This window comes from Kineococcus sp. NPDC059986 (assembly GCF_040702905.1).
Classification (GTDB): Bacteria; Actinomycetota; Actinomycetes; order Actinomycetales; family Kineococcaceae; genus Kineococcus.
The window spans coordinates 1-57,671 of record NZ_JBFBND010000008.1; the positions used below are offsets into that span (position 1 = coordinate 1).

The window sequence follows — 57,671 nt, forward strand, 5'->3', positions numbered from 1 at the left end:
CTTGCGCTCAATTCGGTCGCCCCTCGGCTTACGGGGGACTTGACTAGCACCGTTGAGGTGCTGGCTCGGTGGCGCGGCCGCCCCGAACCGGACAAATGCGATGGCTGAGGCGTTCAACTCCCTGTTCAAGGCCGAGTGCATCCGCAACCCACACCTACCCGGCCGCGACGGGCCCTGGCGCGGTCTGGACGACGTCGAGCGCGCCGTCGCCAGCTGGATCGACTGGTACAACACCCGCCGGCTGCACGGCGAGCTCGGAATGATCCCGCCGGTTGAGTACCAGGCCCAGTTCGACGCTGCGGAGGAGGTCGTCACCGCGGCCTGAGCGTTGCTTCTTACCCTCCATCAAACCCGGGCCTTGACACCTCCCCACTGCTCGTCAGGCACAGTCGAAAGCGTGCCCCGCTGGTTCCTCGCGCTCTCCGCCCTCGCCGGCCTCAGCTTCGTGGTCCCGGCCGGGCAAGCCGCCCTGGACGGTGACGTGCGTCGGGTGGTGATCGGCGTCATCTTGACCGGGTTCTGCTGGTGGCCACTCATCACCTGGCTCAGGTACCACAACGCCACGACCGCCCCCGAAGCCGACGGCGCCGCTCCACAGGACCTGCGAGCACGAGGACAACGACACTGGATCCTGCCCGTCCTCCTCCTGCTCGTCGTCGCCGTGCTCGGACTGGTGCAGCACCCCTTCACCAGCCTCGCCCCCCTGTGGGCGCTGGCGTTGGCGGCAACAACGATCTGGCAGATGCGCAGCGGAGGGGACCAGGTCGACTTCACCGACGACGCCCTCGTCGTGCGCTTCCGCAACGGCCAGGAGAAGCGTTACCCCTGGTCGGACGTCCTGGAACTGTCGTGGTCCTCCCCGCACTGGGCCAACGCCGGATCAGGTCCAGTGGCCCGGGTCCGCGGCAGCGCCTACGACACCCCCGGACCGACCAGCCCCGCTCAGCTGGGAGCGGTCCTGCTGGCCGGACACGACAACCGTCTCTGGGGACGTCAGCAGGTGCAACGAGCCGCAGCCGCCCACGGCATCCCCTTCACCGACGACCTCATCACCGCCATCAACTCAGGCAGCAGGAAGGCCCGACTACCTGGGGAAGTCTCCTGAAGAGTCATCGCCGGGACGGCTTCCGCTGAACTCCATGCCGACGTCACGGTCGTCCCGGGCTCACTGCGCGATCACCCTGGCCTCCGACGTCCTGACTCGACGATGGTCGCGGCGGCGTCGTCCCGTGGAGTGTCACGTTCCGACCCACGCATCTGCTCCGGACGGGTTGCAACGCACCACTTCCCGGGTGCGGCACGTTTCGCGTGGTGGCCTCGAGGTCGTCCCGCGATCCGCGCGGCACCGTCAGATCCCGTCGCGGTTCCACTCCCCCGGAGCCAGGTAGATGCGCACCTGGTGACGGTTGCCCTGCGGCGTCACCCAGTCGGCATCCCGCCGATCCACCAGCCTCCACCCCAGCCGTTCGTAGAGCTGCACCGCCGGTGCACCGTCGTCGACCACGTCGAGCATGAGCTGCAGTCCATGCCGTCGACTCCAGGCCTCGACCTCAGCCAACAGGGTTGCCCCGAGGCCCAGACCCCGGCCGCGCGCCGCGGGAGCGACGAACAGGCGCGAGACGCTGGCGAGGTGCGGCATCGCCACGCCGGCTACCGCGGCCGCCACCGGGTCATCGACGTCCTGCACGACGCAGACATGACCCAGGACGGTGCCGTCGTCGTCGAGGGCGACCCACGCCGTGGCGAACCCGGCGGGTGTGAGCCAGCCGGCCGCATCCTGCGGCCAGTTCGTCGGGTACCGGTCAGCGTCGTGCACCGCGCGCAGAGCCGACGCGCAAGCAGGCACATCCTCAGGGGCACGTTCACGGACGATCACCCGGCCAGGATGCCGAGCCCTCCCGTCGGCTCCACGTCCGGGTCCGGGTGCGACCCCCAGCCGTCTGACACGCGCGGTCGCCCCTCGCTCAGTGCTGGTCCCGGCCGTCCACCGACGTCCCGCCCTGTCGACGACCCAGCGGTTTCGAACCCCACGATCGGAACGAGCCACCGCACCGCATCGAGCATCCCCAGCAGACGCGGGACACTGCCCAGGTGCAGCTCACCTCCACCGACGGCGCCGTCTTCGAGCTCCGTCCCAGCAGCTACGAGTACCCGGACCTCACCACGGCTGACGAACCCGATGCCAACTGGCTCATCGTGCACGGGACGGTCCGCACCGCTGCCGGGGAGTCGTGGACGTTCGAGGGACCGGACCTGAGCACGTGGGAGGCGAAGGAGTTGCTGGGCTGGCTGCACGCCGCGGCCGAGGGACGCCTCGAACCGACGGACAACCCCGGCTCCGACCTCATGACGCACACGCTGATCTTCATCGAGCCCAACCTGGCCTTCAGCATCGCCGCGGTAGAGGACGAGCACACGACGCTGCGCGTGCACCTGTCCCTGGAGGCTGAGGCCGGCAGACCCGGGCGGACGACGGAACCCAAACCCCGCATCTACGAGTACAGCATCCCGTTGCGGGTCGACCGGGTTCAGCTGCGCACGGCGGCGGAGCAGTGGAGCAGCGACATCGCGCCGTTCCCGGCTCGGTGACGACAGGGGGAACCACGGTCGCGGGGCGGGTCCTCGGCTGTGGCCGCTACCTCGTGCTCATCCCGCTGTCGGGGTCGGTGGTGTCGTTGAACTCGTCGCCGCTTCCGCCAGGACGTCGTCGATCAGCCCGTCCAGGACCGAGGAGCCGACTTCACCGGCGACCCGGGCGCCACCCGTCCCTGCGGGTCCAGGACGAGAGTGACGGGGGTGGCGCTGGGCGCGAACCCGCGCAGCGCCAACGACGCCTGCCCGTCGGCGTCCACGATGCTGGGGTAGGTCACGCCGTTGCGCTCCTGGAAGTTGGTGACCACCGACGCTGACGTGTCGCGGACGTCGATCCCCACGACGCGGACTCCCTTGTCGGCGTACTGCTCGGAAGCCGCCTGCAGGACCGGGGCTTCGCGTCGGCACGGGGCGCACCCGGCGAACCAGGTGTTCAGCACCACCACCGCCGGGCGCAACGCCTGGACGTCCACCTCGTCGCCGGCCGCGGTGGTGCCCTCCACCGGCGGTAGTTCCTGCCGTTCCGTGACGGGGTACTGCGTCCACAGCCGTCCCTGATCGCCCGCTGCGGCCGTCGAGGACGGCAACCCGTCGCCCGCACCGCACCCGACCGCGGTCATCAGCAGCACCGCGGCTGGAAAGGCCGCCCAGCCACCACGACGACGCTCGGGGCACCACAGGCCATCTGCAGCAGATTCCGGCGGGACTCGTTCAGGGGTGGGCAGACCAGCGGACGTCACACGACCAGTCTGCCCGCAGCGACCGGACGGTGCTGCAGCAGTGCGCCACGGCACGGTGATCCCGCCGCCCAGGACGTCGACGAACTCGCGAGGATCGCGCTCCCACCTCCTCCCTCCGCTGCGACCCCCGCGCCCCCTGAAACCCCGCGGCGCCGGCGCGGCACCGGGTGCTCGAACTCACGTCGCCGCGAGGGTCCGGACGCTCCAGTCCGAGCAGTCCAGGATCTGCACGCCCTCGGCCAGGAGCACGGCCAACGACCTGCCACCACGCATCGTCGCCACGTCCCGGAACGGTTCACAAGGGTGTTGCTCCAGAACTTCCGCGTCGTCGCTGAGCCGGAGCAGGGAGGTCCGCCCGTCCTCCGACACGCGGACCACGACCCAGGTGTCGGTCACCGGATCGTGGACGACGTGCCAGAAGTGGTCAGCCACCCTCCCCCGCTCGCGCCCCTCGAGATCGAGGATCCGCAGAGGCCCTCCGACCTCAGCGACCGCCAGGTGCTCACCGTCGCTCGCCGCAGAGACGATCGCGGCGCTGGGCACCGCGATCCGCGTCCCCCGCCACTCCAGCGAACCGTCCAGCAGACGGCACCAGTCGCTGCCCACCCCCAGCGACAGGTCCGGGCGCAGCGCGAAAACGCGCCGCACACCACGCAGGGAACCCAGCTCCTGCCCGGTGGCGGCCTCCAGAACCCGGGTGGGGCCCCGGTCACAGCTGACGGCGACCCGACCTCCCGCCAGGGCGGTGATGATCTGCACGTTGGTGCGGCTGCGGTCCTGCCACAGCTCCTCGCCGCTCAGGTCGTGACCGCGCACACCGTGGTGCGTGTACGCGCCCGCGACCACCACCGGCCGTTCTCCGGGAACCAGCGCCAGGCGCCGACCACCGAAGTCGAAGACCGTCTCGAAGCTGGCGCAACGCACAGCGCGCGACAGCGACCACACGTGGACGACTCGCGCGAACTCCGCCGTGACCAGCAGATCGTCCTCCCAGGGCGGAGTGGCCACCTCACGGAGGTCGATCACCGGCGAGCACCCTCGACGAACCCACGGGCGGTCATGCCCAGGACCCTGCCGGAATCCCACAGCCGCGTCCACCACGGTTCACCGACCCTCAGCACGCACCACGATGCGTCAGACGAACGGAACCAGGACGGACCCCGGCCGCGGTCTTGCGGCCTCACGGTCTCAACGCCGACGAGAGGTCCGTCGACACACCTCGCGGTGGACGACCGGACTGCACCGCGGGCGACGTCACGCCATCCCGTGGCGAGGGACCGCCAGTCACGTCGAACCCGCGGGGTGTAGGCAGCACGACCCCACGACGGCACGATGCAGACGTGCCGGACTTCAGCGGTCACCCCCTACGGCCCGGTGAGCCGGAGTACACCGCCGACGACCGCCTGTGGGACGGCACCCGCCTCCACCGGCTCGTCGACGACGACGTCCGCAAGCATCAACGCCGACTGCTCGCCGACGCCGGCGTCGTGGTCCTCAACCTGCTCGACTGCAGCCCGAACAGCCCACGGTTGGGTTCCAAGCGCCTGGCCAGCGATGCCGAACGCGCCCACCTGGTGCAGGTCGGTGTCGTTCGCTTCGTGGAGGAGGAGGGCTGCCTGCAGCGGTGGGAGAGCGAGGACGGCATGGTCCTGGCCCTGCTCCTCGGTGAGCTCCGCAGTCCACGCCTCCGGCCCTGACGGCTCGTCCGTCCCGGCAGACGTCACGGTGCTCCTGAGGACCTGGACGTCAGCGGCTGCGCCGCCGTGCCGACGTCGGTGTCAGCAGGGCGTCGTCCCGGCGGCCAGCCGCGCGGCCAGCTCGCGGACCGCGGCTTCCGGCTCCCAGACGACGAACTCGACGACCCCGCCGCCGACGAGGACCACTCCCATCCTGCGCCTCCACGTCGCGATGCGGCGCCGCCCCTGGACCAGCTGGGTGCCACGGAGCTGCGACCGGTCCCAGGACTCCGCGCGCAGGCCGATCAGCCGCTCCACGCTGTTCGGCTGGAACAGCAGCCGACGGTCGGTGAGGTCCACCGTGCCACCCCGCGCGACACCGCGTCGGAGCCAGTTCGCGTGCCAGGTGCGCAGGACCCGCTCGCCAGGCTCCACCTCTGGGCGGAGGAGGAAGATCCGAGGGCGCACCCGTGCACCCTTCCACACCACGACTACGCGCTGGGCCGCAACGGGAGCGGCGTGTCCGGGTGCGGCCGGGACACCATGTCCCGCTCCCGTTCCAGGTCCCGACCACCGATCAGCAACACCGCCCCGCCCAGCGACCGGTACGGCTCAGGCCCCACCAGGAGAAGCAGGGGTCTCCGGAACGAGGAGCTGGAACGTTCCGTGGACGACCGCCGGGAGGCTGACCGCCCACCGCAGGTGCGCTCCGGTACCGGTACGAATCCGGACCAACCGCGCGTCCGGCGAGACAGCCAGTGCCTGCCTCGGACTCACCCCGACCTCGCTCGCACGGTCGAGTTCGAGGACGTCGACCGTGGTGCTCTTCCGAGGCCAGAGACGCAACCCGAGGACGAAGGGGGTGAAGGTCATCCGGCCCGGCTCGAGGGCAGCAGAACCGTGGCGCCAACGAGTTCGCAGACCGGGATGTTCACCCTCCAGAACTCTCAGACTGCAGTCGACGCGCGACCGCCGGAGATGTCGACGGGAGCGTCGGCTGATGATCCAGCTGCTGAGAAGACCGCTGATCCCGACGGTGAGGGAGATGCTGGCCCCGCGCACCACCCGCTCAGCACGAGACACCTCGAAGAACCCCGTCACGGCGTAGGTGGCCGCGCCGGCCAGGAGACAGGCGAGCAGGTACACGCCGACGGCGGTGATCGCGCGTGAGGGGCCGCGCCGCGGGGAGGTCACGACTCGATGATCGTGGGGTCAGGTCGTTCCGCTACGGGTGCAGATCACCCGATCTCACCCTGCACCCCGGTGCCGCGCACCGCGCCGGATCACCCCCGCGGGCGGAAGCGGACCTCGATGTCGTCGATGACGTCGGCCGACGAGACCCACACCCGGCGCGCCGGGCGCGCCCGCACGACGACCCGCTCGACCCCGTCCGGCACGACGACCGGCAGCCGCGCCGTCACCGTGTACCGCTGCGCGTCCCCGACTGGTGAACCTCCAGCCGGTGCTCGCCGACGGTGATGGGCCGGCGGATCGGGCGGTAGGTGAACACGTCGTGGGACCCGACGTGCTGACCGTCGAGGAGGTCGTCGAGGCCCCCGCCGCGCAGCGAGGTCATGCCCATGCGCCACCGCTTCAGGCCGGTCTTGATGATCAACGTCGGCACACCACCAGGACGCCTCTCCGCGCGGCGGACTCCGGGGCGTCCCGGAACCCTCGCCCCCGGACGGGCCCACCGTCATCCGGCGGTGGTCACAGGCCGAGGACCGCGGCGAGGACGCACCCCACCACGCCCCGCCGGCCGCCCCGGCTCAGCGGGTGACGACGTCGCTCGGCCGCAGGTCCCGGATCGACCCGACCCCCATCTGCCGCAGCGTGGTCGCGAGCTCGCCCTGGTAGCGCGTCACGACGTCGGCGACGCCCTCGGCGCCGTCGGCCGCGAGCCCCCACATGACGGGTCGGCCCACGTGCACGGCCCGCGCGCCGAGCGCGAGCGCCACGGCGGCCTGGGCCCCGCCGCGGATGCCGGAGTCGACGTGCACCTCCACCTCCGCGCCCACCTCGGCGAGGATCTCGGGCAGCGCGTAGGCGGACGTGACGGAGTTGCCGAGGCGGCGGCCGCCGTGCGTGGACACGATGATCCCCTCGGCGCCGCCGTCGACGCAGCGGCGGGCGTCGCGCGCCGTCAGCACGCCCTTGCACAGGACGGGGAGGCCGGAGACCTCGGCGAGCCAGCCGATGGTGTCGGGCGTGAGGTCGAGGGCCATGTCGGTGTCGCTGCCGAAGCGCTCCAGCTCCTCGGGGGTGAGGTTGGCCGTGCGGTTCTTGCGGGGGCCGGCGGGCCAGTTGCGCGGGTCGATCGCCGGGATCTCGCGCCCGATGGGCGTGGTGTCGACGGTGAGGATGAGCGCGCGGGCACCCGCGCTCGCGGCGCGTTCGACGAGGAGGCGCGTCGCCTCGCGGTTGCGGGCGACGTAGACCTGGTACCACCAGGGCGCGCCCTGGGCGGCGATGTCCTCGAAGCGGGCCCCCGTGTTGGTGGAGACGCCGAGCAGCGTCCCGGCCTTCGCGGCGCCCTGGGCGGTCAGCACCTCGCCCTCCGGTCGCGCGCCCACCTGCTGGGCCATGGGCGCGACGAGGACGGGGGCGGCGACCTGGGTGCCGAGGACCTCGGTGGTCATGTCCTGCGCTGAGGCGTCGTGCAGGACGGAGGGCCGCAGCCGGAAGCCGTTCCAGTCCGCGATGCCCTCGCGGTCGCACGACCCGTCGCCCGCGCTCGAGCGGTAGTAGGCCGCCACGTAGTCGGGCAGCACGGCGTCGGCGCGGTCGGCGAGGTCCTCGATCCAGGTCACGGGGTCATCCTCGCCCACGGGACGGGCCCACCGGGACCGCTCTGCGGTTCCGGTGGCCCGTCCGGGGGACCCAGTCCAGGGGCCTCAGTTCAGGGGGCGGGTCCCCTCGGGGATCCCGCCACCGGCGTAGATGCCGCGGGCCGCGTCCTGCAGGGCCGTCAGGGCGACGCGCTGCGTCATCGGGCCGTAGGTGATGCGGGCCACGCCCAGCTCGGCCAGCCGCTGCTGCGACGGCACGCCGGGCAGGCCGATGACCGACAGCTTCTGCGGGCCGAAGGCGTCGACGAGCAGGCTCACGGCGTCCTCGTCGAGGGGACCGGGCACGAAGACCGTGGTCGCGCCGGCGGCGAGGTAGGCCTTGCCGCGCTCCACGGCGTCGGCGAGGACGACGTCGCGGGGCCGGTCGCCACCGCGCACGAACGCGTCGGTGCGCGCGTTGAGGACGAAGGGCACGCCCTCGGCCTGTCCCGCGGCGACGACGGCCTCGACGTTCGCGACGGACTCGGCGAGCGGGCGCAGCTGGTCCTCGACGTTGGCGCCGACGACGCCGACGCCGATGGCCTTGCGGACCGTCTCCCCCGCGTCGCCGAACCCGCCGTCGAGGTCGGCGCTGACGGGCAGGTCGCCCGCGGCCACGACGATGCGGCCGACGAGGCTCAGGGCGAGGTCGAGGGGGATCTGCTCGCCGTCGCCGTACCCGAACGTGGAGGCGATGGAGTGCCCGGCCGTGGCCAGGGCCTTGGTCTGGGGCTCGCCCGCCACGACGGTCGCCGACACGGCGTCCCAGACGTTGACGAGGACGAGGAGCTCGGAGTCTTCGTGCAGCTGCCGCAGTCGCGCGGCCTTCTCAGCGGAGTTCACCCCTGCGACGCTACCGGCGGGCCCTCACGACGTCGCGCGCCCGCCCTCCTCCACGTGCCCGAACACGCAGAGGTCGTCGCGACCGGCGACCCCCGGCTGGGCGGACCGCAGGACCCCCTCGAGGGTGAAGCCCAGCCGCTCGGCGACCGCGCGGCTGCGGACGTTGTCGACGGCGGTGCGGATCTCGACCCGCGCCAGGCCCCGGTCCTCGTGCAGGTGCCGGACGAGGACCTGCGCGGCGCGGCTCACGAGACCCAGCCCCTGGTGCGCGGCGTCCACCCAGTAGCCGACGGAGGCGACGCCGCCGTAGGGGTCGATCCGGGCCCCGCAGGCACCGACGAGCCGGCCCCGGAAGCGCAGCGCCGTCGGCACCGAGGTCCCGGCCGCGAACTCCCCCAGGGCGTACCGGGCGTAGGAGCGGGCCCCGTCGAGCGTCTGCTCGCCGCGGGCCCACACCTCCCACCGCCGCAGGTGCTCCAGGTTGGCGAGCACCACCGCGTGCAGCGGCGCCACCGTCCACTCCTCGCGCAGGACGAGGTCGAGGTCGTCGTCCACGGGCAGGGCGAAACCGGTCACACCGCCCACCGTGGGCAGGTCCCCTGGGCGTCGTCCCCGAGCACCGCTCAGGCGGTGCGCCGCACCAGCGCCACGTGCATGGCGTCCGTGCCGTGGGTGTGCGGCCACAGCTGCACACCCAGTCCCGCGGCGGCACCCGACAGCCCGGGGACGACGCGGTCGAGGACGGCCGGCGTGTCGATCCGCTCGGCGACGACCCCGCGCTTGGCGGCCGCCTTGAGCGCGTCGTCGACGACGAGACGGGTCTCGGACAGGACCGGGGAGCACGTCGCGTAGGCGACGACCCCGCCGGGACGGACGGCGTCGAGCGCGGACCCGAGCAGCTCGCGCTGCAGCGGCGCCAGGCTGCCGAGGTCGGCCGGGGTCCGCCGCCAGCGGGCCTCCGGTCGCCGCCGCAGCGCCCCCAGCCCCGTGCAGGGGGCGTCGACGAGCACGCGGTCGTACTCACCGGGTTCGGCGGCCCCCACCTCCCGGCCGTCCGCGACGCGGACCTCGACGCTGCCCTGCAGGGGCGCGAGCGCCTGCCGGACGAGGTCGGCGCGGTGCGGTGCGACCTCGACGGCCGTCAGCCGCGCGCCCCGCTGCGCGCCCGTGGCCGCGAGCAGGGCGGCCTTGCCGCCGGGGCCGGCGCACAGGTCGAGCCAGCGCTCGTCCCGGCCCTCGACGTCGGCGGCGGCGAGGACGAGGGCCACCAGCTGGGACCCCTCGTCCTGCACGCGGGCGCGGCCCGCGCGGACGGCCGCGAGGCGACCGGGGTCGCCGTGGACGACGTGCGCCGCCGTCGGCGACCAGCGCCCGGTGCCGACCTCGACGTGCGCGTCCCGGCCGACGAGGTCCCCGACGGTCGTCAGACCGGGCAGCGCGGCGAGCGCGACGTGGGCGGCGGTGTTGTCCGCGACGAGCAGGTCGGTCAGCTCCGCGGCGTCGTGGCCGTGCGCGCGCAGCGCTTCGCGCAGGCTGCGCACGACCCACTGCGGGTGGGAGTACCGCACGGCGAGGTCGTCGTCGGAGTCACCCGGGGCCACCTCGGCCGCCCACTGCGCGAGCTCGCGGCCGGACGCCTTGCGCAGCACCGCGTTGACGAGACCGGACGGCCCGCCGCCGACGTGGGTGCGCGCCACCGCGACGGACGTCGCGACGGCCGCGTGGTCGGGCACGCGCATGGCCAGCAGCTGGTGCAGACCCATCCGCAGGACGTCGAGGACCCCGTCGTCGAGGTCGGCCAGCGGCCGGTCCACGAGCGTGGCCAGCAGCGCGTCGTAGGTGCCGCGACCGCGGAGCACCCCGTAGGCGAGCTCGGTCGCGAAGGCGGCGTCCCGGCCGCTCAGCCGCTTCTCGCGCAGCATCTTCGGCAGGACGAGGTTGGCGTAGGAGTCCTGCGTGGCGACGGCGCGCAGCACCTCGAAGGCGACGCCGCGGGCGGGGTCGACGCGGGTGAAGCGGTCCTGCTTCACACCGCGGCGCGGGGTGCTGACCCCAGGGACGGACGGACCGGTCACGCGAACTCCTCCCCCGGCGCAGGCCGGGTCCCGCGCGCCCAGTCGGTCGCGCTCATCGCCTTCTTCCCCGCGGCCTGCACCGAGCCGAGCGCGACCGCGCCACCGCCGGCACCCACGAGGACACGCTTCTTCTCCACCACGACGGCACCCGGCGCCAGGTCCGTGGCCTCGTCCGTCGCGACCGGGACGACCGGCCCGAGCTTGACCCGCTCGCCGCGGAACGTCGTCCACGCACCGGGGTCGGGCGTGCACCCGCGCACGAGGCGGTCGACCTCGGCGGCGCTCGCCCGCCAGTCCACGCGCGCCTCCTCGACGCCGATCTTCGGTGCGAGGGTCGCCTCCCCCGCCTGCGGCGTCGCGACGGCGGCGCCGTCCTCGAGGGCGTCGAGGACCCCTACGAGGAGGCGGGCCCCGGTGACGGCGAGGCGGCCCAGCAGGTCCCCGGAGGTGTCGCGGGCACCGACGGGTTCGGTGAGCGAGGCGTACACCGGTCCGGTGTCCAGGCCCTCCTCGAGCTGGAAGACGCAGGCGCCCGTGACGGCGTCGCCGGCCATCACGGCGCGCTGGACGGGGGCCGCGCCGCGCCAGGCCGGCAGCAGCGAGAAGTGCAGGTTCAGCCAGCCCAGCCGCGGGACCGCGAGCGCCTCGGCGGGCACGAGAGCGCCGTAGGCGACGACGGGGCACGCGTCGGGGGCGTAGGAGCGCAGTTCCTCGAGGAACTCGGCTCCGCGCGGGCGGACCGGTTGCAGGACAGGCAGTCCCACCTCGCGGGCGCGCTGGGCGACGGGCGAGGCGACCTGCTTGCGGCCACGGCCCGCGGCGGCGTCGGGACGGGTCAGGACGGCGACGACCTCGTGCCGGCTGGCGAGCAGCGCGTCGAGGGAGGCGACCGCGACGTCGGGGGTTCCGGCGACGACGAGGCGCACTACCTCGCCTGTCCGAAGGTGGCGTGCGGGGAGACCTTGACCTGCGGGGTCTCCAGGCCCATCCACTCCGCTTCGCGGACGGCCTTGAGCGCGAGCTTGCGCTGGGCCTTGTCGAGGCGGTCGATGAAGAGGATGCCGTCGAGGTGGTCGGTCTCGTGCTGGATGGCGCGGGCCTTGAACTCGGAGCCGGTGATCGTCACGGGTTCTCCGTGCATGTCGAAGCCCTTGGCCACGACGTGCAGGGAACGGCGGGTGTCGGCGAGGATCCCGGGGAACGACAGGCAGCCCTCGTCGCCCTCCTGGCACTCCTCGGACAGCTCCAGGACGGGGTTCACGAGGTGCCCGAGCTCACCGTCGGCGTGGTAGGTGAACACCCGCAGCGAAACTCCCAGCTGCGGTGCGGCGAGCCCGGCCCCGGGCGCGGCGAGCATCGTCTCCTCGAGGTCCTTGACGAGCTGGCGCAGCTCCTTGTCGAAGGTGGTGACCTCGGCCGCGCGCTGGCGCAGGACCGGGTCCCCGAAGAGTCGGATCGGCTGGATCGCCACGGAGCTCCCTGGACGTGTGGGGGTGGTGTGCGCCGTCGAGTCTACGGCGGCGGGGTCCCCGGCCCGGTCCGCGCCGGGGACCCGCGGCGGACGCGCTCGACCGAAGGAGTGGCTGTGACCGACGTCACAAGCACCCCCTGAGTCGGGGCCCGGTGGGGCCTGTGGCCCCGAGCCACCACCACCGATGTCGACGAGCGGTGACCGCCCGATCACTCGCCGCCGCGGCGACTCGACTGCGCGAGGGACACCGGTCGATCCGCCGCCGGACGAGGATCGACGCTTGGCGCCGGGGTTCACGGGACCAATGTCCGGAAAGCGGTTCCACCGGTTGAGTCTTCACGCATACTCCACACGATCCGTGCCGCTCAGGGCACGCCCGGAACCCTCGGAGTCCTCATGCCCCACCCCGTCCCCCCGGCCGCAGGCCCCCGGCGCCGTCGCCGCGGCCGACTGCTGGCCGGCGGCACGACCGCCCTGGCCCTCGCCGGGCTGCTCGTCGCCGCCCCGTCGGCCTCGGCCGCCGACACCTCGCCCCCCGGCGTCCCGTCGTCGGTCACGGTGACCTACTTCGGCGGCGTCGGCTCCCAGGTCTCCTGGGGCAAGGTGTCCGCCTCCGACCTCGACCACTACGAGGTGTTCCGCGGCGCGACGTCCAGCGTCGTCGCCGGCGGCACCCCCCTGCTGCGCACGCGCGACCTGTCGGCCCTCGACGCCGCCTCCGCCGACGGCGGCCGCGCCTACTACGCCGTGCGGGCCGTCGACACGAGCGGGAACGCCTCGAAGCTGTCCTCGGCCGTCTCGGTCCGGACCACCGACACCACCGCGCCCGCCACCCCCTCCTCCCTGTCCGTGAAGACGACGGCCGCCGCGACCACCCTCACGTGGTCCTCCGTCCCCGTCCCCGACAGCACCGCGTTCCGCGTCTACCGCGCCGCGACCTCCACCCGCCCGGCCACGCCGCTGGCCACCGTGGACGCCACCGCCAAGGGCGGCGGCTCCTACACCGACACCACCGCCCCGGCGGGGAAGTCGACCTACTGGGTCCTCGCCGTGGACCGCACCGGCAACGCCTCCTCGGCCGCCTCGACGAGCGCCACCCGCACCGCCGCGGCAACCCCCGTCACCACCCCGACCCCGGCGCCCACCGCCACCGCGGGACCGACCGCTGTGCCCACCGCGGTCCCGACCGCCGTGCCCACCGCGACCCCCACGGTCACCGCGACGCCCACCCCCACGCCCACCGCGACGCCGTCGACGCCGTCCTCGGGCAAGGCCGTCATCTCCGGCGGGGTCGCGACGATCTCCTGGGGCGCCGCCAAGGGCGCCACCGGGTACGTCGTCTGCAAGCGCATCGGCGGTCAGGACGACGCCCGCAGCTACCAGGTGTGGAGCCCCGTCACGGGGAAGCCCACCGGCGCCGGGGAGTGCGGCAAGACGCTCGTGCCCACGGCCGGGGACCTGTTCTCCGGAACGTCCTTCACCGACCGCGACGCGAGCGAGGGCACCACCAGCTACTACCGGATCTACGCCTGGAACGCGAAGGGCCTGTCCGGCTACACCGCCGTCACCGCGAACAACCCGATGGTGGCCCCCGCACAGGTCACCGGCCTCAAGGTCGCCGCCACCACCGGCACCGACCCGCACGGTCTGGTGCTGTCGTGGACCCCCGGCAAGGAGACCGACCTCGCGGGCTACACCGTCTCCCGCGCCTCGTCCTCCTCCGGCACGTACGCGGTCCTGGGCACCGTCCCCGCCACCGGTGCCGCGACGTTCGCCGACACCAGCGCGCCCAAGGGTGTGGCGAGCTACTACCGCGTGAGCGCGAGCGACACCCTGGGCAACGTCTCCAAGGTGTCGGCCACCGTCTCCGGGACGTCGACCACCTCCCCCGTCCCCCTCGTCGTGACCTACCGCGAACTCGTCGTCGACCCGGCGCAGACCCCGGACGCGACGCACTTCCGCACCGTCGCGGCCGCCGTCGCCGCGGTCCCGAACAGCAACGTCACCCCGACGCGCATCACCGTCGCCGCCGGCACGTACCACGAGAGCGTCCGGATCAGCTCCCCGTACCTCACGCTCGTGGGCGCCACCGGGAACCCCGCCGACGTGGTCATCGACGACGACAAGGCGTCGGGCCAGATCGACCCGAGCGACGGCCAGCCGTACGGCACCGCCGGCAGCTGGACGGTGTTCGTCGACGCCCCCGAGGTGACGTTCCAGCACCTCACGGTCCAGAACTCCTTCGACGAGAAGGCCCAGGACCTCGACAAGGAGCAGGCCGTCGCGCTGCGGGTGGAGGGCAACCACTTCGTCGCCGACCACGTCCGCCTCCTCGGCAACCAGGACACCCTGCTGGCCGACACCCCGAAACCCACCACGCGCGTGCGGCAGTACTACGTCAACTCGTTCATCGAGGGTGACGTCGACTACGTGTTCGGCGCCGCGACGGCGGTCTTCGACAACACCGTGTTCCACTCCCTCGACCGCGGGAAGGCCGACAACGGCGCCATCACCGCGGCCAGCACGGACACGGGCAGCAAGTACGGGTTCCTCGTCCAGAACTCCAAGGTCGTCAGCGACGCCGCACCCGGCACCGTCCACCTCGGCCGGCCGTGGCACCCCTCGGCCGACCCCGACGCCATCGCGCAGGTCACGTTCAAGAACACCTGGCTGCCCGCCGCGATCGACACGGCCCAGCCGTGGGAGGACATGTCCTCCACGAACTCCTCGGGCACCAAGGTCGACTTCCGCTGGAACGACGCCCGCTTCGCCGAGTTCGGCAGCACCGGCCCCGGCGCCGGGGTCAACGCCAACCGCCCGCAGCTGACCGCGAGCGCCGCGGCCGCCGCGACGCCGGCGAAGTACCTGGCCGGGTCGGACGGGTGGGACCCGACGGTGGCGCACCCCGCGGTCGTCGCGGCCGTGCCCGCGACCCCCGTCGGCGTCGTCGCCGCCGGGGAGGACCGTGCCGTCCACCTCGGCTGGGACGGCACGACGGCCGCCGACGTCGTCGGGTGGAAGGTCGCCCGCACCGCCGCCGACGGGACCGTCACCGACCTCGGCACCGTCGCAGCGCCCACGTTCACCGACTCCACGGTCACGCCGGGCGCGACCTACCGGTACACCGTCGCGGCCGTGAACCGCGCCGGTGTCGCCTCGGCCCCGAGCGCGCCGGTGACGGTCACCGCCGTCGCGGCGCCGCTCGTGGCGAGCCTGTTCGTCGACCCGGCCGCCACGCCGGACGCGACGCACTTCCGCACCATCGCCGCCGCCCTGGCCGCCGCCCCCGCGGGCACCACCGCCCAGCCGACGGTCATCAGCGTCGCCGCGGGCCGGTACCCCGAGTACCTCACCGTCGCCACGCCGGGGATCGTCCTGCTCGGCGCGACCGGGAACCCGGCCGACGTCGTCATCACGGGCAACCGGGCGGCGGGAACTCCGCTGCCCGACGGCACCGGCACCTACGGCACCTCCGGCAGCGCGACCGTCGCCGTCACGGCGAACAACGTGCAGTTCCGCCACCTGACGGTGGAGAACGCCTACGTCGAGGGCACCTACGCCAACGGCCAGGCCGTCGCGCTGCGCACGGCCGGGGACCGGCTGGTCTTCGACGACGTCCGCCTGCTCGGCGACCAGGACACCCTGTACGCGAACTCGGCGAGCACGACGGCTCCCGGCCGCTCGTACTTCGTGAACTCCTACGTCGAGGGTGACGTCGACTTCGTGTTCGGTCGCGGCACCGTCGTGTTCGACCGCAGCACCCTGTTCGCCAACGACCACGGCACGAACCCCAACGGCGCGGTGACCGCGGCCAGCACGGACCAGGGCACCCGCTTCGGGGTCCTCGTCACGAACAGCCGCATCACCGGCAACGCCCCCGACGGGTCGCAGAACCTCGGCCGCCCGTGGCAGCCGGGGATCACCAACCCCGACGGGACCACCGGGCGCAACACCGCCGCCAGCGCCCAGGTCGTCGTGCGCGACTCCTGGCTCGGGCCGGTCGTGCGCACGACCGAACCGTGGACGTCGATGGTGAACTCCGGGTACACCACCACCCCGCAGGAGGCCCGGTTCGCCGAGTTCGGCAACACCGGCCCCGGCGCGACCCGTCCGGCCTCGGTCTACGCGCCGCAGTTGTCGGCCGCCGACGCCGCGACGTTCACCGCCGAGAACTACCTCGCCGGCACCGACGGCTGGAACCCCGTCCGCCCGGTGGGCGCCGGGCAGGCCCCCGCGGCCCTGGCCGGTCTGCAGGTGGCCGGGGACGACGGCCGGGCCACGCTGACCTGGACGGAGTCGGCCGCGTCCGACGTCGTCGGGTACCGGGTGTTCCGCGCCGCCGGCACCGCAGCCCCGGCGCTCACCGACGCGACCCTCGTGGGCACCGTCGCCAAGGCCACGTTCGCCGACACCGGGCTGACCAACGGCACGCCGTACACCTACGCGGTCGTCGCGCTCGACGCCGCCGGGCGGACCTCGGCCCCGGTCACCGTCACCGTCACCCCGGCCCCGGCCCCGCTCGTCGTCGACGCCACGGTCGCGGCCGACGGCTCCGGGGACTACCGGACCCTCGGGGCGGCGCTGGCCGCGCTGCCGGACGGGACCGCGACCGACCCCACGGTGGTCTCGATCGCCGCGGGCACCTACCGCGAGGTCGTCTCCTCCCCACGCAAGAACCTCGTGCTGCTCGGCGCGACGGGGAACCCCGCCGACGTCGTCATCACCTACGACAACGCCAACGGCACCGCCAAGGGCGCCACGACGTGCCCCGCGGTCACCTCGACGACGTGCGGGACGGCCGGCAGCGCCGTCCTCACCCTGTCCGGGTCCAACGTCCAGGTGCGCGACCTCACCGTCGCCAACACCTTCGACGCCGCCGCCCACCCCGAGATCGGCCCGTACAACACCCAGGCCGTCGCCCTGCGTTCGCTCGGGGACGAGCAGGTCTACTCCCACGTCCGCCTCCTCGGCGCCCAGGACACCCTGAACGCCGACGCCGCCGGGAACATCAGCGCCGACGGCAGCGGCTACCCGCGCCAGTACTTCGTCGACAGCGTCGTGCAGGGCAACGTCGACTACGTCTTCGGCCGGGCCACCGCGGTCTTCGACCGCACGACGTTCGTCTCCACCGCCAAGAGCGGCGGGACGGTGTTCGCCCCGAGCACGGCCGTGAAGGCGAAGGGCTACCTCGTCGTCGACAGCCGGTTCACCTCGGCGAACTCCGGGTCGTTCTTCCTGGGACGGCCGTGGCGGGCCTGGAGCGACGGCGCCTACGCCGACGACTCCCGCGGGCAGACGTGGATCCTCGACTCGTGGATGGCGGCCGGGTTCACCACCGCCGCACCGTGGGCGGACTTCGCGCCGAACGCCTGGACCGACGGCCGCTTCGCCGAGCACGGCACCACCGGGCCCGGCGCCGCGGTGACCGCGGGTCGTCCCCAGCTCACCGACGACGTCGCCGCGGCGACCACCCCGGCGAGCTGGCTGGCCGGCACCGACGGCTGGAACCCCGTCGTGGGCGCCCCCTCGGCCGACGTCGCACCCGCGGCCCCGGTCGTGACGGCGAACGCCGGTGACGGCACCGTCGCGCTCGGCTGGGCGGAGTCGCCGGAGGCCGATGTCGTCGGCTACCGGGTGTACCGCCTCGGCACCGGTGACCCCGTGCGGGTCACCACGACCGACCTGACCGCCGCCGGGTACACCGTGCGCGGTCTGGTCAACGGCACCGCGGCGTCGTTCGCGGTCACCGCGGTGGACGCGGCGGGCCACGAGTCGGCGCTGTCCGCAGCGGCGAGCGCCACCCCGCAGGTCCGGATCGACGCGGTCGTCGCGGCCGACGGCAGCGGGCAGTACACCTCGCTGCAGGCCGCGGTCGACGCGGCCGCCGGCCGGCCGTGGACGATCTCGGTCCGCCCGGGCACCTACACCGGGACGACGAGCATCTCCGGCAACGGGATCACCGTCCTGGGCTCGACGGGGAACCCGGCCGACGTCGTGCTCACGAGCACCGTCACCGGCAACGCCGCGACCCTGCGGGTGGACGGTTCCTCGGTGACGCTGCGCGGGGTGTCGGTGACCAACTCGGCGCCCGTCCCCGCGGGCACGGCGCCGACGTCGCTGCAGGCGCCGGCGGTGTGGACCACCGGTGACCGGATCGTCCTGCAGGGCACGGTCATCTCCACCAACGGCGTCCGGGCCCTGTGGGCGGACGTCCCGACGGCGGGGGCGACGGCCCACCAGCTCGTGGACTCCTCCCGGATCACGGCGGCCTCGGACCTGCTGTTCGGGCGGGCCGCGCTCGTGGTGCGCGGGTCGACCCTGGTGCCGACGGCGGTCTCGGCGTTCCTGGCCACGCCGGCCACGACCGCCGACGACGGCCACGGGTTCCTCGTCACCGGCTCGACGGTGGCCCCGGCCGCGGGTGTCTCGGACGTCCGGTTCGCCCGGCCGTACGCGCAGTCGCCGTTCAACGGGCGCAACAACTCCGAGATGGTGGTCCGCGACACCGTCCTGAACGCGGGCATCAAGTCCAGCCCGTGGCAGAACAACGGTGCCACCCTGTGGACCGACGCCCGGTTCTCGGAGTTCGCGAACACCGGTGCCGGGTCGGTGCCGGCAGCGACGGCCACCCGGCCGCAGCTGAGCGCCGACGCCGCCGCGGCCGTGACGGTCGAGGCGTGGCTGGGCAGCGGGGACTGGTACCCGCGGTCCTGAGCCGAGGCCGACGCGCGCAGAGCCACCACCCGACACGGGTGGTGGCTCTGCGCGTTCGCGGACGGGCTTGGCTCAGACCTCGCGCTGCTTGGGCGAGGACTCGTGGGTCTTGGCCGGGTCGCGTTCGACGACCTCGCCGAGGACGGCGTCGATGCGCTCGAGGACGTCGGCGGGGATCGTCACCCCGGCGGCGGCAGCGTTGTCGTGCACCTGCTCGGGGCGGGAGGCCCCGATGATCGCGGTGGCGACGTTCTCGTTCTGCAGCACCCAGGCGACGGCGAGCTGGGCCATCGACAGGTTCAGGTCCGAGGCGATCGGCTTCAGCTCCTGGACCCGGGACAGGACGTCGTCCCGCATCCACCGCTTGATCATGTTCGCGCCACCCTTGTCGTCGGTGGCGCGGGACCCCGCGGGCAGTTCACCGCCCGGCGTGTACTTGCCGGTCAGGACGCCCTGCGCGATGGGCGACCACACGACCTGGCTGATGCCCAGCTCCTTCGAGGTCGGCACGACCTCGCCCTCGATGACGCGCCACAGCATCGAGTACTGCGGCTGGTTCGAGACGAGCGAGATGCCGAGGTCCTTGGCCAGCTCGGCGCCGGCGCGCAGCTGCTCCGCGGTCCACTCGCTGACGCCGACGTAGAGGACCTTGCCCTGCCGCACGAGGTCGGCGAAGGCCTGCATCGTCTCCTCCAGCGGCGTCGCGTAGTCGTAGCGGTGCGCCTGGTAGAGGTCGATGTGGTCGGTGCCGAGCCGGCGCAGCGACCCCTCGCACGCCTCCAGGACGTGCTTGCGCGACAGGCCGGTGTCGTTCTTGCCCTTGGGGCCGATGGGGCCGAAGACCTTGGTGAGGATCTCCAGGGACTCCCGCCGCTGTCCCTTGAGCGCCTCCCCCAGGACGGTCTCGGCGGCGGTGTTGGCGTAGACGTCCGCGGTGTCGAAGGTCGAGATGCCGGCGTCGAGCGCCGCGTGCACGCACGCGACCGCCGCCTCGTTCTCCACCTGGGACCCGTGGGTCAGCCAGTTGCCGTAGGTGATCTCGCTGATCTTGAGGCCGGAACGGCCGAGGTGTCGGAACTCCACACCGCCACCCTCCACCCGGGCCCGGGCGCGCGCGCCCCCAACCGGTCTGCCCGCGCTTCCTCAACCGATCTGGAGCGGGTCCACCCGCACCCGCACGAGGGGGAGCTTGCGGACGCTGCGCCCGGCCGTGACCGTCTTGACGGCGGTCGCGAGCTCGGCGGAGTGCTCCCGCGGGACGCGCACGACGCTGCGCACCGCGGGGGCCTGGCCGGGGCGGTCCGGCACGGGCAGCGGCCCCAGGACCCGCACCCCCGGCAGCGGCGGCAGCGCGGCGACGAACTCCTCGACGTCGGCGGCGGGCCCGATGAGCCCGGCGAACCGTGCCGCCGGCGGCAGGTCCAGCTCGCGGCGCTGGGTCAGCTCGCGCTCGGCGAACCCGGCGGGGTCCCACCGCACGAGCGCTTGGGCCGGCGGGGCCTGCGGGTCGGCCACGAGCACGACGGCGCCACCGGTCGAGGCGGGCTGCACGAGCGCGGCCGCTGCCGTCCACCGGCGGTACGCCTCTTCGGCGGCCCGCAGGTCCGGCCGCGCCAGCAGCGCCCAGCCGTCGAGCAGGAGCGCCGCGGCGTAACCCTGCGGCGCAACGGGTTCGGCCCCGGGCGTGGCGATGACGAGCGACGGGCCGTCGGGGACGACGTCCAGGACGTGCGACCCCCCGGAGGTCCGGACGTCGACCCCGGGGAAGGCGCGGCCGAGCTCCTCGGCCGTGCGGCGCGCCCCCGTGACGACGGCCCGGAAGCGGTTGTCGCCGCAGTGCCCGCAGGTCCAGTCCGTGGCGGGCCGACCGCACCAGCGGCACGTCGCGCGCTCCCCCGCGTCCGGCACCGCGAGTGGACCGTGGCACGACGTGCAGCGGGCCGGTTCCCGGCAGGTCTGGCAGGCCAGGGTCGGCACGTACCCGGTCCGGGGCACCTGGACGAGGACGGGTCCGCGCCGGACGGCGTCCCGCAGGACGCGCCAGCCGTCGCTGGGCAGGCGGGCCGCTGCGGCCAGCGGGTCCTGCGCGTCCGGGCCGGACGTGCCGGCGATGGCGATGCGCGGCGACGTCGCGCGGACGGAGTCCCGGCCGGCGAGGACGGGCCGGGCCCACCCGGACTCCAGGAGCAGCTGCGTCTCGGCCGTCCGCGTCCAGCCCGCGAACAGGGCCGCCGCACCGGCCTGCTCGGCGCGCAGGACCGCGACCTCGCGCACGTGCGGGTAGGGCGCGCGCTGCTCGGCGTGCGAGTCGTCGCCGTCCTCCAGGACCGCGACGAGACCGAGGTTCGGCAGGGGCGCGAAGACGGCCGCGCGGGTGCCGGCCACGACGCGGGCCCGGCCCGTCAGGGCCTCGAGGAAGGAGCGGTAGCGGACCGCCGGGCCGAGGTCGGCCTCCAGCCGGACGTGCCCCTCGGGCACCACGCGGTCCAGCGCCACCCCGAGCCGGTCGAGGTCGCGGTGGTCGGGGACGACGAGCAGCGCCGTGCGTCCCGAGGCCAGCGCCGCACGGGCGGCGAGGGCGAGGAGCGCGAACGGGTCGCTGCCCGGGGCGAAGGTCGCCACGGCCCGCGGGGAGTGCCCGTCGCGGACGTGGGCGAGGAACGCCGGACCCGCCTGGTGCCGTTCCCAGCCGAGGAGGTCCGGACCCAACGCGACCGGGTCGTGGCGGACGGGGTCGGCGCCCAGCACCTTCTCCTCGGCTCCCGCGTGCCGACCGGGCACCGCGAGGCGCACGACGTCGGACAGCGTGCCGCCGTACTCGGCCGCGACCCGCCGGCACAGCTCCAGCGTCGCCGGTGACAGGACGGGCAGGCCCGACACGACGCGCCGAAGCCGCGCCATCCGGCCCGTGTGCTCGGTGCTCGCCAGCCGTTCCAGGACGTAGCCCTCGGCGTCGGTGCCCGCGAACGGCACGCGCACGAGGCGACCCGGTTCGGCGGTGTGCTCCATCGACGCCGGGACGAGGTAGTCGAAGGGCCGGTCCAGGTGGGGCAGGGCGGAGCTGACGAGGACGCGGGCGACCGGGTCGGTCGTCGTGACGTCCTCGGGCGCCTTCGCGCGGCGCGCCGTGGGACGCGCCTTCTTCGGACGCGTCGTCGAGGCCTGCGGACCCAGCCCGTCGAGCGCGGGCTGGGCCTCCCCCTCGGTGCTCAGCTCCCCGTCGCGGCGCGCAGCGCGTCGACGCGGTCGGTGCGCTCCCAGCTGAAGCCGGGCAGCTCACGGCCGAAGTGGCCGTACGCGGCGGTCGGGGCGTAGATCGGCTGCAGGAGCTGCAGGTCGCGCACGATCGCCGCGGGGCGCAGGTCGAACACCTCGCGGATGGCGGCCTCGATCCGGCCGCTGGGGACCGTCTCGGTGCCGAACGTCTCGACGTACAGCCCGACGGGCTGCGCCTTGCCGATGGCGTAGGCGACCTGGACCTCGCAGCGCGTGGCCAGCCCCGCCGCGACGACGTTCTTGGCGACCCAGCGCATGGCGTAGGCGGCCGACCGGTCGACCTTCGAGGGGTCCTTGCCGGAGAACGCGCCGCCACCGTGGCGGGCCATCCCGCCGTAGGTGTCGACGATGATCTTGCGGCCCGTCAGGCCCGCGTCGCCCATGGGCCCGCCGATCTCGAAGCGGCCCGTCGGGTTCACGAGCAGCCGGATGTCGGAGGTGTCGAGGTCGAGGCCCTCGAGCACGGGTTCGATGACGAAGCGGCGCACGTCGGGCGTCAGCGTCTTGACGAGGTCGACGTCGGGTTCGTGCTGCGTCGACAGCACGACGGTGTCGAGGCGGACCGCGCGGTCGCCGTCGTAGCCGATGGTCACCTGAGTCTTGCCGTCGGGGCGCAGGTAGGGGATCTCCCCCTTCTTGCGCACCTCGGACAGGCGCTGGGACAGCCGGTGCGCCAGGTGGATCGGCAGCGGCATGAGCTCGGGGGTGTCGTCGCACGCGTAGCCGAACATGAGGCCCTGGTCGCCGGCCCCCTGCAGGTCGAGGGGGTCGACGCCGCCGCCGACGCGGTTCTCGTACGCCTCGTCGACGCCCTGGGCGATGTCCGGGGACTGCGAGCCGATGGACACCTCGACACCGCAGGTGCGGCCGTCGAAGCCCTTGGCGGAGGAGTCGTACCCGATCTCCAGCAGCGTGCGGCGCACGATCGTCGGGATGTCGGCGTAGGCCTCGGTCGTGACCTCGCCGGCCACGTGGACGAGCCCGGTCGTCACCATCGTCTCGACCGCGACGCGGCTGCGCGGGTCCTGCTCCAGCAGCGCGTCGAGGACGCCGTCGGAGATCTGGTCGCAGATCTTGTCCGGGTGCCCCTCGGTGACCGATTCGGAGGTGAACAGGCGCAACGGGGTGGTCACTCAGGCTCCAGGGGAGAGGTCAGACGGCGGGAGGGGTGTCGGGACGACGGGAGGAAGCATAGGCACGACGGCGTCCCACACCGCATCGGCCACCACGTCCTTGCTCGTCTCGGCGACCTCGCGCTCGCTCCCGTCGCGACCCAGGATCGTCACGGCGTTCGTCGGTGTCGCGAACCCCTTCGTCTCCCCGACCTCGTTGAGCACGAGCAGGTCGCAGCCCTTGCGGACGAGCTTGGCGCGGCCGTGGTCGAGGACGGACCCGGTCTCGTCGCCCGTCTCGGCGGCGAACCCCACGAGCACCGGGCTCCGCCCGGCGCGGTCGGCCACGAGACCGGCGAGCACGTCGGGGTTGCGTTCGAGCACGACAACGGGGTCGCGGGCCGGGTCGTCGGACTTCTTGATCTTCGACGTCGCGCGCGCCGAGGGACGGAAGTCCGCCACGGCCGCGGCCATGACGACGACGTCCGCGCCGGCGGCGCGGGACTGCACGGCCTCGGCGAGTTCCGCGGCGGTCTGGACGCCGACGACGTCGACGCTCGCGGGGGCGGGCACCTCCACGTGCGCCGCGACGAGCGTCACGTGCGCGCCGCGGGCGGCCGCGGCGGCGGCCAGCGCGATCCCCTGCCGCCCCGAGGAGCGGTTGCCGAGGAAGCGGACGGGGTCGAGCGGCTCGCGGGTGCCGCCGGCGGAGACGACGACGCGGCGCCCCGCGAGGTCACGGCCGCGGGACCCCGAGCCGAGCAGCCGGCGGCAGGCCGCGGCGATGTCGGCGGGTTCGGGGAGCCGGCCGGGACCGGAGTCGGCACCGGTGAGGCGACCCGAGGCCGGGTCCAGGACGGTGACGCCGCGCGAGCGCAGCAGCGCGACGTTGGCCTGCACCGCCGGGTTCAGCCACATCTCCGTGTGCATGGCCGGGGCCAGCAGGACGGGGCACGTCGCCGTCAGCAGGACGTTCGTCAGGAGGTCGTCGGCCAGGCCGTGCGCGGCGCGGGCCAGCAGGTCCGCGGTCGCGGGGGCGACGACGACGAGGTCCGCGTGCCGGCCGAGCCGGACGTGCGGCACCTCGTCGGCGTGGGTCCAGACGTCGGTCGCGACGGGCTTGCCGGACAGGGCCTCCCACGTCGCGCGCCCCACGAAGCGTTCGGAGGCGGCGGTGGGCACGACGGTGACGTCGTGCCCGGTCTCGCTGAGCTCCCGCAGGAGCAGGGCCGCCTTGTAGGCGGCGATCCCGCCCGCGACCCCCAGGACCACGCGGGGTGCCCGGGGGGCGGGAACGGGCTGGTCGCTCACTGTTCGATGGGCTCCGAGGTCAGCAGACCCTCGTTGATCTCGCGCATGGCGACCGACAGGGACTTCTCCTGCACGTGGGTCTCCACGAGCGGGCCGACGTACTCCAGCAGGCCCTCGCCGAGCTGGGAGTAGTACGCGTTGATCTGGCGGGCGCGCTTGGCCGCGTAGATCACCAGGGCGTACTTGGAGTCGGCGACCGTCAGCAGGTCGTCGATCGGCGGGTTGGTGATGCCCTCGGGAGCCGCGACGGTTCCGGCCACGATGGTGTCTCCTAGCGTTGGGGGCTGCCGTCAGCTGACCGGCAGACCCATCCATCTTACGAGCTCGTCGGTGGCGCGCTGCACGTCGTCGTTGTAGATGGTCACGTCGAACTCCGGTTCGGCGGCCAGCTCGACGCGCGCGGTGGCCAACCGGCGCTCCCGCTCCTCCTCCGTCTCGGTGCCGCGGCCGACGAGCCGGCGCACCAGCTCGTCCCAGCTGGGCGGGGCGAGGAAGACGAAACCGGCCTCCAGCTCGGTGCCCTGCGTGGCCTGGCGGACCTGGCGCGCACCGGCGAGGTCGATCTCCAGCAGCGCCGGACGGCCCGAGGCGAGGACCTCCTCGACGGGCCCGCGGGGTGTGCCGTAGCGGTGCCGGCCGTGGACGCGGGCCCACTCCAGCAGCTCGCCGTCGCGCACGTAGCCGTCGAAGGTCTCCTCGGAGACGAAGTGGTAGTGCACGCCGTCGACCTCGCCGGGCCGCTGTGCCCGCGTCGTGGCCGAGACGGAGATCCAGATGTCGGGGTAGCGCGCGCGCAGGTCCGCCGAGACGGTCCCCTTGCCGACGGCCGTCGGGCCGGCCAGCACGGTGAGGCGGTGGGGCTGCGCGTGGGACGGCACAGCGTTCAGGACGTGCTCCCGGCCGCGGTGCCGAAGCGTTCGACGAGGGCGGCGATCTGGTGGGCCCCCAGCCCGCGCACCCGCCGGGACTCCGAGATCCCGATCTCCTCCATGATCTGCTTCGCGCGGACCTTGCCCACGTTCGGCAGCGACTCCAGCAGCGCGGAGACCTTCATCTTGCCGAGGACCTCGTTCTCCTGGCCCTCCTTGATGACGTCCTCCAGGCTGCCGCCGGTGTACTTCAGGCGGTGCTTGACCTCGGCCCGCTCGCGACGGGCCGCCGCCGCCTTCTCGAGGGCGGCGGCGCGCTGTTCAGCGGTCAAGGGAGGCAGAGCCACTTCATCACCTCAGGTCGTTGCGCTCGCAGGACGGGTGCCGGCGGTCCGGGTGAACCTATCCAGCCAGGTCACGGGCCTGCAACGGCGGGTCCGCGTTCACGGTCGGGCGAGCGCGGCGGGGTCCGCACCGCGGTGCGGCAGCAGCCGGCCGGCCTCGATGTCCTCCGCGAAGTGGCACGCGACGCGGTGCTGCGGGGGGTGTCCCGGGAGCACGCGCAGCTGCGGCCGCTCCTCGTGGCAGCGCGTCTCCTGCACCCACGGGCACCGGGTCCGGAAGCGGCAGCCCGTCGGCGGGTCGGCCGGGCTGGGCAGGTCCCCCACGAGGCGGATGCGCTCGCGCCGGGCCTCCGCGACGGGGTCGGGCACGGGGGCCGCGGACAGCAGGGCCCGCGTGTAGGGGTGCAGCGGGCGCTCGTACAGCTCACCGCTCGGCCCCTCCTCGACGAGCCCGCCGAGGTACATGACGCCCACGGTCGTCGAGACGTGCTTGACCACGGCCAGGTCGTGCGCGATGACGAGGTACGTCAGCCCCAGGTCCCGCTGCAGCTCCTCGAGCAGGACGAGGACCTGCGCCTGGACGGACACGTCGAGGGCCGAGACGGGTTCGTCGGCGACCAGCAGCGCCGGGTCCAGGACGAGCGCGCGGGCGATCCCGACGCGCTGGCGCTGACCGCCGGAGAACTCGTGCGGGTACTTCGCCCCGGCCCCGGACGGCAACCCGACCCGATCGAGCAGCCCCCGCACGCGGGCCCGCCACGCGGTCGGTCCCCCCGGCGCCTTGTGCACGGCCAGGGGTTCGACGAGCGCGCTCTCGACGGTCTGCCGCGGGTCGAGGCTGGCCAGAGGGTCCTGGAAGACCATCTGCATGCGCCTGCGCTCGCGACGCAGCTCCTCCGCGCCCAGGGCCAGGACGTCCCGGCCGTCGAGGTGCACCGAGCCCGCGGTGGGTTCCTCCAGGCGCAGCACGGCCCGCCCGAGGGTGGACTTCCCGCAGCCGGACTCCCCCACGAGGCCGTAGGTCGTGCCGCGGACGACGTCGAGGGAGACGCCGTCGACGGCCTTCACGGCCCCCACGCGGCGCTGCAGGATCCCCGACCGGATCGGGTAGTGGACCTGCAGGTCGCGCACGGACAGCAGGACGTCCTCCGGCGGGTCGGCCGGCGGCGTGGTGGGCGGGACGGTCATCGGGAGACCTCCAGGTCGGCGGGGTGCACGCACCGGGCGGGGTGCCCGGACGGGCCGCCCTCGATGCCACCGGCGGCCTCCAGCGCGATCTCCCCGGCGCGGCAGGCGTCGTCGGCGGCGCCGCACCGCGGGGCGAACGCGCACCCCTGCGTCCACGGCAACCGGTCCCGGACCGTGCCGGGCACGGGCTGCAGGGCCGTCCCCTCGGGGGCGTCGACGCGGGGGACGGCGGCCAGCAGACCCGTCGTGTACCGGTGCCGGGGCCGGGCGAACAGCTCCCCGCGGGTGGCCTGCTCGACGACCTTGCCGGCGTACAGGACGTTGACGCGGTCGCACGTGCCCGCCACGACGCCGAGGTCGTGGGTGATGAGGACCATCGCGGTCCCCGACTCCCGCACCAGCCCCGTCAGCAGGTCCAGGACCTGCGCCTGGATCGTCACGTCGAGGGCCGTGGTCGGTTCGTCGGCGATGATGAGCCGCGGCGAGCAGGCCAGCGCGATGGCGATGAGGACGCGCTGGCGCATCCCGCCCGACAGCTGGTGGGGGTACTCCCCCACCCGCCGGCGCGGGTCGGGGATGCCGACGCGCCCGAGCAGCTCGACGGCCTCCTTCTTCGCCGCGGTCCGGTCCAGGTCGGTGTGCGTGCGCAGCACCTCCGTCAGCTGCCGGCCCAGCGTCAGGACGGGGTTGAGCGACGTCATGGGGTCCTGGAACACCATCGCCAGGTCCTTGCCGCGCCGGCGGGCCAGCTGCCCGGCCGAGGCCCGCAGCAGGTCGGTGCCGTCGAAGCGCACGGCCCCGCTCACCCGGGCCGAGCGCTGCGGCAGCAGCCCCATGACCGCGAGCGAGGTGACGGACTTGCCGCAGCCGGACTCCCCGACCAGCCCCACGACCTCGCCGGCGTCCACGTCGAAGGACACGCCGTCGACGGCGGTGAAGTCGGGGGCGCCCTTGCGGGAGAACGTCACCCGCAGGTCGTCGACCTCGAGCAACGTCATCGCGAACTCCTCGGGTCCAGGGCTTCGCGCAGCGCCTCGCCGAGCAGGGTGAACCCCAGCGCGGTGACGGCGATTGCGAGACCGGGGTACAGCGCCAGGTGCGGCGCCTGGTCGAGCCGGGCCTGGGCGGTGACGAGCATGCGTCCCCACTCGGCGACGGCGGGGTTCGGGTCGCCGAGGCCCAGGAAGCTCAGCGCGGCCACCTCGATGACGGCCGTGGCCAGCGTCAGCGTGGCCTGCACGAGGACGGGGCCCAGGGAGTTCGGCAGCATGTGGCCCACGACGATGCTGCGCCGGCGAAGGCCGAGCGAACGCAGCGCGACGACGTAGTCCTGACCGCGCTGGGCGAGCAACGAGGCGCGCAGCAGCCGGGCGAAGATCGGGACCTGGGCGGCCGAGATCGCCAGCATGATCGACCAGGAGTTGCGCCCGAGCACGGCCGCGACGGACACGGCGAGCAGCAGGCTCGGGATCGACAGCAGGACGTCGACGACCCGCATGACGACCGTGTCGACCTTGCCGCCGATGCCGCCCGCGAGGATCCCCAGGAACGCGCCGGCCGCGAGGCCGACCGCCGTGGAGACGACGCCGATGACGAGGGAGGACCGGGCGCCGTAGAGCAGCTGGGTCAGCAGGTCCGAGCCGAAGGAGTCCAGCCCCAGCACGTGCTCGGCACTGGGCCCGGGCACCGAGGTCGGCGTGACCTGCCCGAACCACTCCGACGTCGCAGGCTTGTACGGCGCCAGCAACGGCGCCGCCGCGGCGACGAGCACGAAGAGCAGGACGATGACGGCGCCCACGATCCCGGCGGGGTTGCGGCGCAACCGCCGCCACGCCGACTGCCAGGGGCCGACGCCGTCCTCGCCGGTCGCCGCGCCCGCGGCCCCGTCGGGGCCGGCCGGCGTCAGCGCGTCCAGTGCGGTCACGACACCCTCACCCTCGGGTCGATGAACCCGTAGCTGACGTCCACCACGAGGTTCACGAGCGCGTACACGACGGCGATGAAGAGGATGAACCCCTGCAGCACCGGGTAGTCGAGCTGGGTCACGGCGTCGAACAGGTAGCTGCCGATGCCGTTGATGGAGAACACCGTCTCGGTGAGGACCGCCCCGGACAGCAGCGCCCCGGCCTGCAGGCCGAGCGTCGTCGAGACGGGCAGGAGCGCGTTGCGCAGGACGTGGCGGCGGCTGATGACCGACCGCGGCAACCCCTTGGCCTGGGCCGTGCGGACGTGGTCGTCGCCGAGGACGTCGAGGACCGAGGCCCGGGTGATGCGCACGATGATGGCCAGCGGGATCGACCCCAGGGCCAGCGCCGGCAGCACGAGGTGCAGGACGGCGTCCCAGCTCGCGTCCCACTCCCGGGTGAGCAACCCGTCGAGGACGTAGAAGTTCGTGATGTGGGTGGCGTCGATGCGCGCGTTCTGCCGGCCCGAGGTCGGGAACCACCCGAGTTCGATGGCCAGGACGTACTTGAGGATGACGGCCAGGAAGAACACGGGCACGACGACGCCGAGCAGCGACCCGCCGACGACGAGGTTGTCGAGCCAGCCGCCGCGGCGGCGCGCCGCGAGGTACCCCAGCGGGATGCCCACGACGATCGCCAGCAGCAGCGCCGCGACCGACAGTTCGATCGTCGCGGGGAACCGCTCGGTGAACGTCTTCACCACGGGTTCGCCCGTGTTGATGGACGAGCCGAAGTCGCCGTGCAGCAACCGCCCGAGGTAGGTGAGGTACTGCTGCCAGATCGGCTGGTCGAACCCGTACCGCCGGGTGACCTCCGCGATGCCGGCCGGGGTCGCCTTCTCCCCCAGCAGCGCCCGGGCCGGGTCCCCCGGAAGGGCCCGGACCCAGGCGAACAGCAGCAGCGACAACCCGAACAGCACGACCACGAGGAGGCCGAGACGGCGCACGACGAGCGTCAGCACGCCGCCCCCTCCCGTGCGGTCGCGCCCATCAGGAGGCGGAGACCGAGACGGTGTTCCAGACCTCGTCCTGCACGGGGCTCGCCGTGTAGCCCTCGACCCCGGGGGCGAAGGCGAGCGAGGGGACGGGGCTGGCGATCGGGATGCCCGGCAGCAGCGTCATGATCTGCTCGTTGATGTCCTGGTACGTCGTCTCCTGCTCGGACTCCGTCGTGACGGTCCGGGCCTTGGCGAGGGCCTCGAACAGACCGGGGTCGTTGAAGCCCCACTCGTTCGTCTGCGCCCCGAAGAACACGCCGATGAAGTTGTCCGGGTCGTTGTAGTCGCCCGTCCACCCCAGCAGGTGCAACCCGTGCTGCGTCCCGCCCTGCACGGTGCCGAGGTAGTTCGGCGTCCACTGCTCGGCCACCGGCGTGGTCGTGATCCCGGCCGCGGTGAGCTGCTGGTTGATGGCGTTGTAGATCGTCTCGGGGTTCGGCATGTACGGCCGGGAGACGCCCGTCGGGTAGTTGAACGGAACGTTGATCGCGGTCTGGCCGGCCTCGGCGAGGAGCTGCTTGGCCTTGGCGACGTCGTAGTCGTACGTCGTGACGCCCTCGTTCCAGCCGATGACGTTCTCCGGCATGAACTGCGTGGCCGGCTTCGTGCCCGACGGGAGGGCGTTCTTGATGACGGCCTCCTTGTCGATCGCGTGCGCGATCGCCTGCCGCACCTTGAGGTCGCCGAGGGGGGCGTAGGCCTGGTTGATGCCGAGGTAGAGGATGTTGAACGCCGGCCGGTTCTGGATCTGGAAGTCGGCCGACTTCAGCGCCTCGACGTCGGCGGGGGCGACGAGGTCGTACCCGTCGATGTCGCCGTTCTGCAGGGCCTGCTTGCGGGCCGTGCCGTCGCCGATGACCCGGATGACGGCGGTGGCGACCTTGGCCTTGTCGCCCCAGTACTCCTCGTTGCGCTTGAGGGTGACCTGCTGGCCACGCTCCCACGCGCTGAACGTGAACGGACCGGTGCCCACCGGACCGCTGGTCGCGTACGTGCTCTGCCGGGGATCCTTGCCGTCGGCGCCGTTGCCGCCGCCGGCCTCGACCGCCGACGTCTCCTGCATCGCGAACGCGGGCAGCGTGAGTGAGGCGAGGAACCCGGCGAACGGGTTCGTGAGGTTCACGGTCACGGTGCCGTCGGAGTTCGCCGTCGCCCCGGCGTACAGGGAGGTCCCCAGCGCGGGGTCGTCGTTCGTCTTGAACCCGCGGAAGATCGAGCGGTAGTAGTACGCGAGGTCCTCGCCCTGGGCGACCCCGCGGAAGTTGTACCAGCGCTCGAAGTTGGCGACGACGGCCGCGGCGTCGAAGGGTTTGCCGTTGGAGAACTTCACGCCCTCCTGCAGGGTGAACGTGTAGGACTTGCCGTCCGCGGACGTCTCCCACTTCGTGGCCAGCGACGGGGCCAGGTCGGTCGTGCCGGGTTTCGTGGAGACGAGCCCCTCGAAGATCTGCCGCGTGACGCGGAAGGTCTCACCGTCGGAGGCGAAGGCGGGGTCCAGGGAGTCCGGGTCGGCCGAGCCGCCGAAGACGAAGGTGTCCCGAGCGCTGCCACCGCTGGAACCGCCCGAGCCCCCCTCGTCGCGCTCGCTCTTCGCGCACGCGGACAACGTGGCCAGCCCCGCCGTCGCGACGGAGGCGATCGTGAACGCCCGCCGCGTGGGGGTGACGGTCGAGCGCTGCGCGGGGCTGTGCTGTTCGGGGTCTCGCTCGGGCACTGCGGGCTGCGTCTTCGGCGACATCTACGTCCTCGTTCCGGCGTACGGTCCTGGAAGGTCCTGCTCGGGCGTGCGAGGGCAGACGCTAGGACATGCCTGAGTGCTCACCAAATCCGCCCCACCCTCGTCACACAGTTGTTACGAACGGCCGGCGGTGGACGCAGACCCCGCCAGAGCGCGGGGGCGCTGGACAATCTGCCCCGAGGCGGCCGCTGGGCCGAGTGGGTGGTCCTCGGTCCCGCGACTCCCCGCGGCCCCCGGGGGCACCGATGACCTGGGGGTGACCGGACACCTCACCCGGCCGGTGCCGGCGCCCGCCCCCGGTCACCGACCCGACCCGACCCGACTGCCCGCCGCCCAGCGTCGACGGCTGGGCGCGCTCCTCGTGGAGCGCAGGCTGCTCTCCCCCGGCGACCTGGCGTGGGCGCTGCAGCACCGCGAGGAGGTCGGCGAACCGCTCGGCACGGTGCTGCTGGCCGCCGGGCTGGTGTCCCGGCGCGACCTCTACGGCGCGCTGGCCACGGTGTGGGGCGCCGAGCTCGCCTTCGTCGAACCCACCGACCTCGACCCGGTCCTCGCGACCGCCTTCGACGCCCGCGACCTGGCCCAGGAGGGGTGGGTTCCGCTGCGCGTGCAGACCGGCGACGACGGCCGCCGCACCGTCGTGGTGGCCGTCGCGGGGCGCCCCCGGGAGGAGGTCGCCGAGACCGTCCGCGCCCGGACCGGGATCGAGGACGTCCACCAGGTCGTGACGACCGACTGGGACGTGCACCGGGCGCTGCGGACGGGCTGGCGCGACCAGCTGGTCCACCTCGCGGTCCGGTCGCTCGCCGAGGACGCCCCGGAGGTGTCCGCGAGCCGCGTCGCCACCCCGCGGCAGGTGGCCGGGCTCGTCGTCGCGCTGGGACTGCTCGTCGTCGCCGCGGTCCTCGTCCCGCACCAGCTGGTGGCGGTGCTCGTGGTGGCCGTCTCGATCGGCTTCGGCGTCAGCGTCCTGGGCAAGCTCGTCGTCTCCCTCGTCGGGGCGGCCGCCCCGCCCAGCCGGCTCGGTGTGGACGGGCCTCAACCGGCCGACGCGGACCTGCCGCACGTGACGGTCCTCGTCCCGGCCTACCGGGAGGCGCAGGTCGTGGGGTCCCTCATGCGCAACCTGACGCACCTGGACTACCCGGTCGAGAAGCTGGAGATCCTGCTGCTGCTGGAGGAGGACGACCCCGAGACCCTCGAGGCCGCCCTGGCCGCCGCCCCGCCGGAGGCCGTCCGCATCCTGGTGCTGCCCGACTCCCAGCCCCGCACGAAACCCCGGGCCTGCAACATCGGGCTGGCGTTCGCCCGCGGCGAGTACGTCGTCATCTACGACGCGGAGGACCGCCCCGAACCGCAGCAGCTGCGCCGCGCCGTGGCCGCGTTCGAGGAGGGCGGGCAGGACCTCGTCTGCGTGCAGGCGGCGCTGAACTACTTCAACCCGGACGAGAACCTCCTCACGAGGATGTTCACGCTGGAGTACTCGAGCTGGTTCGACAACACGCTCCCGGGGCTGGACCGGCTGGGGTTGCCGATCCCGTTGGGCGGCACCAGCAACCACTTCCGGACCGACCGGTTGCGCGCCCTCGGCGGGTGGGACCCCTACAACGTCACCGAGGACGCCGACCTCGGGATCCGGGCGAGCGCGCGCGGGTGGCGGGTCGCGGTCATCGACTCGACGACCTTCGAGGAGGCGAACAAGGCCGTCGGCAACTGGATCCGGCAGCGCAGCCGCTGGATCAAGGGGTACCTGCAGACGTTCCTCGTCCACAGCCGCTACCCGCTGCGCTTCGTCCGGACCGTGGGTCTGAAGCAGGCGGCCGCGTTCGTCCTGCTCATCGGGGGGACCCCCGCGGCGTTCCTCAGCGCGCCCGTCCTGTGGGCCGTCTTCGGGCTCAGCCTGGCCGAACCGCACCTGCTGCCCGCACTGACACCGGCGCTGCAGCTCGTGAACCTCCTGAGTCTGCTCGTGGGCAACGCCGGCGTCGTGTACCTGAACCTGCTCGCCACGTTCCGCCGCCGGGCCTACCGCCTGGCCCCCTTCGCGGTGCTCGCGCCCGCCTACTGGGTGCTGCACTCCGTCGCGGCGTACAAGGCGCTGTGGCAGCTGGTGACCCGGCCGTTCTACTGGGAGAAGACGACGCACGGGCTGACGAACCACGCCGACGCCCCGGCTCCGGTCGTCGAGGTCCGGGAGGTCACGGCGTGACCCTGCCGATGACCACGGCCGCCGCCGTCGCGCTGGCCGCGGGGCTGCTCGCGACGGTCCTGTTCCTGCGGTCCGGGCGCCTCGTCCCCGGCGCGGCCGCGGCGTCCGCGCTGGCCGTGGCGACGTGGGCCGACCCGTGGGGACTCGCCGCCGCGCTGGCCGTCTGCGCGCTCGCCGGTCTCGTCGGGGCGGCCCCCCGGTGGGCCGGCGAGGCCGCCGGAGCGGTGACCGGTGCCCACCGGGGGTTCGCGGTGGCGATGGTGCTCGGCCTTCCGGCGGCGGTGACCGCCGCCGGGGTGCAGTTCGCCGCCTGGCAGAGCTCGCGCTGAGGGACCCGCGGCCGCTCAGTCGCGCAGGTCGAGCCCCACGACGAGCGGGTCGTGGTCGCTGGAGCGGAACGGGTCCGCCGCGTACAGCGCCGGGTCGCCGTCGTACTGGTAGGCGCCGGACTCGACGGAGTTGACGTTCCAGTGCACCGCGCCGGTGACCTTGCGGGTCAGTTCCCGGGTGGCCAGGGCGTGGTCGAGCGACCCGGACAGGGCGTCGAACACGTAGCTGTACCGGCCCGCGTCGAACCGGCTCCCGAGGTCGGTCAACCCGTCGCGCCGCAGCTCCTCGACGGGGTCCTCGCGGGTGTAGGAGTTGAGGTCGCCGAGGACGAGGACGTCGGGGTCCCCCGTCCTGCGGCGCAGGCTGTCGACGAACCCGGCCAGCGAGGCGGCCTGCCGGACGCGGTCGCCGTTCCAGGCCCCCTGCCCGTCACCGGTGTCGGCGTTGTCACCCGTCGCGGCGTCGCCGGAGCCCTTGGACTTGAAGTGGTTGGCCACCACCGTGAACCGGTCGGCCGCCGCGGGTCGACCGGTGCGCTGGAACGTCTGCGCCTGGGGTTCGCGGGCGTTGTCCCACACCGTCTCGTCGACGAGCCCGACGGGTGCCCCCACGGGCGCCACGACGTCGTCGCGGTAGACGATCGCGTTGCGGATGACGTCGCGGTCGGTCCCGTACAGCTCCTTCGGCATCGGGACGTAGGACCAGTGCCCCGTCCCCGCCGCGTTGAGCCGCCGGACGAGGTCCGCGAGCGCCGTGTCGGCGTTGCCGGGGGTCAGGCCCGTGGAGTCGGTGTCCTCGATCTCCATGAGCGTGACGACGTCGGCGCCGAGCGCCTGGATCGCGGGGACGATCTTGCCGGCCTGCCGGTCCAACCCGGCCTGGTCGTCGGCGCCGCGGGCGTCCGGCCCGGTGAAGGTGAGGAAGTAGTTCAGGACGTTGAACGCGCCGACGCGCACGTCGCCGCCGACGCGGTCGGGGCGGTCGCGGCGGGTGTCCTGGGGGGCGAGCAGACCGTCGGCGGTCCCGTCGGCGGGCTGCAGCCGCCAAGCGTCGAACCCGTACCCGAGGACGACGGGTTCGCGCAGGCGCGCGGCGTCGCCGACGCGGACCGGGGTCGTCGGGGAGAGGTAGGGCCGGGCCGTCGTGCTGGTGCGCGCCGAGCGGGCGTCGTCGAGGACGACGCTGCGCTCGGCGTTGCGCGTGGCGATCCGCTGCGCGGCCGGGGTTCCGGGGCGGGCGAGCTCGGTGGGCTGCACGAGGAGCCCGCCCTGGGACAACGTCAGTTCGCCGTAGCTGGTGAGGGCGTGGACCTCGCTGACGGTGAGGCGGTCGGCGGGCGCGACGAGCATGCCCTCGAGGCGTTCGCGGGCGGCGTCGTCGGCGGGCAGGCCGAGCCGGGCGGCGCGCGGGAGGTCCTTCGCGGACCCGTCGTGGCAGACCGTGACGGCCGATCCGGCCGAGACCTGGGTCTGGCCGCCGAACTCCCCGGCGGTGCCGGTCACCGCGACGGTGTCCCCGAGGTCGACCTGGGCGCCGGGGGCGTACACGAAGACGCCGTCGGAGGTGCGGGGGTCGCGGTCGCCACCGTCTTGGAGGTAGAAGCCGTCGAGGCCGGGCGTGTCGCCGACGACAGTGCCGGCCACGGTGACCTGCCGGCCGGCGAGCGGGGTGGTGTCGCCCGTCCCCTGGACGGCGCCGATGGTGCGGGTGGGGGCGGCGCACGTGGCCGCGGACGCCGGCAGCGCCGTGAGGGGGCCGGCCAGCAGGAGCGTCAGTACTCCCCCGGTCAGGAGCCGGCGGGTCGGGCGGGTCGTCGGGTGGTTCACGGGGGTGCCTTCCGGTCGATCACGCGGACCGGGGCAAGGTAACCACTCTCAGCAACCACTGGGGGACCTCAGGGTGAACACCTGGCCGCCGCCCGTCCCCCGGGGGACGGATCGTTGAACCCTCGCTCTCGTTCACCGGAAGTGAGGGGCCAACGATGCGCCGCGGGGTGCCGTCAGAGGGGGACGCCGCGAGCGCTGTCGACGCTCATGCGCTCCAGCCAGGAGCGCGCTTCGAGGGCGGCGAGCAGCTGCCGCTCGCCGCTGGCCTCACGCATCTCGGCGGGGGCCAGCTCGACGACGGCGGCGACGGCCTCCTGCAGGACGACGACGGGGTCGATCGCGATGTTCTGCAGGAACGCCCCGACCTGCCGGCGCGCCTCGAGCTCGTCGTGCCCGACCTCGACGGCCGTCACGGTCAGCGCGGCGAGGCCGCGGGCGATCATGCGCGAAGGCATCAGCGGACCGGTCCGGTGGGACGGGCCGGTGTCGGGACGGGGCACGGCAGCACGTCGGCCATCGTAGGCACCGACGGGGCGGCCCACCCGGCGGGTGAGCCGCAGGTCACCCGGCCAGCGCTGCGGTGACCGCGTCGGCCGAGCGGCGGGCCGCGTCCCGCAGGGCGGTCGCCGACGGGCCGGCGGCCAGCACCTCCCGGGAACTGGCGGCGAGCACGAGCCGGCGGGCGTCCCCGAACACCTGGCGCAGGTCGTCGGCCGTCGCTCCCTGCGCACCCACCCCGGGGGCGAGCAGCGGCCCGTTGACGGCCGCGAGGTCGATGCCGAGGTCGGCGACGGCCGACCCCACGGTCGCGCCCACGACGAGCCCGACGTCCCCGAACGGTGCCGCGCCCGCGTTCTCGGCGGCTGCGGCCTCGGCGACGGCCCGCGCGACGGACCGGCCGTCGGCCCCCACGGCGTGCTGCACCGCAGCCCCCTCGGGGTTGGACGTCAGCGCGAGGACGAAGACGCCCCGCCCGTGCCGGGCCGCGAGGTCCAGCAGGGGCCGCAGCGAGCCGAACCCCAGGTACGGCGAGACCGTCACGGCGTCCCCGGCCAGCGGGGAGTCGCCGACGAACGCGTCGGCGTACCCCGCCATCGTCGAGCCGATGTCACCGCGCTTGGCGTCGACCACGGTGAGCAGGCCGGCGGCGCGGGCGTCGGCGACGACCCGCTCGAGGGCGGCGACCCCGCGCGAGCCGTGCCGTTCGAAGAACGCGGCCTGGGGTTTGACGGCCGCGACGTGCCCGGCGAGGGCCTCGACGACGGTGCGCCCGAACCGCTCGACCCCGTCGGCGTCGTCGGGCAGGCCCCACGCCGCGAGCAGCGGCGTGTGCGGGTCGATCCCCGCGCACAGCGGACCGTGCGCGGCGACCGCCTCGGCCAGCCGGACCCCGAACCGGGGCGCGTCCCCGCTCATGCCCGGAAACCCTCCCAGGCCGCCTCGAGGCGTGCGGTGTGCTCCTGCAGCGACGCCACCCGCAGGCCCTGGCCACCGCGTTCGGCGTCGAGGGCCGCCTCGATGGCCTGCACGGCCGCCGAGAGCTCCTGGATCGTCGTGATGATCGGGGAGCCGACGGACGTCGCCGCGGCGCGGATCTCGTACCCGTCGGCGCGGGCCTGGTTGCCCGAGGGGGTGTTGACGACGATCGCGACCTCGCCGGCGGCGATGCGCCCGACGATCGTCAGCTCACCCTCGTGGCTCGTGCCCTCGGAGTGCTTGCGCACCACCGTCGACGCGATCCCGTTGCGCCGCAGCACCTGGGCGGTGCCCTCGGTGGCCAGCAGGGTGAACCCGAGGTCGGCGAGGCGCTTGATCGGGAAGATCATCGCGCGCTTGTCGCGGTCGGCGACGGAGATGAACGCCGTGCCGCCGGTGGGCAGCCCGCCGTACGCCGCCGTCTGGGACTTGCCGAACGCCGTCGGGAAGTCGACGTCGATGCCCATGACCTCGCCGGTGGAGCGCATCTCCGGCCCGAGGAGGGAGTCGACGACCACACCCTCAGCCGTCCGGAACCGGGCGAAGGGCAGCACGGCCTCCTTGACGGAGACGGGCGAGTCCGCCGGCAGCAGACCGCCGTCGCCGTGCGCGGGCAGCAACCCCTCGGCGCGCAGCTCGCGGATGGGCGTGCCGGCCATGAGCCGGGCCGCCGCCTTGGCGAGGGGGACCCCGGTCGCCTTGGAGACGAACGGCACGGTGCGCGAGGCCCGCGGGTTCGCCTCCAGGACGTAGAGGATGTCGGCGGCCAGGGCGAACTGGACGTTCAGCAGACCGCGCACCCCCACCCCGCGGGCGATGGCCTCGGTCGCCGCGCGGACGCGCTCGAGCTCGGAGACGCCGAGGGTCACCGGCGGGATGACGCACGCGGAGTCGCCGGAGTGGATCCCGGCCTCCTCGATGTGCTCCATGATCCCGCCGAGGTACATCTCCTCGCCGTCGAACAGGGCGTCGACGTCGATCTCGATGCCGTTGTCCAGGAAGCGGTCCACCAGCACCGGCCGCTCGGTCGAGACCTCGGTGGCCGTCGCCATGTAGTGCTCGAGGGTGGCCTCGTCGTAGACGATCTGCATGCCGCGGCCGCCGAGCACGTAGCTGGGGCGGACGAGGACGGGGTAGCCGATCTCGGCCGCGATGGCCTTGGCCTGCGGGAAGCTGGAGGCGGTGCCGTGCTTGGGCGCCACCAGCCCGGCCTTCTCCAGCACCCGGCCGAACGCGCCGCGCTCCTCGGCCAGGTCGATCGCGGCGGGCGAGGTGCCGATGATCGGCACCCCGGCCTGCTCGAGCTTGGCGGCCAACCCGAGCGGGGTCTGACCGCCGAGCTGGACGACGACGCCGGCGACGGGGCCGCAGCGCATCTCGGCGTGCACGACCTCCAGGACGTCCTCGAGCGTGAGGGGCTCGAAGTACAACCGGTCGGAGGTGTCGTAGTCGGTCGAGACCGTCTCGGGGTTGCAGTTGACCATGACGGTCTCGTAGCCGGCGTCCGAGAGCGCGAAGCTGGCGTGCACGCAGGAGTAGTCGAACTCGACGCCCTGCCCGATGCGGTTGGGCCCGGACCCGAGGATGACGATGGCCGGCTTCTCGCGCGGCCGCGTCTCGTCCTCGGTGTCGTAGGAGGAGTAGTGGTACGGCGTGCTGGCCGCGAACTCCGCCGCGCACGTGTCCACCGTCTTGAAGACGGGCCGGATGCCGAGGGCGTGCCGGACCCCGCGCACGACGTCCTCGGGCAGGTGCCGCAGTTCACCGATCTGGGCGTCGGAGAACCCGTGCCGCTTGGCGTACCGCAGCAGTTCGGGCGTGAGCTCCTCGCTCTCGCGCACCTCGACGGCGATCTCGTCGATGAGGAACAGCTGGTCGAGGTACCAGGGGTCGATCTTGGTGGCCTCGAACAGCTCCTCGGGCGTGGCGCCCGCGCGGATGGCCTGCATGAGCAGGCCGATGCGTTCGTCGGTCGGCTGCTGGACGCGGCGCAGCAGGTCCCCGCGGTCGCCCACGGTACCGGCCCAGCTGAACGCCGCACCCCGCTTCTCGGTGCTGCGCAGCGCCTTCTGCAGCGCCTCGGTGAAGTTGCGGCCCAGGGCCATGGCCTCCCCGACGCTCTTCATCGTCGTGGTGAGCGTCGGGTCGGCCGCCGGGAACTTCTCGAAGGCGAACCGCGGCACCTTGACGACGACGTAGTCCAGCGTCGGCTCGAAGCTGGCGGGCGTCACCGAGGTGATGTCGTTCGGGATCTCGTCGAGGGTGTACCCCACGGCGAGGCGCGCAGCGATCTTGGCGATGGGGAACCCCGTCGCCTTCGAGGCCAGGGCCGAGGACCGCGAGACGCGCGGGTTCATCTCGATGACGATGATGCGGCCGTCGACAGGGTTCACCGCGAACTGGATGTTGCAGCCGCCGGTGTCGACGCCGACCTCGCGGATGACCGCGATGCCGATGTCCCGCATGCGCTGGTACTCGCGGTCGGTGAGCGTCATGGCGGGCGCGACGGTGATCGAATCGCCGGTGTGGACGCCGACCGGGTCGAAGTTCTCGATCGAGCAGACGACCACGACGTTGTCGGCGCGGTCGCGCATGAGCTCGAGCTCGTACTCCTTCCAGCCGAGGATCGACTCCTCGAGGAGCACCTCGGTGACCGGGGAATGGTGCAGGCCCTGGCCGGCGATGCGGCGCAGGTCGTTCTCGTCGTAGGCGAACCCGGACCCCAGGCCGCCCATGGTGAAGCTGGGCCGCACGACGACGGGGTAGCCGAGGTCACCGGCCGCCGCGAGGACCTCGTCCATCGTGTGGCACAGGTGCGAACGGGCCGACTCCGCGCCGCAGCGCTCGACGACGCCCTTGAACAGCAACCGGTCCTCGCCGAGCTTGATGGCGTCGACGTCGGCCCCGATGAGCTCGGTGCCGTACTTCTCCAGGACGCCGTTCTCGAACAGCGCGATCGCGGTGTTGAGCGCGGTCTGGCCGCCGAGGGTCGCCAGGACCGCGTCCGGGCGCTCCTTGGCGATGATGGCCTCGACCGTGGCGGGGGTGATGGGTTCGACGTAGGTCGCGTCGGCCATCTCCGGGTCGGTCATGATCGTCGCCGGGTTGGAGTTCACGAGGATGACGCGCAGGCCCTCGGCCTTCAGCACGCGGCAGGCCTGGGTGCCGGAGTAGTCGAACTCGGCGGCCTGGCCGATGACGATCGGGCCGGACCCGATGACGAGGACCGACGACAGGTCGGAGCGACGGGGCATCAGGCGTCCTTCTCTACGGTCGGCTCGGTCGGCTCGGTGGTGTCGGTGGCGCCCTGGTCGTCGACGAGCTGTTCGGCGGGTGTGCCGTCCATGAGGTCGACGAACCGGTCGAAGAGGTACGAGGCGTCGTGCGGACCGGCCGCCGCCTCGGGGTGGTACTGGACGGAGAACGCGGGGACGTCGAGGCAGCGCAGGCCCTCCACGACACCGTCGTTGAGGCCGACGTGGCTGACCTCCGCGCGACCGTAGGGGGTGTCGCGGACCTCCCCGGCGGTGCCGTCGACGGCGAACCCGTGGTTGTGCGCGGTCACCTCGACCTTGCGGGTCGTCAGGTCCATGACGGGCTGGTTGATCCCGCGGTGGCCGTACTTGAGCTTGTACGTGCCGTAGCCGAGCGCGCGGCCGAGCAGCTGGTTGCCGTAGCAGATCCCGAAGAACGGGATCCTGCGCTCCAGCACGCCCTGCAGGACCTCGATCTCGTGGGTCGCCGCGGCCGGGTCGCCCGGGCCGTTGGAGAAGAACACGCCGTCGGGCGCACCGCCGTCGGGGCCGGAGGTGAGGACCTCCTCGAGGGTGACGTCGGAGGGCACGACGGTGACCTCGACGCCGCGCTCGGCGAACCGCTGCGGGGTCATCGACTTGATGCCGAGGTCGACCGCCGTGACGGAGAACCGCCGCTCCCCCACAGCCGGCACGACGTAGCGCTCGTCGGTGCTGACGAGGGAGGCGAGGTCGGTACCGACCATGTCGGGCGCCTTGCGGACCTCCTCGAGCAGCTCGGCGGCCGGGCGGGCGGCGGCGTCACCGGAGAACACGCCGACCTTCATGGCGCCGCGTTCGCGCAGGTGCCGGGTCAGGGCGCGGGTGTCGACCCCGGAGATGCCGACGACGCCCTGGGCGTCCAGTTCCTGGGCCAGGCTGCGCCGGGACCGCCAGTTCGACGGGACGCGCGCGGGGTCGCGCACGACGTACCCGGCGACCCAGATGCGCGAGGACTCCTGGTCCTCGTCGTTGTAGCCGGTGTTCCCGACGTGCGGGGCCGTCATGACGACGACCTGGCGGTGGTAGCTCGGGTCGGTGAGCGTCTCCTGGTACCCGGTCATGCCGGTGGAGAAGACGGCCTCGCCGACCGTGGTGCCGACGTGGCCGTAGGCCTCGCCGGTGAAGGTGCGCCCGTCCTCCAGGACGAGGACCGCGGGGGTGCGGGTCGTGGTCGTCACCGGGTACCTCCCGAACCGTCCGTGGGCTTCTGCTGGTCCTTCGTGCGCACGAGTTCCTCCACCTGCTCCGCGAACCTGGCGCCCTCGGCGGGGTGCCGCGGTTTGATCCCTGTGTCCACGACGCGCTCGCCCAGCTTCCAGCGCAGCACGACGAGACCCTTCTCCCGTCCCATCCACTTGCCGACCATGCCCGGCCCGTGACCGACGCCGACGATGTCGGCGGTGGGGATCACGAACGACCGGGCGCCCTGCCGCAGCAGGCCCACGCCCTCGGCGACGAAACCCATCGAGACCGCGCTGCGCGTGCCGAGCCCGTGCGCCGCGATGCGGTCGAGGGCGTTCTCGGCGTCCGTCGTGGAGACGTAGACGCCGTCGACGGCGTCGCGCAGACCCTTCCAGTCCCGGCTGCCCAGGGGCCGCGGGAACTCCTTCTTCTGCCGCAGCGCCCGGCCCCGGTACCCCATGAACATCATGCGCCACAAAAGGAGCAGGGCCAGGACGAGGACGATCGTCGCGATCCACTTCACGGCGTCACCAGCTCGGAGTCGAGGACGGTGGGGCGGCCGCGCAGGAACGTCGCGACGACCTTCCCGGGCAGTTCCATGCCGCGGAACGGGGAGTTGCGCCCCGCCGTGGCCATCGCGGCCGGGTCGACCGTCCAGCGCGCGCCGGTGTCGACGAGGACGAGGTTGGCCGGGTTCCCGACCTCCAGCGGCAGGCCGTGCCCGGCGAGGCGTCCGATGCGCGCCGGGGCGGTGGACATGCGGTCCACCAGCGTGTCCCAGCCCATGAGGCCGGTGTCGACCATCGTGTGCTGGACGACGCTCAGCGCCGTCTCCAGCCCGGTCATGCCCATCGCGGCGGCCGACCACTCGCAGTCCTTGGCCTCGACCGGGTGCGGGGCGTGGTCGGTGGCGACGATGTCGATCGTCCCGTCGGCCAGTCCCTCGCGGACGGCCTCGACGTCGGCCTGCGTCCGCAGCGGCGGGTTCACCTTGTAGACGGGGTCGTAGCCGCGCACGAGCTCGTCGGTGAGCAGGAGGTGGTGCGGGGTCACCTCGGCCGTGACCTGGACCCCGCGCGCCTTGGCCCAGCGGACGATCTCGACCGAGCCGCGGGTGGACAGGTGGCAGACGTGCAGCCGCGAACCGACGTGGTCGGCGAGGAGCACGTCGCGGGCGATGACCGCCTCCTCCGCCACGCTCGGCCAGCCGCGCAGACCGAGGACGGCGCTGACCGTGCCCTCGTTCATCTGCGCGCCCTCGGTGAGGCGCGGTTCCTGGGCGTGCTGGGCGATGACGCCGTCGAACGCCTTGACGTACTCGAGCGCGCGGCGCATGAGGACGGCGTCGGAGACGCAGTGCCCGTCGTCGGAGAAGACGCGGACGGCGGCGCGGGAGTCGGCCATCGCGCCGAGCTCGGCGAGCTGCTGCCCGGCCAGGCCCACGGTGACGGCGCCGACGGGGCGGACGTCGACCCAGCCGGCCTCCTCCCCGAGGCGCTGCACCTGCTCGACGACGCCGGCGGTGTCGGCGACGGGGAGGGTGTTGGCCATCGCGAAGACGGACGTGTAGCCGCCGCGCGCGGCGCTGCGGGTGCCGGACTCGACGGTCTCGGCGTCCTCGCGGCCCGGTTCGCGCAGGTGGGTGTGCAGGTCGACGAGCCCGGGCAGGGCGCGCAGGCCGGTGGCGTCGAGCACGGTCGCGTCCTGCGCGGACAGGCCCGGTCCGGCGGCGGCCACGACGCCGTCGGCGAGCAGCAGGTCGGTCTGCCCGCTCCCGACGGTGACGTTCTGGATCAGGGTCTTCACGCGTCCCCTCCCGGGATCTCGCCGGCCAGCAACAGGTACAGGACGGCCATGCGGACGGCGACGCCGTTGCCGACCTGCTCGACGATCGTGGACCGCACGGAGTCGGCCGCCTCGGCGGAGATCTCCAGACCGCGGTTCATCGGGCCGGGGTGCATGACGATCGTGTGGTCCGGCAGGGCGCGCAGCCGTTCGCGCCCGAGGCCGTAGCGGCGGCTGTACTCGCGCGCCGACGGGAAGTAGGACCCCTTGGAGGCGTCCATCCGCTCGGCCTGCACGCGCAGCATCATGACGGCGTCGGGTTCGCCCTGCAGCAGCGTCGCGTCCAGGTCGTGCGACGTCGCGCAGGGCCACGCCTCGACGCCCACGGGCAGCAGCGTCGGCGGCGCCACGAGCGTCACGTGCGCGCCCAGGGTGTGCAGCAGCAGGACGTTGGAGCGGGCGACGCGGGAGTGCAGGACGTCGCCCACGACGACGACCTTGGCGCCCGCGAGGTCGCCGGTGCCGCCGCGCAGGTGCCGGCGCATCGTGTACGCGTCGAGCAGGGCCTGGGTGGGGTGCTCGTGCGTGCCGTCACCGGCGTTGACGACGGCCCCGCGCGTCCAGCCGGCGTGGGCGAAGCGGTGCGGTGCACCGGAGGACCCGTGCCGGACGACGACGGCGTCGGCGCCCATGGCCTCCAGGGTCAGCGCGGTGTCCTTCAGGCTCTCGCCCTTGGAGACGCTGGAGCCCTTGGCCGAGAAGTTGATGACGTCGGCGCTCAGGCGCTTCGCGGCGGCCTCGAAGGACGTCCGGGTGCGCGTGGAGTCCTCGAAGAAGAGGTTGACGACCGTGCGCCCGCGCAGGGTCGGCAGCTTCTTGACGACGCGCCGCTGGGTCGCGGCCATCTCCTCGGCGACGTCCAGGACGTGCACGGCGGCGTCGCGGTCGAGGTCGGCCGCGGACAGCAGGTGGCGCATCAGTTCCCCCCGCCCGTGATGAGGACGGCGTCGCGGCCGTCGAGCTCGGTGAGCAGGACGCTGACCCGCTCCGCCGAGGACGTCGGCAGGTTCTTCCCGACGTGGTCGGCGCGGATGGGCAGCTCGCGGTGGCCGCGGTCGACGAGGACGGCGAGGCGCACCGCGCGGGGCCGGCCGAGGTCGTTGAGGGCGTCGAGCGCGGACCGGATGGTGCGCCCGGAGTACAGGACGTCGTCGACGAGGACCACGACCTTGTCGTCGATGCCCCCGGCGGGCAGCTCCGTGGGGAGCAGGGCGCGGGTGGGGTGCCGGCGCAGGTCGTCGCGGTACATGGTCACGTCGAGAGAACCCGTCGGGACGGTCGTGCCCTCGACCTCGGCGAGACGGGCCGCGAGCCGGCGGGCCAGCGGCACTCCCCTCGTCGGGATGCCGAGCAGGACGAGGTCGTCCGGGCCCTTGTTGGTCTCGAGCAGCTCGTGCGCGATGCGCGTCACGGCGCGGGCGATGTCGGGAGCTTCGAGGAGCACCCGGGCGTCCGACCGATCGGGGACAGCGTTCACTGCTGACCTCCTTCCCCGCCTCACGGGACGGATCCTTAAAGGACGTCTTCACCGGCCCTGCACGCAGCGTGTGCGCGGCGCGGTGGTCACTGGCGACCCTACAGGAGCACGCTGGTCGTCACCCTCAGGGGCGTCGCCGCCTCCGACCTGCCACACAACGCTGTCGTTGTGAGATCAAACGCTCACACGGAGTAACGGCGCAGGTGCCGAGAGGGTGGTGATTCCCAGGAAACAGGGTGCGAAACGGCAGGTCAGCTTGACGAAGGCGTTCACGCTCCGTGACGATTCTCGTATGGCATCGGACTACTCCCGCGCACTCGGATCGCGTCTTCGCGCCATCCGTACCCAACAGGGGCTGTCCCTGCACGGCGTCGAAGAGAAGTCCGAGGGACGGTGGAAGGCCGTCGTCGTGGGCTCCTACGAACGCGGCGACCGTGCGGTGACCGTCCAGCGACTGGCTGAACTCGCGGACTTCTACGGAGTCCCCGTCTCCGCCCTGCTCCCCGAAGGCGCCCCGCAGGGCAGCTCCGAGCCGCCCCCGCGGCTCGTGCTCGACCTCGAGCGCCTCCAGGAGGTCCCCGCCGAGAAGGCCGGCCCCCTGGACCGCTACGCGAAGACCATCCAGTCCCAGCGTGGCGACTACAACGGCCGGGTCCTCTCGATCCGCGCCGACGACCTGCGCACCCTCGCCGTCATCTACGACGTCCCCGCGACGACGTTGTGCGACGAGTTCATCGCTTGGGGCGTCCTCAACGCCGACGCCCGTCGCGCCGTCGAGCACGGCTGACCCACCGGACGCCCGACCGGCCCGGCCCCACCAGGGGACCGGGCCGTTCTGCGTCCCACCTCCCCCTCGCCCACCCCGCCCACCCCGCCCACCCCGCCCACCCCGCCCACCCCGCCCACCCCGCCCACCCCGCCGCGGGGTCGGGGGTTCGGATCGTTGGCACCTCACTTTCGATGAATGAAAGCCAGGTGCCCACGATGCGGCAGGCAGCGGGTCGTCGTGGGCTCCACAGCCCTCGCTGTCCACAGGTCACCCGCGCGCGGCGTCGCCGACGACGCTCCCCGAGCCACGATCCCCGGGTGCCTCGACGACGAACCTTCGACAGTGCCGACGTCGACGCCCTCCTGCGCCGCAACGACGGGGTGGCCTCGCACCGGCAACTGGTCCAGGTCGGCATGTCCGTGGCCACGATCGCCCGGTGGGCCAACAAGGGTCCGTGGCAGAGGGCGCTGCCGGGCGTCATCGCCGGGCACCGTGGTCCCCTGAGCCTGCGTCAGCGCCGACGGGCCGCGCTCAGCTACGCCGGCGAGAAGTCCGTCATCAGTGGTGACCACGCGCTCGACCTCCTCGGGATCGCGGGTGACCGGCTGCCCGTGGGCGAACGCGTCCTCGTCCTCATCCCCTGGGTTGGACGGAGGTTGTCCACCGGTTTCGTCACGATCGAGCGGACGCAACGCCCGCCGAGCCCCCTCGTCCGACAGGGACTGCTCGTCGCCGGCCCCGCGCGGGCGGCGGCGGACGCCGCGCGCCACGACGACGAGGTCGACCGCGTGCGCGAGGTGTTCGGGGCGGTGCTGCAGCAGCGCCGGACCACCGTCGAGGCCCTGCGCGACGAGGTCTACGACGGCCCGACGCAGCGCACCGCGACCGCCCGACGCGTGCTGGAGGAGGTGTCGGCCGGGACCCGCAGTGCGGCGGAGGGGAAGATCTACCGCCTGGTGTCGACGTCAGCTCTGCCGCAACCGTTGTGGAACGAGGACGTCGTCGTCGACGGCATCCGCATCGGGCATGCCGACGCGTGGTGGCCGGAGCTGGGCGTGGTGCTGGAGATCGACAGCATCCGCTGGCACTCCACTCCCGAGGACCTCCGGCGGACGCAGGCGAAGCAGCGCCGCTACGCCGCGGCGGGCCTCCTGCTGCTCTCCGTCGCTCCGCAGGACGTGCTCGACGATCCCGCCGGCTTCCTCCGTCAGCTGGCTGCAACCCTGTCGGCGGCCACGCGACGCCGCTGAGGCGACAGAGCACGGGAAGCACCTCCGCGCGGTCGCATCGTTGGCCCCTCGCTTTCGATGAATGAAAGCGAGGGGCCAACGATCCGACAGCGCGGGGCCAGGGAACCGCCGAGGGGCACGGAGCCCGCAACTCAGGCGGAGAGGGTCTCCTTGAGCTCCGCGATCCGGGCCAACAGCCCGTTCACGAACTTCGGCGACTCGTCGGTCGACAGTTCCTGGGCGATCTCGACGGCCTCGCTCACGGCGACGTGGTCGGGGACGTCGGGGGCGTGCAGGATCTCCCAGGTGCCCAGACGCAGGAGGGCGCGGTCGACGGCCGGCATCCGGTCGAGAGTCCAGCCCATCGAGTACGTCGAGAGCACCTCGTCGATGCGCGCCTGCTGCGCCACGACCCCCTCGACGATGGTGACGGCGTACTCACCGACGGGCGGGTCGGCCCGCTGGATCTTGTCGCGCAGGACGTCGAGGGGGGCGAGACGGCGCTGGTCGGCCTCGAAGAGGACCTCCAGCGCGCGCTTGCGCGCCTTGCGGCGAGCGGCCATCAGTCGTTGACGCGGCCGAGGTAGTCGCCCGTGCGGGTGTCGACCTTGACCTTCGTGCCGGTCTCGAGGAACAGGGGGACCTGGATCTCGTAACCGGTCTCGACGGTGGCGGGCTTGGTGCCGCCGGTGGAGCGGTCGCCCTGCAGGCCGGGCTCGGTGTACGTGATCTCCAGGACGACGGAGGTCGGGAGCTCGACGTAGAGGGGGGTGCCCTCGTGCGTCGCGACGATCGCCTCGGTGCTCTCGAGCATGTAGTTGGCCGCGTCACCGACGGTCGCGGCACCGACGTGCAGCTGGTCGTAGGTGGCGGAGTCCATGAAGACGAAGTCCTCGCCGTCCTTGTACAGGTACTGCATGTCGCGCTTGTCGACCGTCGCGGTCTCGACCTTGCTGCCGGCGTTGAACGTGCGGTCGACGACCTTGCCGGACAGGACGTTCTTGAGCTTCGTCCGGACGAAGGCACCGCCCTTGCCGGGCTTCACGTGCTGGAACTCGACCACCGACCAGAGGTTGCCGTCGAGGTTCAGCACGGTGCCGTTCTTCAGGTCGTTCGTCGATGCCACGTCGTCTCTCAGTCCGTCTCTCGGTCTTCACTCCCGCTGCCCGGGGCCGGGCGCGGGTGGGCCTGGCACATCCTACCGAGGCCCGGGGACCGTCCCCGCGCACCGGCGTGCCGACCGGACGGGCAGGTCGTCACCGTCCGCGCACCTCGGAACGGGCCGCGTTGCGCCGGACGGTGGAGCCTGCGGCGCACACGGGTGGAGGGCCGTGGGAGCGCTCAGCGCGGGGCCCCGCGCACCCGATCCAACCTGGACACGCCCGACGACCAGGGAAGGGGGGCGCGCGTGACTCGGCACAGCACGCCGGACGCGTCCGAGCCGACCCCTCGGGGCCCCCGCCGCGCCGTCGTCGCCGCCGTGGGAGGTGTCACGGCGCTCGGCCTGGCCGTCGCCGTCGCCCTCCCCATCGTCATCGACGACCGCCGGTCGAGCGTCGCGCAGGACCTGCACACGGACCTGCAGCAGGTGGCGACCGCGCAGACCGCGTGGCGGGACGCCCACGGCAGCTACTCCACGTCGCTGCACGACCTGCGCGTGCCGACGGCCCGGACCGACGTCGCGATCGTCAGCGCCGGGCCCGACGCGTTCTGCGCCGGGGCGTACGACGACGACACCCGGACGACGCTCTTCTACTCCACCGGCACGTCCTTCAGCTCCCGCCCCTGCACCTGACGCGCCGCCCACGGCCGAACGGGTGAGGCCTGGGCCCCTCCACTGCAGGGGGTTCGACCCACGACCGATGCAGACGAGGAAGGAGGGCACCATGACCGCTGAGCCGCAGGACGTCGAGGCCCCCACGCAGGCCCCGCGACACCTGGAACGCCGCCGCTACAAGCGGACCGGCGGTGAGCAGCTCGACTACGTCCGCGAGGCCGTCCCGCACCACGTCGACGAGGTCGAGGCCGGGAAGCAAACGCCCGCGTCGACCCCTGCGCCTCCGCCCCAACTCGCGCCTCCGCCCTCGCTCGCGCCGTCGCCCCCGCTCGCGGCACCGCTCCCCGTGGCGCCCACCCGCCCGGCTGCTCCCCGCCCTCCGGCCCCCCGTCCGGAGACCCCGCCGCAGCCTGCGGCCAGCACGGACTCCTTCACCGGCGGGCGGTTCCGCGCCCCGATCTACAACCCGGGGGGCCGCACGGCCGCCGACTACGCCTCCAGCTCGCGCCGTTCCGGGTCGAGCCAGCAGGTCGTCACCCGCCGGCGCCGACGGTCCGGCGCCGGTCGGCTCGTGGCGCTGGGGGTGCTCGTCGCCCTCGGACTCGCCGGCTGGCAGGCCTACCCGACCGTGCACGCCAAGGCGGTCGACTGGGCCCACGAGCAGGTCACGGACGACCTGACCGACGTCGCGGCGGCGCAGACGCAGTACCACGGGCTCTACGGCCGCTACACGCAGGACCTGACGGCGCTGACGCTGGCCTCCGGCGTCGACGACGTGCAGGTCGTCAGCGCCGAGGCCGGCAGCTTCTGCCTGCGCGGTTCACCCGTCGTCGGCCCGCAGGTGTGGTTCACACCCGCCACGGGGCAGACCTCCACCCCCTGCGTGTGAGCGTCAGTCCGCGCTGACCTCCGCGTAGGCGGCCTGCAGCATCGCCGGGTCGGGCCCCTCCAGCCGGGAGGGGCGCCCGATCCCGTCGAGCACGACGAAGCGGAGCATCGCACCGCGCGACTTCTTGTCCCGCTTCATGGCGTCGAGCAGCTGCGGCCAGCGGTCGCCGCGGTAGGTCGTCGGCAGGCCGAGGGACTGCAGGACGCTGCGGTGCCGGTCGGCGTCCGCGTCGGACAACCGGCCGGCCATCCGCGCCAGCTCGGCCACGTAGACCAGGCCCACGCTGACGGCGGCCCCGTGCCGCCACTGGTAGCGCTCGACGAGTTCGACGGCGTGGGCGAACGTGTGCCCGTAGTTGAGGATCTCCCGCAGGTCCGACTCCTTGAGGTCCTCCCCCACGACCCGCGCCTTGACGCGCACGGCGCGCTCGACGAGTTCGGCCAGCACGGGCGAGTGCGGGTCGGTCGCGGCGGCGACGTCCTGCTCGACGAGCTCGAGGATGCGTTCGTCGGCGATGAAGCCGCACTTCACGACCTCGGCCAGACCCGCGCGCAGGTCGTGCGCCGGCAGGGTGTCGAGCGCGTCGAGGTCGCACAGGACGCCCGCCGGCGGGTGGAAGGAGCCGACGAGGTTCTTGCCCTCGGCCGTGTTGATGCCCGTCTTGCCCCCGACGGCGGCGTCGACCATCGCCAGCAGCGTCGTCGGCACCTGCACGACGCGCACACCGCGCAGCCACGTCGCGGCGACGAACCCCGCGAGATCGGTCACCGCTCCCCCGCCGACACCGACGACGGCGTCGCTGCGGGTGAAGTCGGACTGCCCCAGGACGGTCCAGCAGAACGCGGCGACCTCGGCCGACTTCGCCTCCTCCCCGTCGGGCACCTCGGCCAGGACGGCCTCCAGACCCTGCGCGACGAGGTCGTCGCGGACGGCCTCACCGGTCGAACGCAGCGCCCGCGGGTGCACGACGAGGACCTTGGCCACCTTCGGCCCGAGCAGACTGCGCAGTTCGCCGAGCAGTCCGCGGCCGATGACGACGTCGTAGGGCGCGTCCCCCTCGACGGTGATCCGGACGGTGTCGGTCGTGGTCATCTGTCCTCCGCGAGGTCGTCGAGCGCGCCGGTGAGCGCGTCGTCGGTGGCGGGAACTCCCGCCTCGGGGCGGCCGGGGGCGTGCAGCAGCACGAACCGGACGCCGTCCTTGAACTTCTTGTCCCGCAACCACAACGGCTGCAGGTCGGCCAGGTCGAACCGGTGCGCGGTGGGCAGGCCGAACGCCCGCAGCGCCGTGCGGTGCAGCTCGACCCCCGCGTCGTCGAGGAACCCGGTGCGCCGCGCCAGGTGGGCGGCCGCCATCAACCCCAGGGGCAGGGCGTCGCGGTCCACCCCCAGCTGCTCGAAGGCGTGCGAGAACGTGTGGCCGTAGTTCAGGTGCAACCGCCCGGCCGCCTCGCGCTCGTCCGCCGTGACGATCCGCGCCTTGGTGGCGACCGCCCGGCGCACCAGGGCCGCGACGGCCTCCACGTCCCCGGCCCGGACGGCGGGCGCCTGCGCCAGCAGCAGGTCGAGGTCCGCGGGGTCGGCGACGAGCGCCGTCTTCACGGCCTCGGCCACCCCGGCCCCGAACCGCGGGTCGCTCGCCGGGGTCACCCCGTCGGGGTCGCTGAGGACGGCGACCGGCTGGTGCACGGCGCCCAGCAGGTTCCGCGCCTGCGGCAGGTCGAGGGCGACCTTGCCACCCACCGAGGAGTCGACGAGCGCCTCGAGGGAGCGGGGCACGACGGCCCAGCGCGTCCCGCGGTTGTAGGTGGCGGCCAGGAACCCCGCGACGTCGACGACCGCCTCGTCCCCGACGGCGAGGACGAGGTCGTCGGGGTGCAGGGCGGCGTCCGCCGCGCGCAGGGCGAGCTCCTCGTAGGTGGCGAGCGTCTTGACGGGGCCGGCGGGCAGTTCCACGACGGTGACGGCACCGGACAGGCTGCGCCGCAGGGCCTCCAGTGCGGGGTCCCCCGACCGGACGACGACGAACGTCGACCGCGCGGGCGGCAGGTGCGCACCCGCCTCGGCCAGCAGACCCCGTCGGACCTGCACGCGGTAGGTGCCCCCGGGCGGCGCGACGAGGACCCCCTCCTGCCCCGTGACGCCGTCGAGGACCTCGAGCGCGATGACCTCCGCGCGGCGTCCGTCGGTGAGGACGTCGACGTCCGCGAGCGCCCGGAACACCTCCCGGCGGGCGGCGTGCAGGTCGGCGAGGTCCGGTCGGCGCAGCATCGGCCGGTAGGTGTCCCCCGCCGTGCGGCGCTTGGCCTGCTCGAACGAGACGTCGAGGTGGACGACGGTGTGCGCGGCCAGGACCTCCCGCGTCCCCGCGCGCCCGCACGCCCCGCCACCGAGGGAGACGACGGCCTCCGGCCCGGACAGGACGTCGGCGACGACGCCCTCCTCGACGTCGCGGAAGGCGCTCTCTCCGTCGTTCTCGAAGATCTGCGGGATCGTCCGCCGTTCCCGGTCCTCGACGACGAGGTCGGTGTCGACGAACGGGAGCCCGAGGCGGTCGGCGAGGAGGCGGCCGACGGTCGTCTTGCCCGCGCCCATGAAGCCGACGAGGACGATCACGGTCGGGCTCCTGGAGGACGGGTGCGGTGGGCCACCCGATCCTAGGGGCGGGGACGACGCAGGCCCGCACCCCCTCGTGGGGGTGCGGGCCTGCGTCACGTCACCGCGCGGTCAGCTGACCGCGCCGTCCCCGATGTAGACGTAGTTCGCCTCGGGGTCTGCGGGGGTCGCCGCCGCGTTGGGCGAGGTCGTCACGATCTTCAGACGGCTGATGCCGCGGACGTCCACCGAGAGGTTCACCGGCTGCCCCACCGTGACGGGTGCAGTCGCGAGCAGCTTCTCGTCCCCGAACACCTGGACGGTGGAGGACAGACCGCTCGTGTTCCCGTCCGCGACTCCCACCGTGGCCGTGAAGCGGCCGTACTTCCCGCCGAGGGTCCAGCTGGCGTAGTCGGAGTTCCGCGGGTCGGTGTCGAACGCCGTGGAGCGGGGGTAGAAGTGACCCCCGATGGTGGCGTGGTCGACGCGGTAGCGAGCGCTGCCCTCGACGTACGGCAGGTTCTCCAGGTATGTCTTGGGGGCGGTCCCGGCGGGCTGGCAGTTCGTGCGCTTCTGGGCTTCGCCGTTGATGCGGTCGAGGCCACCGTAGGACTCCAGGGCGGCCTCGTCCCCGGAGAAGCTGCGCTGCAGGCGCTCGATCTCCAGGTTGGTCCCCTCGGTGACGCAGGTGCGCCCGACGAGCAGGAGGGGTCCGCCGTTGCGCCCGGCCCGGGCGCCGGCGGCGAGGGCGTCGGCGAACGTGTCCCCCGACGCGACCACGATGTGGTCGGCGGAGCTGAAGAAGGTCGAACTCAGCCGCACCGCGGTGTCGTAGCGGTCGGCGCCGGCGACGCGGACCACGGGCCCGGCGGTGAACGAGCGCAACTGGTCGAGCACACCGTCGGAGACGCGACCGGCGCCACCCACGACCGTGATCGCCGCGGGCTTGAGGCGGGTGAGCTCCGCGGCCACCGAGGCGGGGATCGACGTGCCCGGGACGAGCAGCAGCGGCGACGTGGCCTCCGCCGCCGCCGCGCTACCAGCGAGGGCGTCCGGCCAGTCGGCGCCCGTCGCCACGACGACGTTCGGGGCACCGCTCTTCCCGGCGACCGGAGTGGCGAAGTAGCTGGCCGACACGGCAGCGGCGGTGTCGTAGCGGTCCGGCCCGCTGACCCGGGACAGGGCCGCCCGGGTGTTCTGCTGCAGCCAGGTCATGACGTCCGGACCCACGGCGTTCTCGCCGCCGACGACGACGATCTTGCGCGCGTAGATGAGCCGTTCCCGCACGGACTGCGGGATGACGTTCCGCTCGGTCAGGTAGACGTTGCCCGAGCTCTGCCCGGCGACCGCCCCGGCCGCGAGACCGTCGGGGAACGCCTCCCCCGACACGAGGTAGGCGGTGTGCGTGGGATCGCCGTCCGCGAAGGCGGACGTCATGTAGCGGTCCACACCGTAGGTGGCGGTGAAGCTGATGGGCGATGCTCCGGCCGAGGTCGCCACCGCGCCGCCGACCAGGCCGGCGAGGGCGATCACGGCCGCTGCGCGCATCACGGCGGCGCGGGGCTTGCGAATCATGGTGAACTCCGGGGGGGCGTGGGGAGGGGACGAGTGTCAGTAGGTGACGCCGACGTCTTCGCCGCCGCCGGGGACGGTGAAGTACTTCGTTCCGGCGTTGCTGAAGACCGCCACGTCGTCACGGCCGATCTCCGCCAGCCCCGTACCCGAGATGGTCAGCGGGGTTCCGGGCACGGCCGCGCCTTCCTTGACCCAGACGGGCTGGTCCCGGTTGACCTGGACGAGGTAGGACTTGTCGCGCTGCGCCAGCAGTCGCACGGTCCCCGTCACCTTGCCCATGACGGCGTCCGGCAGGGCCGTCTCGTCGGCGACGAGCCACCCGAAGCGCTCCTGGCCCTTCGCCGCGTCGGCGGCCTGGCTCGAGGGCACGAAGACGGCCTTCCACACGAACGCGTCCGTGGCGGTGCACCCGTCCGTGGTGCGCTTGATGGCCTCGGCCGCTTCGACCGTCGTGGCGGCACGGACCGCCGCCTCGCACGACGTCTTCTCGACGTCCGTCATGGGACGTCGGGAGTTGGTCCCGTGGGGTTGGTACACCGTCGAGGTCGACGGGATGAGTGCCCCCGCGGCGAGCGAGATCGAGACGGGCTGGAGGCTCTCGGAGTCCAACGTGAACACCGCGGCACCGGCCGCGCTGCCCTCGGGGATCTGCTCGAACCGCACCTGGCCCCGCTGCCACGGGGCGGCCGTCGAGGGACCGGGCTTGGGGGTGACGACGGGTTTGGCCGGCGGGGGCGGAGTGGTATTCGACGACGCGCCGCCCGGTGCGGTGGAGACCCGGGTGCCGGTGGACGGCGTGGAGGAGCCCGACGTCCCCGGCGCAGCGCCTCCGGAACCGCCGTTTGTCCCGGGACCGCTCGCCGAACCCCCGGTGGTGGCCACGGTGCTCAACGGCTGGACCCCGTTGTTGGCGAAGGGGTCGATGGACGCGAGGGGCACGGGAGGTACGTCCGCGACGGACACCGACGCACCCTGGGACGCGGCCGGCGACCCGGGCAGCGCCTGCGCGCTGGCACCGGACGGCATGCTGGACAACCAGAGCAGACCCGCGGTTCCCGCCGCGAGCACGGCCACGGCGGCTGCGCCGCCGATGAGGGACTTCACGACCCGGGGGTCGGCGGGTTCCCGGACGGCCGCCGCGGGGGCGGAGTCGACGGGAGCCTCGTCCGCGGGCCCGCCCGCGTTCGGGGAGGTGGAGTAGTTCACGATGTCCTCCCTCAGGACGTGGCGGTCGGGGTGGCGGTGGGCTGGGCGGTGGCGGCGGCCGTCGGTGCGGTCCCGGCCGTGGCGCTGGGCGCCGAGGCACCGGAGGTCGTGCCGGTGAGGCGTGCCGCGTCGTCGGCGAAGACGAAGACCTTGCCCTCGATGGTCGCCAGCACACTGCCGGCGTCGGCCTGCGACAGCTTCACGGAGTCGATGAGGAAGAACCGCGTCGAGTCGGACTGCAGCTGCTTGACGTACAGCTCGGTGGACGCGAAGGAGGCCGTCGTCGACAGGGTGACCGGAACCTGGACGACCGCGGGGGCCTTCGACGCGGCGGCGGGTGCGGCGGCGACTGCACCGTCGGATCCCCAGAGGGTCGGCGCTCCGGACGTGAACTCGGTGAGGGTCGTACCGGCCGACGTCGCCGAGGCCTGCAGCTGGCGCAGCAGTGCCGGCAGCTGGCTGTCGTCCGGCATGGTGGCCCGGATCTCGGCCAACCGCGCTCGCCGGGTGTCGAGGTTGGCGAACTGCGCCTTGAGGGTCTGGTTCTGGAGGGCGAGGGTGGCGTTCTGCGCCTTCACCGCGTTCCGCTGGGTCATCGCGTCGGCGGCGGACGCGCGCTGCGGCCCGAGAACGAGCAGCCAACCCGCCGCGAGGACGAGAAGGGCGATCGCCGCGGCCCCGGCCACCCAGACGGTGGTCTTCTGCCTGGTCATCTTCAAGCTCCGAGTCGTCGGCGGGTCACTGCTTGTTCAGCAGCGCGTCGGGGGTGATGGTGGCGGTGGTCGTGTAGTCGACCACGCCCGTGTCCGGCGCGAACGTCGACGTGCTGAGCAGGGGGTGCGCCAGGCCCTGGACGCGGGTCAGCCCCTCGAGCACCGAGGCGACGTCGTTCTGGCTCCGGGTCGCGCCGGTGATGGTGAGGGTCCCGATGCCGGGAACCCCGAGCGGATCGGTCGGAGCGGTCGTCCCGACCCCGGTCGCACCGGTCGCCGCGGGGTCGAGCGCCAGCGCGAGGCTCTGGAAGGAGTTGTTCGCCGGCCCGCTCGTGGCGATGGCGTCGAGCATCCCGGCCCAGCTCACGTTGGGGGCGTTGACGGCGGCCTGGGCCTTCTCGGCCGCCACCACCTGCGCCTCGACCTTGGGCACCTCCGCGTACTGGCGCTGCTCGGTCTGCAGTTGGACGGTGCGCGCCTGCTCGCTCGCGAGGGCGTCCTGGGCCGTCGACACGTGACCTGCGCCGATGACGTACCCGAGGCCGACCAGGGCCACCGTCACGAGGACACCGGCTCCGAGACCCATCTGCAGCTGGCGCAGCTTGCGGGCGTCGTCCAGACCCGGGGGCAGGAGGTTGACGCGGGCGACGGTGGTGTGTGTCGTCAGGTCCTGCAGCGTGTTCATGCTCATGAGATGACTCCGAGGGCGAGACCGACGGGGACAGCCGCCAAGGGCTGGACGAGTTCCAGCTGCTGCTCGTCGAGACCCGTGCGGCCCACGTGCAGCGGCGAGATCGGGTTCGCGAACACCACCGGCAAACGGACGGCGGAACTGAGCCGGTCCGTGAGGCCCCGCACGAGCGATCCCCCACCCGAGACGACGAGGCGCTCGGGTCGGAACTGCGGGTTCGAGGCCGCGTAGTAGTCGATGGACGAGCGGATTTCGTCGACGAAGACCTCGAGCATGAGGTCGACGGCGGACCCGGCCAGACGCAGTTCCTCGTCCGTGACCTCGGTGTCGGTGCCGCGCTTGACAGCCTCCGCCAGCGCCGTGGGAACTCCCAGGCGTTCGGCGATGGCGTCCGTGATGTCCTGCCCACCCGTGAGCAGGACGCGGACGAAGCGGGGAACTCCGCCGGAGTGCACCACCAGGTTCGAGATGCGCGACCCGATGTCGATGAGCGCCTCGGTGGCGACCTCACCGGCGGGGCGCCCCACGGAACGCAGGACCGCGAACGACGTGAGGTCGACGGAGGTGACGCGCATCCCCGCGGCCTGGACGGCCTCGATGTTCGACATGACCATGTCCCGGGACGCAGCGACGAGCAGACCGCGCAGACCGCGCGTTCCCCCGTCGTTGAGCTCCTCGGTGACGTGGAAGTCCAGGACGCTGTCCTCCACCGGCATCGGCAGGAAGTCCTGCACCTGCAGGGGGAGCGACTGCTTGAGCTCCGCCGCAGGCATCCAGGGCAGGTCGATCTGCCGGACCACGACCCGCTGGTTGGCGACACCCAGGGCGACCTTCTTGCCCCGGAAGCCG

At 73.3% G+C, this 57,671-nt stretch carries 54 protein-coding genes (1 of these 54 running past the window's edge); 11 read left to right on the forward strand and 43 right to left on the reverse strand.

What is annotated here, in order from left to right:
• The first annotated feature begins 100 nt into the window (after nt 1–100).
• Nucleotides 101–325, forward strand: a complete 225-nt coding sequence (locus AB0637_RS07990) for an integrase core domain-containing protein (RefSeq protein ID WP_366171103.1) — start codon at nt 101–103, stop codon at nt 323–325.
• A 72-nt stretch (nt 326–397) separates the two neighbouring features.
• Entirely contained in the window at nt 398–1,105 is a 708-nt protein-coding gene (locus tag AB0637_RS07995) for a hypothetical protein (protein WP_366171105.1), read from the forward strand.
• A gap of 243 nt (nt 1,106–1,348) precedes the next feature.
• Here AB0637_RS07995 and AB0637_RS08000 read toward each other — a convergent pair whose 3' ends face one another.
• On the reverse strand, nt 1,349–1,876 hold the full coding sequence (locus AB0637_RS08000; RefSeq protein WP_366171107.1) for a GNAT family N-acetyltransferase: 528 nt from the start codon (nt 1,874–1,876) through the stop codon (nt 1,349–1,351).
• A gap of 215 nt (nt 1,877–2,091) precedes the next feature.
• Between AB0637_RS08000 and AB0637_RS08005 the strand changes: the two genes are divergently transcribed.
• Nucleotides 2,092–2,589 carry a hypothetical protein gene (locus tag AB0637_RS08005; RefSeq protein WP_366171109.1) on the forward strand — a complete coding sequence of 166 codons (498 nt, stop codon included), beginning with the start codon at nt 2,092–2,094 and terminating at the stop codon, nt 2,587–2,589.
• A 122-nt stretch (nt 2,590–2,711) separates the two neighbouring features.
• On the opposite strand, the gene AB0637_RS08010 is transcribed toward AB0637_RS08005, so the two are convergent.
• Together AB0637_RS08010 and AB0637_RS08015 are read right to left on the reverse strand one after the other, a co-directional pair.
• On the reverse strand, nt 2,712–3,212 hold the full coding sequence (locus tag AB0637_RS08010; protein WP_366171111.1) for a TlpA disulfide reductase family protein: 501 nt from the start codon (nt 3,210–3,212) through the stop codon (nt 2,712–2,714).
• Between the two features lie 297 nt (nt 3,213–3,509).
• Nucleotides 3,510–4,358, reverse strand: a complete 849-nt coding sequence (locus AB0637_RS08015; RefSeq protein WP_366171113.1) for a hypothetical protein — start codon at nt 4,356–4,358, stop codon at nt 3,510–3,512.
• 314 nt (nt 4,359–4,672) lie between these two features.
• On the opposite strand from AB0637_RS08015, the gene AB0637_RS08020 reads away from it, so the two are divergent.
• Entirely contained in the window at nt 4,673–5,029 is a 357-nt protein-coding gene (locus AB0637_RS08020; protein WP_366171115.1) for a hypothetical protein, read from the forward strand.
• Between the two features lie 81 nt (nt 5,030–5,110).
• Here AB0637_RS08020 and AB0637_RS08025 read toward each other — a convergent pair whose 3' ends face one another.
• From AB0637_RS08025 to def, 10 genes are all read right to left on the reverse strand, one after another.
• Nucleotides 5,111–5,368 (reverse strand): hypothetical protein, encoded by a 258-nt coding sequence (locus AB0637_RS08025; protein ID WP_366171117.1) that lies wholly within the window; start codon nt 5,366–5,368, stop codon nt 5,111–5,113.
• Nucleotides 5,369–5,620: 252 nt separating this feature from the next.
• On the reverse strand, nt 5,621–6,202 hold the full coding sequence (locus AB0637_RS08030) for a hypothetical protein (protein WP_366171119.1): 582 nt from the start codon (nt 6,200–6,202) through the stop codon (nt 5,621–5,623).
• Between the two features lie 89 nt (nt 6,203–6,291).
• Complete coding sequence (locus AB0637_RS08035) at nt 6,292–6,429, reverse strand: hypothetical protein (protein WP_366171121.1); 138 nt, start codon at nt 6,427–6,429, stop codon at nt 6,292–6,294.
• Nucleotides 6,426–6,632: a hypothetical protein gene (locus AB0637_RS08040; RefSeq protein WP_366171123.1), complete on the reverse strand. Its 207-nt coding sequence runs from the start codon at nt 6,630–6,632 to the stop codon at nt 6,426–6,428. The genes AB0637_RS08035 and AB0637_RS08040 overlap by 4 nt, the downstream gene beginning before the upstream one ends.
• A gap of 145 nt (nt 6,633–6,777) precedes the next feature.
• The gene (locus tag AB0637_RS08045) at nt 6,778–7,818 is read right to left on the reverse strand and encodes an alpha-hydroxy acid oxidase (RefSeq protein ID WP_366171125.1); all 1,041 of its coding nucleotides are present in this window, start codon (nt 7,816–7,818) and stop codon (nt 6,778–6,780) included.
• Between the two features lie 84 nt (nt 7,819–7,902).
• On the reverse strand, nt 7,903–8,679 hold the full coding sequence (locus tag AB0637_RS08050; protein WP_366171127.1) for an isocitrate lyase/phosphoenolpyruvate mutase family protein: 777 nt from the start codon (nt 8,677–8,679) through the stop codon (nt 7,903–7,905).
• Nucleotides 8,680–8,703: 24 nt separating this feature from the next.
• The gene (locus AB0637_RS08055) at nt 8,704–9,255 is read right to left on the reverse strand and encodes a GNAT family N-acetyltransferase (RefSeq protein WP_366171129.1); all 552 of its coding nucleotides are present in this window, start codon (nt 9,253–9,255) and stop codon (nt 8,704–8,706) included.
• Nucleotides 9,256–9,302: 47 nt separating this feature from the next.
• The gene (locus tag AB0637_RS08060; protein WP_366171131.1) at nt 9,303–10,754 is read right to left on the reverse strand and encodes a transcription antitermination factor NusB; all 1,452 of its coding nucleotides are present in this window, start codon (nt 10,752–10,754) and stop codon (nt 9,303–9,305) included.
• The gene (gene fmt / locus AB0637_RS08065; protein WP_366171133.1) at nt 10,751–11,680 is read right to left on the reverse strand and encodes a methionyl-tRNA formyltransferase; all 930 of its coding nucleotides are present in this window, start codon (nt 11,678–11,680) and stop codon (nt 10,751–10,753) included. The genes AB0637_RS08060 and fmt overlap by 4 nt, the downstream gene beginning before the upstream one ends.
• Entirely contained in the window at nt 11,680–12,225 is a 546-nt protein-coding gene (gene def / locus AB0637_RS08070; protein ID WP_366171135.1) for a peptide deformylase, read from the reverse strand. Before def ends, fmt begins: the two co-directional genes overlap by 1 nt.
• Before the next feature lie 396 nt (nt 12,226–12,621).
• On the opposite strand from def, the gene AB0637_RS08075 reads away from it, so the two are divergent.
• Entirely contained in the window at nt 12,622–18,939 is a 6,318-nt protein-coding gene (locus tag AB0637_RS08075) for a pectinesterase family protein (RefSeq protein WP_366171137.1), read from the forward strand.
• Nucleotides 18,940–19,011: 72 nt separating this feature from the next.
• On the opposite strand, the gene AB0637_RS08080 is transcribed toward AB0637_RS08075, so the two are convergent.
• The 12 genes from AB0637_RS08080 to AB0637_RS08135 all read right to left on the reverse strand — a co-directional run bounded on the left by AB0637_RS08080 (nt 19,012) and on the right by AB0637_RS08135 (nt 31,714).
• Nucleotides 19,012–20,022 (reverse strand): aldo/keto reductase family protein, encoded by a 1,011-nt coding sequence (locus tag AB0637_RS08080; RefSeq protein ID WP_366171139.1) that lies wholly within the window; start codon nt 20,020–20,022, stop codon nt 19,012–19,014.
• 60 nt (nt 20,023–20,082) lie between these two features.
• Nucleotides 20,083–22,200 carry a primosomal protein N' gene (locus AB0637_RS08085; RefSeq protein WP_366171353.1) on the reverse strand — a complete coding sequence of 706 codons (2,118 nt, stop codon included), beginning with the start codon at nt 22,198–22,200 and terminating at the stop codon, nt 20,083–20,085.
• Nucleotides 22,149–23,348, reverse strand: coding sequence for a methionine adenosyltransferase (gene metK / locus AB0637_RS08090; RefSeq protein WP_366171141.1), 1,200 nt, complete (start codon nt 23,346–23,348; stop codon nt 22,149–22,151). The genes AB0637_RS08085 and metK overlap by 52 nt, the downstream gene beginning before the upstream one ends.
• Entirely contained in the window at nt 23,349–24,638 is a 1,290-nt protein-coding gene (gene coaBC, locus AB0637_RS08095; RefSeq protein WP_366171143.1) for a bifunctional phosphopantothenoylcysteine decarboxylase/phosphopantothenate--cysteine ligase CoaBC, read from the reverse strand.
• On the reverse strand, nt 24,635–24,898 hold the full coding sequence (rpoZ, locus tag AB0637_RS08100) for a DNA-directed RNA polymerase subunit omega (protein WP_106206095.1): 264 nt from the start codon (nt 24,896–24,898) through the stop codon (nt 24,635–24,637). The genes coaBC and rpoZ overlap by 4 nt, the downstream gene beginning before the upstream one ends.
• Before the next feature lie 30 nt (nt 24,899–24,928).
• Complete coding sequence (gene gmk / locus AB0637_RS08105; RefSeq protein ID WP_366171146.1) at nt 24,929–25,516, reverse strand: guanylate kinase; 588 nt, start codon at nt 25,514–25,516, stop codon at nt 24,929–24,931.
• A gap of 5 nt (nt 25,517–25,521) precedes the next feature.
• Nucleotides 25,522–25,854 (reverse strand): integration host factor, actinobacterial type, encoded by a 333-nt coding sequence (gene mihF, locus AB0637_RS08110; protein WP_366171148.1) that lies wholly within the window; start codon nt 25,852–25,854, stop codon nt 25,522–25,524.
• 96 nt (nt 25,855–25,950) lie between these two features.
• The gene (locus tag AB0637_RS08115) at nt 25,951–27,039 is read right to left on the reverse strand and encodes an oligopeptide/dipeptide ABC transporter ATP-binding protein (RefSeq protein WP_366171150.1); all 1,089 of its coding nucleotides are present in this window, start codon (nt 27,037–27,039) and stop codon (nt 25,951–25,953) included.
• The gene (locus AB0637_RS08120; RefSeq protein WP_366171152.1) at nt 27,036–28,037 is read right to left on the reverse strand and encodes an ABC transporter ATP-binding protein; all 1,002 of its coding nucleotides are present in this window, start codon (nt 28,035–28,037) and stop codon (nt 27,036–27,038) included. Before AB0637_RS08120 ends, AB0637_RS08115 begins: the two co-directional genes overlap by 4 nt.
• Nucleotides 28,034–28,963, reverse strand: a complete 930-nt coding sequence (locus AB0637_RS08125; protein ID WP_366171154.1) for an ABC transporter permease — start codon at nt 28,961–28,963, stop codon at nt 28,034–28,036. The genes AB0637_RS08120 and AB0637_RS08125 overlap by 4 nt, the downstream gene beginning before the upstream one ends.
• Nucleotides 28,960–29,964 (reverse strand): ABC transporter permease, encoded by a 1,005-nt coding sequence (locus AB0637_RS08130; RefSeq protein WP_366171156.1) that lies wholly within the window; start codon nt 29,962–29,964, stop codon nt 28,960–28,962. Before AB0637_RS08130 ends, AB0637_RS08125 begins: the two co-directional genes overlap by 4 nt.
• Before the next feature lie 28 nt (nt 29,965–29,992).
• Entirely contained in the window at nt 29,993–31,714 is a 1,722-nt protein-coding gene (locus tag AB0637_RS08135; RefSeq protein WP_366171158.1) for an ABC transporter substrate-binding protein, read from the reverse strand.
• A gap of 280 nt (nt 31,715–31,994) precedes the next feature.
• Here AB0637_RS08135 and AB0637_RS08140 point away from each other — a divergent pair, with 280 nt between their 5' ends.
• Together AB0637_RS08140 and AB0637_RS08145 are read left to right on the forward strand one after the other, a co-directional pair.
• On the forward strand, nt 31,995–33,947 hold the full coding sequence (locus tag AB0637_RS08140) for a glycosyltransferase (protein ID WP_366171160.1): 1,953 nt from the start codon (nt 31,995–31,997) through the stop codon (nt 33,945–33,947).
• A complete protein-coding gene (locus tag AB0637_RS08145) occupies nt 33,944–34,276 on the forward strand; it encodes a hypothetical protein (RefSeq protein WP_366171162.1) in 333 nt (110 codons plus the stop codon). Before AB0637_RS08140 ends, AB0637_RS08145 begins: the two co-directional genes overlap by 4 nt.
• 15 nt (nt 34,277–34,291) lie before the next feature.
• Here AB0637_RS08145 and AB0637_RS08150 read toward each other — a convergent pair whose 3' ends face one another.
• The 9 genes from AB0637_RS08150 to pyrR form a co-directional block, all read right to left on the reverse strand.
• Nucleotides 34,292–36,103 carry an ExeM/NucH family extracellular endonuclease gene (locus AB0637_RS08150; RefSeq protein WP_366171164.1) on the reverse strand — a complete coding sequence of 604 codons (1,812 nt, stop codon included), beginning with the start codon at nt 36,101–36,103 and terminating at the stop codon, nt 34,292–34,294.
• 173 nt (nt 36,104–36,276) lie between these two features.
• A complete protein-coding gene (locus tag AB0637_RS08155; RefSeq protein ID WP_366171166.1) occupies nt 36,277–36,558 on the reverse strand; it encodes a hypothetical protein in 282 nt (93 codons plus the stop codon).
• A gap of 106 nt (nt 36,559–36,664) precedes the next feature.
• Nucleotides 36,665–37,519 (reverse strand): orotidine-5'-phosphate decarboxylase, encoded by an 855-nt coding sequence (gene pyrF, locus AB0637_RS08160; RefSeq protein WP_366171168.1) that lies wholly within the window; start codon nt 37,517–37,519, stop codon nt 36,665–36,667.
• Nucleotides 37,516–40,833 carry a carbamoyl-phosphate synthase large subunit gene (gene carB, locus AB0637_RS08165; RefSeq protein WP_366171170.1) on the reverse strand — a complete coding sequence of 1,106 codons (3,318 nt, stop codon included), beginning with the start codon at nt 40,831–40,833 and terminating at the stop codon, nt 37,516–37,518. The genes pyrF and carB overlap by 4 nt, the downstream gene beginning before the upstream one ends.
• The gene (carA, locus tag AB0637_RS08170; protein ID WP_366171172.1) at nt 40,833–42,053 is read right to left on the reverse strand and encodes a glutamine-hydrolyzing carbamoyl-phosphate synthase small subunit; all 1,221 of its coding nucleotides are present in this window, start codon (nt 42,051–42,053) and stop codon (nt 40,833–40,835) included. Before carA ends, carB begins: the two co-directional genes overlap by 1 nt.
• Nucleotides 42,050–42,580 (reverse strand): ABC transporter permease, encoded by a 531-nt coding sequence (locus AB0637_RS08175; protein ID WP_366171174.1) that lies wholly within the window; start codon nt 42,578–42,580, stop codon nt 42,050–42,052. The genes carA and AB0637_RS08175 overlap by 4 nt, the downstream gene beginning before the upstream one ends.
• Entirely contained in the window at nt 42,577–43,863 is a 1,287-nt protein-coding gene (locus AB0637_RS08180) for a dihydroorotase (RefSeq protein WP_366171176.1), read from the reverse strand. The genes AB0637_RS08175 and AB0637_RS08180 overlap by 4 nt, the downstream gene beginning before the upstream one ends.
• The gene (locus AB0637_RS08185) at nt 43,860–44,819 is read right to left on the reverse strand and encodes an aspartate carbamoyltransferase catalytic subunit (RefSeq protein WP_366171178.1); all 960 of its coding nucleotides are present in this window, start codon (nt 44,817–44,819) and stop codon (nt 43,860–43,862) included. The genes AB0637_RS08180 and AB0637_RS08185 overlap by 4 nt, the downstream gene beginning before the upstream one ends.
• The gene (gene pyrR, locus AB0637_RS08190; RefSeq protein ID WP_366171180.1) at nt 44,819–45,379 is read right to left on the reverse strand and encodes a bifunctional pyr operon transcriptional regulator/uracil phosphoribosyltransferase PyrR; all 561 of its coding nucleotides are present in this window, start codon (nt 45,377–45,379) and stop codon (nt 44,819–44,821) included. Before pyrR ends, AB0637_RS08185 begins: the two co-directional genes overlap by 1 nt.
• Nucleotides 45,380–45,671: 292 nt before the next feature.
• Between pyrR and AB0637_RS08195 the strand changes: the two genes are divergently transcribed.
• Together AB0637_RS08195 and AB0637_RS08200 are read left to right on the forward strand one after the other, a co-directional pair.
• Nucleotides 45,672–46,166 (forward strand): transcriptional regulator, encoded by a 495-nt coding sequence (locus tag AB0637_RS08195; protein WP_106206055.1) that lies wholly within the window; start codon nt 45,672–45,674, stop codon nt 46,164–46,166.
• 299 nt (nt 46,167–46,465) lie between these two features.
• Nucleotides 46,466–47,398 (forward strand): hypothetical protein, encoded by a 933-nt coding sequence (locus tag AB0637_RS08200; RefSeq protein ID WP_366171182.1) that lies wholly within the window; start codon nt 46,466–46,468, stop codon nt 47,396–47,398.
• 131 nt (nt 47,399–47,529) lie between these two features.
• Here AB0637_RS08200 and nusB read toward each other — a convergent pair whose 3' ends face one another.
• A complete protein-coding gene (nusB, locus tag AB0637_RS08205) occupies nt 47,530–47,940 on the reverse strand; it encodes a transcription antitermination factor NusB (RefSeq protein WP_366171184.1) in 411 nt (136 codons plus the stop codon).
• Complete coding sequence (efp, locus tag AB0637_RS08210) at nt 47,940–48,503, reverse strand: elongation factor P (protein ID WP_366171186.1); 564 nt, start codon at nt 48,501–48,503, stop codon at nt 47,940–47,942. The genes nusB and efp overlap by 1 nt, the downstream gene beginning before the upstream one ends.
• Before the next feature lie 282 nt (nt 48,504–48,785).
• On the opposite strand from efp, the gene AB0637_RS08215 reads away from it, so the two are divergent.
• Complete coding sequence (locus AB0637_RS08215; protein ID WP_366171188.1) at nt 48,786–49,172, forward strand: hypothetical protein; 387 nt, start codon at nt 48,786–48,788, stop codon at nt 49,170–49,172.
• 91 nt (nt 49,173–49,263) lie between these two features.
• Nucleotides 49,264–50,043 (forward strand): hypothetical protein, encoded by a 780-nt coding sequence (locus tag AB0637_RS08220; protein ID WP_366171190.1) that lies wholly within the window; start codon nt 49,264–49,266, stop codon nt 50,041–50,043.
• Between the two features lie 3 nt (nt 50,044–50,046).
• Here the strand turns inward: AB0637_RS08220 and aroB are convergent, their stop codons facing one another.
• The 7 genes from aroB to pilM form a co-directional block, all read right to left on the reverse strand.
• Complete coding sequence (gene aroB / locus AB0637_RS08225) at nt 50,047–51,135, reverse strand: 3-dehydroquinate synthase (protein WP_366171192.1); 1,089 nt, start codon at nt 51,133–51,135, stop codon at nt 50,047–50,049.
• The gene (locus tag AB0637_RS08230; protein WP_366171194.1) at nt 51,132–52,658 is read right to left on the reverse strand and encodes a bifunctional shikimate kinase/3-dehydroquinate synthase; all 1,527 of its coding nucleotides are present in this window, start codon (nt 52,656–52,658) and stop codon (nt 51,132–51,134) included. Before AB0637_RS08230 ends, aroB begins: the two co-directional genes overlap by 4 nt.
• A 111-nt stretch (nt 52,659–52,769) precedes the next feature.
• Nucleotides 52,770–54,212, reverse strand: a complete 1,443-nt coding sequence (locus AB0637_RS08235; protein WP_366171196.1) for a cell wall-binding repeat-containing protein — start codon at nt 54,210–54,212, stop codon at nt 52,770–52,772.
• 36 nt (nt 54,213–54,248) lie between these two features.
• A complete protein-coding gene (locus AB0637_RS08240; protein ID WP_366171198.1) occupies nt 54,249–55,418 on the reverse strand; it encodes a hypothetical protein in 1,170 nt (389 codons plus the stop codon).
• An 11-nt stretch (nt 55,419–55,429) separates the two neighbouring features.
• Nucleotides 55,430–56,131, reverse strand: a complete 702-nt coding sequence (locus AB0637_RS08245; protein ID WP_366171200.1) for a hypothetical protein — start codon at nt 56,129–56,131, stop codon at nt 55,430–55,432.
• A 25-nt stretch (nt 56,132–56,156) separates the two neighbouring features.
• Nucleotides 56,157–56,822: a hypothetical protein gene (locus AB0637_RS08250; protein ID WP_366171202.1), complete on the reverse strand. Its 666-nt coding sequence runs from the start codon at nt 56,820–56,822 to the stop codon at nt 56,157–56,159.
• A protein-coding gene (gene pilM, locus AB0637_RS08255) for a type IV pilus assembly protein PilM (RefSeq protein WP_366171204.1) crosses the window boundary here: on the reverse strand, nt 56,819–57,671 show its 3' portion. It continues 194 nt past the right edge of the window; only the last 853 of its 1,047 coding nucleotides appear in the window; its start codon lies off the right edge, out of view — the gene reads right to left on this strand; its stop codon occupies nt 56,819–56,821. The genes AB0637_RS08250 and pilM overlap by 4 nt, the downstream gene beginning before the upstream one ends.

Coding starts and splice junctions, on each gene's coding strand:
- nusB (WP_366171184.1), bottom strand. CDS start 47,940: ATGGCCGCTCGCCGCAAGGCGCGCAAGCGCGCGCTGGAGGTCCTCTTC.
- AB0637_RS08245 (WP_366171200.1), bottom strand. CDS start 56,131: ATGACCAGGCAGAAGACCACCGTCTGGGTGGCCGGGGCCGCGGCGATC.
- pyrF (WP_366171168.1), bottom strand. CDS start 37,519: ATGAGCGGGGACGCGCCCCGGTTCGGGGTCCGGCTGGCCGAGGCGGTC.
- aroB (WP_366171192.1), bottom strand. CDS start 51,135: ATGACCACGACCGACACCGTCCGGATCACCGTCGAGGGGGACGCGCCC.
- AB0637_RS08115 (WP_366171150.1), bottom strand. CDS start 27,039: ATGACCGTCCCGCCCACCACGCCGCCGGCCGACCCGCCGGAGGACGTC.
- carB (WP_366171170.1), bottom strand. CDS start 40,833: ATGCCCCGTCGCTCCGACCTGTCGTCGGTCCTCGTCATCGGGTCCGGC.
- AB0637_RS08075 (WP_366171137.1), top strand. CDS start 12,622: ATGCCCCACCCCGTCCCCCCGGCCGCAGGCCCCCGGCGCCGTCGCCGC.
- AB0637_RS08185 (WP_366171178.1), bottom strand. CDS start 44,819: ATGCGCCACCTGCTGTCCGCGGCCGACCTCGACCGCGACGCCGCCGTG.
- AB0637_RS08235 (WP_366171196.1), bottom strand. CDS start 54,212: ATGATTCGCAAGCCCCGCGCCGCCGTGATGCGCGCAGCGGCCGTGATC.
- AB0637_RS08250 (WP_366171202.1), bottom strand. CDS start 56,822: ATGAGCATGAACACGCTGCAGGACCTGACGACACACACCACCGTCGCC.
- AB0637_RS07990 (WP_366171103.1), top strand. CDS start 101: ATGGCTGAGGCGTTCAACTCCCTGTTCAAGGCCGAGTGCATCCGCAAC.
- AB0637_RS08195 (WP_106206055.1), top strand. CDS start 45,672: ATGGCATCGGACTACTCCCGCGCACTCGGATCGCGTCTTCGCGCCATC.
- AB0637_RS08120 (WP_366171152.1), bottom strand. CDS start 28,037: ATGACGTTGCTCGAGGTCGACGACCTGCGGGTGACGTTCTCCCGCAAG.
- AB0637_RS08010 (WP_366171111.1), bottom strand. CDS start 3,212: ATGACCGCGGTCGGGTGCGGTGCGGGCGACGGGTTGCCGTCCTCGACG.
- AB0637_RS08220 (WP_366171190.1), top strand. CDS start 49,264: ATGACCGCTGAGCCGCAGGACGTCGAGGCCCCCACGCAGGCCCCGCGA.
- AB0637_RS08155 (WP_366171166.1), bottom strand. CDS start 36,558: ATGCCTTCGCGCATGATCGCCCGCGGCCTCGCCGCGCTGACCGTGACG.